This window comes from Kistimonas ophiarachnellae (genome assembly GCF_057552235.1).
Map to the genome: position 1 here is coordinate 173015 of NZ_BAAJPA010000004.1, position 57671 is coordinate 230685.

A 57671-nucleotide genomic window follows, 5' to 3' on the forward strand; every position below is an offset into this window, starting at 1 on the left:
GCAAGATGCTGGATCAATCAAAAAACAAAGGTACCTTGAGGAAATATCTGCGAAACACCAATGTTCAGTGGCAGCAAATAAATTTAGATGATCTCAAAGAGATGAGGTTTGACGACTCTGAACTTGAAGAGTTTTCCCTGAACTATGGTGATATTTTGATATGCGAAGGTGGAGAACCCGGTCGTTGCGCAATATGGCTTGAAGGGCATTCAGACGTTTATTTTCAAAAGGCACTTCATCGTGCTAGAGCAATAGCAGGCGTATTGCCCGAATATATTGAGATTAATTTAATTGTTGATGCGGCCAATGGAAGGCTAGCGAATCTTTTTACTGGCGCAACAATTAAACATCTCCCGGGCGACAAGTTAGCAAAGTACACTCTTCCTTTGCCGTCTGTAGCAGAACAACACCGCATAGTCGCCAAGGTCAACGAACTCACCATCCTCTGCGACCAACTCAAAACCCGTATCCAACAGACCCAGCAGACCAACCTGCATCTGGCCGATGCGGTGGTGGAGCGGGCGTTAGCCTAAAGGAACGTGGTAGCCGTTATCGGTTACACTGGGGCGAAACGGTGTAAGGAGACAAAGACATGAGTTCAAGGCCGGATAGTTATTGGCAAGGCGTATTACGGGAGCTGTTGGCACTGCCCGCCGAGACCGAGTGGGCAGAGTTTAAGCACAACCGGATCAAGCCGGATGATCTTGGCGAATATATTTCCGCCCTGAGCAATGGTGCCGCCCTGTGTGGCAAGCAGAATGGCTATCTGGTCTGGGGTGTTGATGATGAGACTCACGACATCATCGGCACCGACTTTCAACCCGCCACAGACAAACGGAATGGGCAGGAGCTGGAAAGCTGGCTGTTGCAAAAATTAACGCCCCGCATCCACTTCTGTTTCAAGACGATCGAAGTCGATGATAAACCTGTGGTTATCCTGGAAATCGCCAAGGCCGCCCACACCCCGGTCCAGTTCAGCAGCACGGAATTTATCCGAGTTGGGAGCTACAAGAAAAAACTCAAGGATTTTCCTGAAAAAGAGCGCACCCTGTGGCGAAGTTTCGATGATACGCCGTTTGAAGAGCTGCTGGCTGCCGAGAGTGTTGATGATCAGCAGGTGCTGTCGATGCTGGATTACCCGGCCTACTTCGAGCTGATGGCGCTGCCGTTGCCTGATAATAAGGCGGGTATTCTGGAAAAGTTAAAGCAGGATGATCTGATTCAGCCCAGCAAATCCGGAAACTGGGACATCACTAATCTGGGAGCACTTCTGTTTGCCAGGGATATTAACCAGTTCAAAAAGCTGCGGCGCAAAGCCATCCGGGTGATTATTTACAAAGGTATCAACCGACTGGAAACCGTCAGAGAGCACGTCGGCGACAAAGGATATGCCAATGGCTTTGAGCGGCTGATCGCCTTTATCAACACCTTTGTTCCTCGCAACGAAGTCATGGGGGCCGCTTTGCGTAAGGAGATACCCATGTTTCCTGAGCTGGCTGTGCGAGAGCTTGTCGCCAATGCCCTGATACACCAGGATCTGTTTTTAACGGGCACCAGCCCGATGGTGGAGATATTCTCGGATCGCATGGAAATCACCAATCCAGGCACGCCACTGGTTGATACCAATCGCTTTCTTGATAGTCCGCCCCGTTCCCGTAACGAAGCCATGGCCTCCCTGCTAAGGCGAACCGGTATCTGTGAAGAGCGGGGGAGCGGTATAGACAAAGCCGTTGCCCAGACAGAAATTTATCAATTGCCAGCCCCTCTTTTCGAGGCCAGGGATAAATCTACTCTGGCGGTTTTATTTGGTCACAAAACGTGGACTGAAATGAACCAGGCAGACCGGGTACGGGCCTGCTACCAGCATGCCTGCCTGAAGTGGGTTGAACGAAGCCAGATGACAAATGCCACCCTGCGGGAGAGATTCGGTGTTGAGTCCCAGAACAGTGCCGCCATATCCCGTGTTATTAAAGACGCTCTGAAGGTTGGGCTGATCCGCCCGTTCGATGAAGACCAGGGCAGACGTAACGCAAAATATGTCCCCTTCTGGGCTTGAGATCACCCTGTCGATGCCTGCACATTTTATTTGATGGTTATTTGATGGAAAGGCTGAATTCTACCGATTCCATAGGGGGCTTTTAGCTTTAAACCCTTTTATATCAAGGGATTGGAGTGATCTGAGTTTATTTGATGGTTATTTGATAGAAAGGCTGAGTTTTGTGGATTTTGCGGGGGAATTCTTGCTTTAAACCTTTTTATATCAAGAGATTGGAGTGATCTGAGTTTATATGCACTGTATTGTGCTTAACAAGGTGTCCGGAGTCATTACACCACTTCATCAGGACTATATCGTCAATATGGCCCATGGTAGCGCCCAACCAAACATTAGTGCGAATGGCATCGTGTCGTTACCAGCCTTGAATCCAGGGACTATCTTAATTAGTCATTTCAATGAGTTGGTTGATCCTTATTTCCAGAAAAGATTAGCGGCCAGTTTATCGGTATTTTCACTTTCCAAACTTCGAGATATCCTGCTCCCAAAACTGATCTCCGGCGAACTACGCCTGCCAGAAATGGCAATGGCGAAATCACAGTCCTGCCAGGAAACGGCAACCGCCTGATTCCTGTAACCACAAAGTGCACAAAGGCGATAATCAAGTTTCCGTGTCTCTGTGCTTAGGGTTCAAAAGGCTTCAAAAACGCCAGCACACCACCCGGTTTCGCTGGCGCTTCTCATAATCTACCGTCACTTTTTGTTCATCTTTATATTATGTTCATAGAAAATGAACAATATTAAAAAATGAACAAGTCTTTTATTTAAGTCTCATAACTGCCGTATTTGCTAATTCCATGAGAATAGTGTTCATTTTTTTATAATGTTCACTATTTGTGAACATGCTATTATTATGAACAGATTGCGGTGGGAATGGTTTGAAAATGGCGAGTAGAGACGGCAATGTCATGACGGAAACCGGCGTGTTGGAGGAGGCGGTAGCCGCTTTCCAGCAGCTGACACTGCAACCGCTGACCATCGTAGCCCCGGTTGATCATTGGGGTAACAGGGTGGTGGATGCCACACTACGACTGCCAACGGGCATCACCCTGGATGTCATGGTCAAGGCCAGAGCTTCGCAAGGCAATATTGGCGCACTGGTCGATCAGTTCCAACAGATGCCCGACCCGCAGCGTACCCTGCTGGTGACCCGGTACATTCCCCCCAAGGCCGCCGATACGCTCAGGCTGGCCAATGTGCAGTTTCTGGATACGGCAGGGAATGCCTATATCCATCAGCCGCCGCTGTTTATCTGCATACAGGGCCGCAAATCGGAAACGGTGGCCAAGGCTGTCCGGCCCGGCAAGGCGTTCCAGTTTGCCGGGTTAAAAATCATCTATGCGCTGTTACAGAATGCCGAATTGATCAGGCAGCCTTACCGCACCATTGCCGAACAGGCCGGGGTGGCGTTGGGTGTTATTGGCCCGGTATTGGAGGACCTGGTGCGCCAGGGCTTTATCAATACCGGCAAAGGCCGAAACAGGACAATACTTAACAAGCCCGGCCTGATCACCCAATGGACAGAGGCGTTTCCACTGATCCAGCGTAAACAGCATATTGGCACCTTCACAACGGATAGTCCCCTCACCTGGGAAACCATTGATCTGAAGGGTTTTGGCGGCTGGTGGGGTGGCGAAGTTGCGGGTGCTTATTACTCTCGGTATCTCAACCCCAAACATACAACGGTATATGTTGATAAGGGCGCCATGTCGGAGGTTATGCGGGCACTGCGCCTGCGCAAGGTAAAGCCCGGTGAATATCCCGCTCAGCAGATTGATCTTTACCAGCCCTTCTGGACGACCCTATTGCCGCCGGATGGATCGTTTGTCGATCCATTAGTCGTCATGGCGGAATTGATTGCAACTGCTGAACCTCGCAACCTGGAAACCGCACAGCGACTGTATGAAAAATATACCCATTGATCTTCACGGAGAAGTTGCCGGCAGGCATGGTTGAGCTCTACACGGCGCTGCGTCAGCAGACTGACAGGCTGGGTATCGAGATGCTGGTGGTGGGAGCCATGGCTCGGGATCTTGTCCTGGTGCACGGCCATGGCTCAACCATTGAGCGCGGTACACGGGATGTGGACTTTGCCATCAGCGTTCCCGGCTGGCAGGACTTTACCGAACTGCGTAAGCAGTTGTTGGATACGGGGTATTTCACGGCCAAAAGGCATGTGCATGAGCTGGCGTTTCACGATAGCGACCAGCTGCCCTGGGAGATAGACATCGTTCCCTTTGGTGATCTTGCGGAGAACCATGCCATCAGCTGGCCACCCGAACACGATATTTAAATGAGTGTCCTGGGGTTTGAAGAGGCGCTGGCGGCAGCGATGCACGATGATTGTCGGTTTGTCTTCTGGTGGTACATATTTGGTACATCAGAAAAAACGACAGGCACAAAAAAAGGGCTTTTAGCCCCGTAACTCTTTGATTTTTATGGCGCACCCTAGAGGATTCGAACCTCTGACCTCTGCCTCCGGAGGGCAGCGCTCTATCCAGCTGAGCTAAGGGTGCATAACGCCATTGCAGACACGGTTTTTGACCGCTGCCAGCGGCGCCCATAATACTCAGGACGTATAGCCAAGTCCATGCTTTTTTGCGGATTTCTCCCTGATCGGTGCCATGGTTCGGGTCTCGGTGGCAGCGTAACGGGTTCGTTGCTCTGAATCAGAACCAGCGGCTCTGGATCGCGGCTTTATCCACCTGTACCAGCGTGCTGGCGGGAAAAGTGGCGAAAACTGAAACCGACCAGGAAAACAACACGCCGTGCAGCAGGGTAAGCCAGTAGCGCACGGTAGAACTCCGTTGCTTGTCAGGATAAAAGCCGCTGCCAGAGTAGGTGTAATCGCCGTAATTCGCCAGTGTATGTCGGAATTGACAGTCAATCGGAATTGTTGCTGGCAGCAGGTTTGGCGTATAATCGCGGCTGCTATAACAATTCAGGCCAGCCCGGTGTGACACAAGCCAATAACGATAATCGTCGGGTGGAGCTCAAGCGTCAGATGATGAGGAACGACTAGTGGCATACTTCAAAAAGATGCGCGCTGTACAGGCTGCAGTACTGCTGGGGGGACTGTTTGCCGGACTGGTCATGGCCAAGCCCGTCGGGGATCTGGATGAAGTCTCCCGCAGTGAAATCACCGACCGGATCAAACCCGTGGGCAGTCTCTGTGTGGCTGGTGAAGAATGTGCAGCCGGTGGTGGTGCGGCAGCCGTTGCATCCGGTCCGCGCAGTGGTGAGCAGGTTTACAACACCTACTGTACCGCCTGTCATACCGCCGGCGTACTGGGTGCGCCCAAGAAAGGCGACAAGGCCACCTGGGATAAGCGACTGGCCGATGCCGGCTCCTACCAGACCATCCTGAACAATGCGATCAACGGTATCCGTTCCATGCCGGCAAACGGTACCTGTGGCGACTGTTCCAGTGATGAAATCGGTGGTGCCATTGAATACATGAGTGGCCTGAAGCCCTGATCCGGTTCAGGTAATACGCGTTCTGAAAGGCTGCCGTTTGGCGGCCTTTTCTGTTTCTGGAATCTGGAAATAATGACAACCATTGCTGAAACGCCGGAACCCCCTTATTACGCAGTGATCTTTACCTCGCGGCGGACAGAAGAAGATGCCGGTTATAACGACATGGCTATGCGGATGCTGGAACTGGCGCAGGAACAGCCGGGATTCATGGGCGTTGAGTCTGCTCGCGATGGGTTGGGCATCACGGTCTCTTACTGGCAGGATCTCGCTGCCATCCGTGCCTGGAAAGCCAATGTGGATCACCAGGAAGCCCAGCATCGGGGTAAACAACAGTGGTATAGCGACTACCGTGTTCGCATCTGCCGGGTTGAACGAGAATACGGTTTGCCGTGAAATGTCGTTTATGCGGCAACAGGTAATTCGGACTCTTTGCTGTTTATAACTGGCGAGACCCGACATGACAGGCAATAGTTATCAGCGGTCAATGGGGCTATGTCCCGGGAGGTTTCTGATGCTGATGACGACAACGCCGACGGTACAGGGCCGTACCATTACCCACTACCGGGGAATCGTCGTGGGTGAGGCGATCATGGGAGCGAACCTGTTCAAGGATCTGTTTGCCGGACTACGCGATATTATCGGCGGTCGCTCCGGTGCATACGAGAAAGAGCTGGCCAAGGCACGACAGGTGGCTTTTTCTGAACTGGAAGACAATGCCCGGGCGCTCGGCGCCAACGGGGTGGTGGGGATCGACCTTGACTACGAAGTGGTGGGCGAACAGGGCAGTATGCTGATGGTCAGTATCAGCGGTACGGCAGTTTCTCTGGACCAATAGAACTTGTCTGACGGATTTCCTTTTGTTGACAGCCTCTTGAGCAGAGGCTGTTTTTCGATCCGCACAGCAGCAGTTACTTACCATTCAAAGACAAAACGCCGATCAAGTAATGCCTGCTCGGGCGTCTGTATGACCTTGAAGTCGGGGTAGAGTTCGCTGGCCTTCAGGGTATCTTTCGTGAAGGCGGCCAGTTTACCCAGCACATAAACCACGTAATTAATGCCCCAGCGTTCGAGATCTGTTTCAGCACCAGTCTTGGCGCTTACTTCATGACTGGTGCTGGTGCGCGCTTCAATAATGTAATCGGTGGAATAATGCAGATACTCAAAGGGGAAAGTGCGATGAACCTTATTAAACGGCAATTCATGATCTCCCAGCCGTTATCGAAGCTGAAAGATGCAGATTTAAACGCTGCGGTCAGAAGATTGTGAACTTTTCCTTTGGATAGCTGTCAATTTTATTTTTATATAGCTAAAGAGGGAGATTTCGTGGCTGCATCCATTCAACCTGCCAAAGGGGTAACACCATCCCCCGAGCTTACGAGCATGTATGTATATCCAATTGGCCGTGTTCCACTGAGGTCAGGCGCCAGGAGCCGGTTGTCGGTCGTATCCGGTGATATTCCGCAGACAAGTTCTTCTCGGTTGGCAAGCCGGGATGTCGTACGTGATGAAACGATTGATAGAAGGGGTCTGGCTGTTGAGAAAACGTTTAAAACGACAGGTGTACAGAATCTGAAATGTCTGGCGCAAGGTGGATATGGTGCAGTTTACAAGATAAAAACGGGCTTATTTTCCAGGTCTTATGCCGTAAAAACTGTCAAACCCGGACTAACGGATAAAAAGCTGAAAGAAGCCAGGATTGACATTCGCAAGGAAGCTGAATGCCTGAAGGTATTAGAACATCGCAATGTCATCAGTATTGTCCATACATTCGAGTACCAGAACACAGTCGCATTGGTTATGCCCTTAGCCAGTGGGGATTTATCTAATTACCTGAGAAAACATTCAGGCCGCCTATCAAAAAGAATCATAAAACGGCTGATCACAGATGTTTGTGCAGGAGTATCTTATCTTCATGGTCAACTGTGTCTTCACAGGGATATAAAAGGCAAAAATATTCTATTGGTAGATAATGTCTGGAAAATCTGCGACTTTGGCTGCGTGATAAAGCAGGGAGAGAATGAGAAGCGCCGCGTAGGTACACCGGCTTACTGGTCTCCTGAGGTTTTCCATGCCAAGGCGTACTCAAAGGAAAGTGACTACTGGGCAATGGGAATGATGTTCATGCAGGCTTGTGCTCACCCACTTGACAGAGTTAGGTATGTGATTAAGAAAAATAAGAAAGTGAAGCTGGTTTATAAGACTTTTCAAGAGTTTGAACAAGCCTGTTTTAACATGCTCTTCAGGCGAATTAATCTTCGTTTTACCACCATTAATTACCGGTTGAATGAGGAAGTAAATAAATATTGCGGTGGTTTCGACAGGGTCTTTGATCAGGATCACATGCCCAATGTGGCAGTTATACGCTGTCTGCCTGATTTCCATGCACGTTGCCTGATTTGTATTCAGGCGTTGTTGAGGGAAGATCCAGATAAAAGAATAGCGCCAGAACAGATGTCGCATGACATCTCACAGTGGTGACAGTTCAAATGACGCTTGTTTTTTGGGTGTGTATTGATTATTCATCACATGCCCCCTTGCGACAGCTTACTTTTATCTCTTCGTTGTTGTTTCTGAAGCACTCCACGCAGAAGTTGATCCTGATTACCAAAGGATTATGATGCGAGCTTTACTGCATGATCCAGCGACACGCTTTCCATGACACCAGCCATCAACATTGCCCGTAAGCAGGGTATTACCCATAAAATCCATCAGTATGAACATGATCCGACAGTTGCCTCCTATGGGACGGAAGCTGCAGATGTACTTGGATTGGATGGTAACCGGGTCTTTAAAACACTGCTGGTGTCACTTAATGGCGATGCCCGCCATTTGGGCGTGGCGATTGTACCGGTTACCCACCAACTGGATTTGAAGGCCTGCGCTAAAGCCCTGAAAACCAAGAAAGCCGATATGGCCAACCCAAAAGATGCGGAGCGTGCCACCGGTTATGTGGTGGGAGGCATCAGTCCCCTGGGGCAGAAGAAACGACTGCCGACGGTGCTGGATAGTTCTGCCCTGCAGTTTGAAACCATCTATGTCAGTGCCGGTCGCCGCGGACTGGAAATCGAACTGGCGCCCAATGATCTTGTGGATATGACCAGTGCCGTAACGGCAGAAGTTGCCCGCTGAGACAACGGATTGAGGATCAGCCCGTGTGAATCTCGCGGGTACCATGATACCGGTCAATGCACCCATTGCGTATGTGGTTAACCCTGAAGCCAGAGTTTATATAACAACATTTGGCGAAGGGGGAGGTGGCCATGTCGCGCCTGCTGGAACGTCTCAAGAATGACCATAAACATTTAAAACGTCTGCTCGACCGGTTGGATCTGGAAATGGCGTCGTATAACGAAGACGACAGCCGATCACCAAAGCTCTCGGTGATTCTGGATGCCCTCGACTACATTCGCACCTGGCCCGAACATTTTCACCATCCATTGGAAGACCGGGTGTTTTCCATGATGTGTGCCCACGAAATTGATCCTGAGCTACGGGAAGTCATCAACCGGGTGATGGAACAGCATGAAAGTCTGGAAGCGCTGACCCGCAAGCTGGAAGCAAACTTCAATGCTATCGCCAACGATCAGGTCGTGCCTATAGACACCGTCATGCGGGATTACCGGCGTTACATTGACTTGCAGCTGGAACACCTGGCGTGTGAAAACCAGTTTGTCCTGCCGCGTATTGATGACTGCCTGCAGCCAGAGGATATTGCGATAATTAATAAGGAACTGGACGATCAGAAGCGGGAAATGGGCATGCAGCAACTGCGGGATGAATATGCCGACTTGTACCACTTTGTTGTTGACGATCACCAGGCACACGCCATGCCGGTATAAGGTCTGCCGCGCACAGGCCGCTGAAAGGACTATTGTATAGTGAGACAATCAGGCATTGTGTGAATGCAGACACAGGGAGATGGCCAACAATGATGCGTCGGTTGTTACTGGTTTTGATAGCGACAGTCTGTCTGGCTCAGCCTGCAGTGGCGGTTGAGCGTCAGATTCATAATATCAGCCTGTTTCGTGCGGATTCCAACGAAGTGGCCAGGCTGGTCAAGCCGCTGCTGTCGAAGGACAGTATCGTGATGCCCTACCGTGAGAATCTTGTACTCCAAGTGACGGATGAAGAGTTCGAAGCCGTCAAGGCGCTGGTCAGCAAGCTGGATAGCCCACCGCACCAGTTGATGATTACGGTGCGTACTCCGGGGGCTAAGAAGCAGGCAGGGCGAACCATCGGTGTGGATGGTGTTGTCACCCGTGATGGCCAGGGACAGGGAAGTGTCGTGATTTCTACCGGCTCCAGCCAGAGTAAACGACGGGGCGAACAAACCGTCAGGGCAACGGAAGGTATGCCTGCCTATATCAGCGTGGGGCGTGAAGTACCGGTCAGTACGGATATGTTTGATGACTATGGCCGTTACCGCACCAAAACCGACTACAAGACAGCGGAGCGGGGCTTTTATGCCAGTGCCCGGATTCAGGGGGATCAGGTGGTACTGGATATCTACCAAACGGATGACAGCGTCCGGCACGATGGTGAGTCGTTTGACCGCCGAAAGGTGGATACGCAGGTATCCGGCAAGGTCGGTGAATGGTTGACTGTTAGCAGTACCAGCCGGGAAGGAACCGGGCGGACCTCCGGTTACAATGTGAGGCGATACAGTACGGTGGATACGGTGTATGAAGTACAGGTGAAAGTCGACGTGCTGGAATAGTACTTCTGAGTACCTGTAAACATCTGTTACCCACGCTCTGGAAGTCGTTACCGTTATTGTGATTAGCGGTAACAAACCACCTGTCTGAAACGTCGTTTATTAATGAGAATTTAATCTATCTTATTGAAATTATTGATTATTTAAATTCTGGCACAAGACCTGTAATAGTATGGTCACAATAAAAATAATAAGAACGACGCTCTACCTGGCCCATAACAATAACAATAAGGGGCAGCAAGCTGATCACTTTGTAGGTTGCTTTTTTGCGGTAAGAAACCAACATGGAAGCGCGGCACGGAAGCAAACAAAGCATTGGCCGCACAGCCTGTAAAGTGATCCGCTTGTATCATTACTGCTACTGCCTGTATCAAAACGCAGCCTCACGGCTGCTTTTTTTTGTTTGCCCGGCGCAGCTGGCCAGCTGCAGGGGCTGAGGGAAACTATGGGAAGTCAGGGGTATACAGCGCAAGCGAACCCGGTTCGGCAGGCCGGGAGCGGTTAAAGTATTTAATACCAATCGCTTTTTCTAACTACGTTATAACTGCCTACAATCTGAAAAATTGGCTATAAAGGCGACAGGTTTGCTTTGTTGACGTAGGTCAGTTCGCTTGCGAGCTGACGTTCTACCGGCAGACGACGTCGGCTTCCTTCGGAAACCGACCTACCCAGGAAACCTGCAAATTTTAACAAGCAATATAGAACAGGCGACCGAGCCTTAAACAGCGGTTAGAAAAAACAATTGGTATAAATTGGGTTATTCGAGAGGGGATACCTTATTCATGGATCCAAATGAATAATTAATTTTAAATTTTATATAAACCTATCTTTATAGATAAAAAACAACTAATACACACGGTTCCCTTTTCGTATGCTATTTTTTGCCGTTATATAAGTCTGCCTTAACAATCAACCAATGTTTTGAAAGTTACTCTTCTGCGAGAGAGTAAGGCTCAGTTATTTATTTTCAATAGCATGCTCATGCAATTGGGTGGAGTGCTGTACGTTATGCCTTTTTTCATGAAGCTCTGTTAGAAACCCTATAAGGAAGCTCCTATGTCTTCGGTGGAAGGTTTCATCAGTCCCGATAGTGATGCAGATATTAATCCAGCCACTGAAAACAATGGATTATTGAAACAGTTCTGTAAAACCCGTCAACACTTCCTTGAGCTGTGCAGTCCTCTGGATATTGAAGACTATGGCCTGCAGGCAGCCGCATTTACCAGTCCGCCGAAATGGCACCTGGCTCATACCAGCTGGTTTTTTGAGACCTTTCTGCTGAAACCTTTTGCCGCAGAATACACGGTTTTTCATCCTGCTTATGAAACACTGTTTAACTCTTATTACAACGCGATTGGCAAACAGTACCCGCGCCCCCAGCGAGGCCTGTTATCAAGACCAACGGTCAATGAAGTGATGGACTATCGTCATCATGTTGAACAGGAGATGAACAGGCTATTGACGTCAGTATGCCATGAGCATTCCGAAGAAAGGGATGAAGTCATTCGCCGGGTGAAACTGGGCATTCAGCATGAAAAACAGCATCAGGAACTTTTACTGACGGATCTGAAATATTCCCTGTCAAAAAATCCGCTCTATCCTGGTTACGCACCCGTCAAGAGTATCCGGAGTGGGTATGAGGCAGAGGATTCACCGGACTCGCAATGGCTTCAATACGAAGGTGGTTTATTTCAGCTGGGTGTTGACCAGGATAAGGGGACATTCTCTTTTGATAATGAAAGCCCGGCTCATCAGGTGTATATCGAGCCCTTTGAGTTATCGGATCGGCTGGTCACCAATGCCGAGTATCAGCGTTTCATTGATGACGGCGGTTACCGGCGTCCCGAATTCTGGCTATCCGATGGCTGGGCTGAAATACTTCGTTGCCAATGGAACCAACCGCTGTACTGGTTAGAAGAAGCGGGTTTTTCAATGGAGTTTACACTGTATGGATTGCAGCCAAGACTGCCTGACCAGCCTGTTTGCCACTTAAGCGCCTATGAAGCAGATGCCTATGCCTGCTGGGCCCATGCAAGGTTACCCACGGAAGCCGAATGGGAGTTTGCCGCGGTTAATCAAGAGGACGTGGATCCTTCCCAGGGTGAAAAGACATTACACCCTCTGGCCATTGATAAAAGCCGCCTTCCTGTTCAGCTAAAGCAACTCTATGACAGTTGCTGGCAATGGACATCCAGTGCCTATCGTCCCTATCCGGGTTTCAGGGCCGGCGCTGGTGCGATTGGTGAATACAATGGCAAGTTTATGTGCAATCAGTGGGTGTTGCGCGGTGGTTCCTGCGTCAGCCCGGCCGATCATCTCAGGCCAACCTACCGAAACTTTTTCTATCCCCGTGATCGTTGGCAGTTCTCCGGCCTTCGCCTGGCAAGAAGTCTTTAATGGGTCATCAGGCACACCCTTCTTGCCACTACCCCTCATTCATTCTTGATCTGTCGATATAAGGAACTGTTTATGTCTGAACCTGCCTTTATGGGTATGGATAATGTTAATTTTCAAAACCATCACCCCGTAAATAATGACAAACAAGAGATTGTGGAAGGTTTGTTACGCCCACAGAAAATGCTGAATCCAAAATTTTTTTATGACTATCATGGGTCTGTATTATTTGAAAAAATTACCCGGTTGCCGGAATACTACCCTGCCCGGATTGAACGGCAGATATTAAAGGACTATGCGCAGTCCATCGCCGATCATTGTGGTACCGAGCGCATTGTCATCGAGCCCGGTAGTGGCAACAGTGAAAAGGTGCGAATCCTGCTGGACAGCCTGCGGCCCAGGGCCTATGTACCGATGGATATTGCCGGGGATTTTTTACTGGAATCAGCCATTAAACTGGGGGAGCAGTTTCCATGGCTTGATATTCATGCGATATGTGCTGATTTTTCCCAAACCGGCTGGATGCCGGAGAATCTACCGGAAGGTAAGCGGTTGGTGTTTTATCCCGGGTCTACCTTTGGCAATATGCAACCTCAAGATGCCCTGGATTTTCTTGAAACCCTGAAAACATTTCTGAAGGGAAGTGGTGGCGTTTTAATGGGGGTCGACTTACATAAACCGGAATCGGTGCTCAATGCTGCTTATAACGACAGGGAAGGGGTTACGGCACAGTTTAATTTGAACGTGCTGAATAATATTAATCTATTAGCCGAGGCTGATTTTGATCCGGCTAACTTTGAGCATTTCGCATTTTATAATACCAATGAGCAGCGTATTGAAATGCACCTGGTTAGCCAGCGGGATCACCGTGTTCGTATTGATGGTAAAACCATTGCTTTCAGTCGACATGAAACCATCCATACCGAGAACTCCTATAAATATACGTTAGACAGTTTTTCTACACTGGTGGCCAATGCGGACTTTCGGGTAGTTAACAGCTGGCTGGATGAGGAAGCGCTGTTCAGCGTTCATTACCTGGAGCTTGAGCAGGAGCAGGAGTGAAACCCATTCTATAGAACAGGCAGCGCTGGTTTTTCTTATTGCCTGTTCAGCATTTGCTGGAGGGAAAAGTACCGGACATTAAAAAGGTAACAAAAAAGCCCGTAAACCGGGTAAACCTGTCAGGTTGAAAGAAGCCTGAATCACTCCGGCTGAGGGGAAGGTAATTCGAATGCAAGAGCGCATCTGACCAACGGCCGGGTCTGAAGGAGCTTAGGAAGTCAGAGGTGAACAGCGCAAGCGAACCTGGTTGAGCGGTCAGCGTGCGAAATAGCGCGACGCCTTTTCTTCTGGCAGACAGTCAGTCCCGATGTGTGTTTGAGGGTGGAATCTCTGGCAGTGACCCGTTCAGTCACTTCTAACTCTGGCAAAGATCCCGGCTCACCGGTAACACTGAGCGAATCCCCGGATTTTGAAAGAACGAATGAAATTGTGCCTGTCATCGATCATGAACAGCGGAGGCTAAGTTCCCCTTTACGGTTGGTAGCACCAATGTGCAATACGTTTATTAATCCAGCGAACGGTAGTCACCTAACAGTCGACCTGTGGATAGGTGGTACGGAATTTCTTCCATTTATCGCCTAAGCTGAAATTGAACCTTAAACGTGACGCAGGGACGCATCATGTGGCTACTGACCAGCAGCGGTATTATAAGTATCGTGCAGCATAGTGATAACCCGAACCTGATGGTGGTTCGGGCCAGCAGTGAAAAAGCATTACGGGAGTTTGTGCCTTACGCCTGTAGTCGTACAGCAAAGCGAAAACCGGTCACACGGTTGCCGTGGCGCATCAGCCTTCCCAGGCAGACGGTGAGGGTGCTGGTGCATGCCCAGTTTAACGCAGTGGCGTATGACAACTTTCCAAATACTATCCGTGATGATGAATACCACACTGTATTCATGGAACTCTACCGGATGACAGATGCACTGAAGGCTGAACGCAAGGAAAGCGTCGCCTGACTGTTGTCTGCCGAATGCATATTGAAACGCAGCCAGACTGCGTTTTTTATGTGTGTTATACCAATCGCCTTTTCTAACTACTGTATAAGTACCTGGCCACTCGATTTTGTTCCCGAATCACACGACATTCTCGTAACCCTCAAGCGCTTTCCTGGATAACGCATGCTCCTGCATCCACTCCCACAGCCTTTCTGAACTGTTCAGCTCGGGAGTACATGCTGGCGACCAGCAGGCTCACATTTTCATACGTTGGGATATCCTGCGCCATATGAAAACCTGCCCTGTCCAGAACAACCACTGCATGATGACCGCTTTGTGTAGCCATGGAGATTTGCTCCAGATGTAATGCGTGACCTTTTACGTTTGCATGGGGTAGCACAAGGCCAATGGCTTTATCCTGTTGAGGGCATATGACACCCAATACACAGGCATACCCAAATTGCTGTTGCCGGATGAGACACGGGCGACTGTTGGTGTTCTGCTGGCCACATCTGGCTTCCTCCTGAAACCAGGTATCAATAACCTGGTGTCGGGCTTATGAAGGTACAACAGCCATCACTTCCTGTTTGAAGTTTTTTTAAATGTTTCCTGTTCCTCAAGGTTCTGTTTTTGGTGTTTAGACCTACCGGAAATCCATGACAGAGTCACCCGGTGCAATAGTTTATAGATTGTTCGAAGTTCGCACTGTGTCTGAAAATGACTTTCCAATAACTGATTAACATCCCGGCCAACGATATGCTCACCCTCTTTATTTTCCTGCATTTGCAGAACGGCTTCTTTAAACTCAGCATGAGATGCTTCAGGGATAACCGGCTTTCGCCTCTCCGGTTCTGATCCTTCATGCCGGGAAGACTGTCCGCTGTAAAACGATGTAGCCAGTCATGTATCGCATCGAGGGTGACATCAAGCCGTTTGGCAGCCTCAGAAACGGAGAGCCCTGCTGTATAAAAGCGAGAACCAATAAACTGATGCATTAACGGTTATCGTCGGCATGGCGGGCAGCAAGCTGAAAATCGATATCCTCAAATCCTTCGGGTAGCTGTGGTCGGCGAGACATCGTTCCAGGGAAAATGCGTTGATGATGCCTGAAAGTGCCAGGTCTCAGGCTGAGTAAATGCGATTGGTATTACACGGTTGTTGTTCGAAGCGATTTGGGGATTCCCTGTTTACAAAAAAATGATTAGCCAACTTTTGAAAGCTCTGTAAACCATTAGCGGCTTTCTTTTACCTGCTTCTTGCGATTGCACGAGGACGGTGGTTGGCTAATCCGTAAATGATAATGGATTATTATTCCTTTTACTGATCAAGTTTTATATTATATTGATCTAATGATATTTTTACTAATTTTTCTGAGGCTCCGCTGTTACGACTTTCTACTAGGGCCGTATTAATAACTTTTAAGATGTCAAGCATGCTTTTTTTCTGATGCAACATATTACTCGTAAAATAGTCAAGCCAAGCAAAGGCCCTATACGTTACACGATATGGAAAAACACAGTTTATTTTTTCCAGGTTGGGAATTACACATTGAGGTGATATGCCAAGTTTATTTTTTAGCTCTTCAATATCATTTGGACCTAGTAAACTATTTATAAGATAAAACAACGCTGAATATGCATCTGATATGTGTTTTTCCTTGGCTTCAGTAGTTACTGCTATCGTATCCAGTTTGGATAATTTTTCACTAAACTCAGTTTTCACTGAGTCGATCATATAATCCGGAATGACAGATTTACGTACACTTGCAGGTACAAATTGACGTGTATCTGGGTCATATCCTATTTCTTCATCTGGTATACCGCTCAAGATGCTTTGAATCACTTCTCTGCCATTATTCAAACCATAATTTAGAAAGAATTGTTCAAAAAAAGCAATAGCACCTTCTATTGTTTTGTGTTCGCCCGGATTCAAATTAACATACTGATTATACATACCACAAGAAAAAGCAAAATTAGGAAGGAAGTCTTCCCATGTAACCCGATTATCCTTGAACACTTTTTCTACGCTGTTAAGGCAATCTTCCAATATCTGCTTGTTTTTTTGCGAAAGAGCACTAGTTGTCACTGCAGCACTGGCAGTTGCCACTGGAGCACAAGCTCCCTGGTGCACGGTTGCATCTATATGTAGGTTATTAATTACTTTAATTAATATTGATGTTCTCTCTTCATCACTACAGTTTTCTATCGTCTTAAAGGTGTCTTCACTCAACGCTAAAAGAGCTTGAAGTTTTTTTTCTCCACTTTCAGAAGTGTCATCCTCTAATGTCAATTTTTTTTTAAGTGTTATATTTAGGTTGTACTCATCGTCAGTATTATTTATATTATGTTCAGCTACAATTTCTCTCATCATAATTGATTTTTCTTCTATATTAAGACTTTTCATCGTTTCAAAAACATTTTTCGTAAGCTGTTTTTTGTAATCTTTCCCCATATCATATGCTGGTGGTTGCTCTGGATGTCCTCCAGCGGGTGTAAGCGTTTGGTTTCCGCTACTAGCTGCTTTACTAGGGTTCATAGTAATCTCCTTTTCAAGTATTTAATCTCTATGCCAATATTTTTAGTTAATTACAAGGTAATTTACTTGGCACACATCTTTATTCTGCAATTCCTGAAACTTTTGCAACCTGCTTGATTTACACGAATCAAAGATTTCGTAATTCCCGAAGTTTTTTCTTCAGCCTTGTTTTTCAACGCGTCAGATACAATCTAGTCGGTAAATATTGATTGATAGATGTTTAATCACTAATCCGTTGTCCAGTTATTTCTTTATGAAATAATCTGACCATTCTGAAAGATGCAACAGTTAGTTCATACAGACATACATTAAGATGTTCGATGTTAGAAAAAGTTCGAAAATTGTTAATATACCCGAGTAAAATAGTTGGCATTGGTAAAAAAATGCCGTCATTCCAGTAACTTGACCTGTACCTTAGTAATATCAATCGCCTTTTCTAACTACTGTATAACGGCCCATGTGCGAGAGCATAAACTGAACAATCAAAGCGAGACCCAATAACCTGATGCATTAACGGTTATCGTCGGCATGGCGGGCAGCAAGCTGAAAATCGATATCCTCAAATCCTTCGGGTAGCTGTGGTCGGCGAGACATCGTTCCAGAGAAAATGCGTTGATGATGCCTGAAAGTACCAGGTCTCAGGCTGAGGCTGGGTAAATGCGATTGGTATTGCACAAGGGCAATACGAAAGGGCGTACATCGGTTACTTCTACAGACTGCTTATAGATCGATAGTTCCAAACGGTCTAACTGGCAGATCAACACCTTGGCTGCTGTGGACTATATTCGATCAACGCTCGTCAAAGCGCACTGGGCTGGGGTGAAGCCATCAGGCTTTTATCCCTGAATGAAACGTTATCACAGGCTGCTGTAATCGTTGTTGATTGAATGCCGGTGGAGGTGTCTGAATGAATACCTGGCTAAATACGTTGTGTAAACGCATGAGGTGGGATCGGGATAGCTCGAAGCGGCATAGCATTGTCGTCAATGGCTTTCGCGCAGGAGGTATTCTGAGCTGTCTGCTATTGGGTGGAATGAATATTCAGTTTGCTCATGCGCTCAGCATCGGCAGTGAAGCGCCGGATTTTTACGCCAACAGTACGAATGGTGAGATCCAGTTTCATGAGCAGCTGGAAGGTCGTTACAGTATTTTGTTTTCTCACCCACAGGATTTTACACCGGTCTGCACAACGGAAATTGGCGAGCTGGCAAGGCGCATCGGAGACTTTCAGCGTCGAAAAACCAGTATTTATGTATTGAGCATTAACACGGTTGATGAACACAATCGCTGGGTAAAAGACATTAATCGATTCCTCAACCAGGAGAGTGATAAACCGCTTCCGTTTGCTCTACTGGGTAATAGCCCGGGCTTTGACAATATTATTGATATTGCACGTAGGTATGACATGTTACCCGGTGGCCCGGGGGAAGATCGTGGGCCGGATATCAAGAATGACGGGTTTGGCAGCGCCAAAGATAATGCAACGGTACGTACGGTGTTTATCATCGGTCCAGACAAACATATCCGGTTAACCATGGCTTATCCCATGACGGTTGGGCGTAATGTTGATGAGATTCTGCGTACCCTGGATGCCGTTCAGTTTGCTGATCGTACTGGTCTGGCAACACCGGTGAACTGGAAACCGGGTGAAGCCGGCATCGTTCCGCCAGGAATGACGGATGAAGAAGCCAGGGAGAAGTATGAAAACGTCATCAAGGTTAATGACTACCTGCGGTATGCGTCAGGTTTGAAACCGGCTTCGTGAGGATAGTTTTTAATCAATCTACAATTCGGTTAATACTCTAGAGTTATATTAGATGCTGGCTCAGAGGGATGCTCTCCAGCATCTGGTGGATATATGCAATACAGAATGCGCTGTCGTTGCATAGAAAAGGATTTTGATTTTTATGGCAATCAACATCAGTCCTAATAGAAAAGTCGTTTCATTGACGTGGTGGAGTGCGGCCTCCTACGTTTGGAAAAACAATGGAAGGGGCATCACGCTATTCAAATCGGTGTACGCTTTTTTTACCCATGTTTATATGACCAGGGATGCTATGAATGACTGGATTGCCAAGCCGGCTAACAGTCAGTCAAAAGTGGCGGAAGATTTTCACAAGGCGCTGTATGAAAGAACCATTGCGTCCTCTGTTGCAACGCAAACAGGAGAGGAAAATCCACCTGCGCCACCTGCACCGCCCGAGCCACCTGCACCGCCCGAGCCACCTGAACCTCATGCAAGTGAAACAGGCGCATCTTCTACAGGTTCAAGCCGTCGCCACCCGAGGTCACGAGGTAGCTAGGTTGTTCTGAAGCCATGACCTTTTAAACGTTATGCTTCCTGCCTGAAACTCGTATATCCAATGAGTGTTCAAGCCAATGGCGCCCCTTGTTGGCAGGCATACTTGTTGTGGACATCCAGCACCCGTTGAATATTGTCCGGAATACCGGCTTCACCAAAAGCAGCCATGAAATGCGCGCTTGCGTAGTTACTCGCGGTTATCTGGTAAGTGTGTAGCCAGAGGTCAAAGTCTTGTTGCTGTTCAGGTTCCAGTCGCGGGAACCGGCTTTGGGGACGGCTCATACCGATCCGCCACGGTTTGGGACTGAGCCGTGCACGGAAACACGACTGGGCGTGACAGAGCCGACGATAAAGCGGATCGACCTTGAGCGCCTTGAACAGGCTATTCACTTCCGGCGAGTCAGGGGCTATTTCCCGGTTGCTGATAATAAACCGGAGCCCGGCACGGGTTTCATAGACCAGGAAAACCAGGGAAGGATGGCGTTTATGATAAGTCTCGATCTTTTTTAAATAATACTGTTTATTTTTGAGCGGGATGCCCACGTATCGCAGCAGGCGAGCCATGAACCCCGGTGTTTGAATATCAATGTCACCAAAAACAACACGGTCCGTATTCAGGATAACAGCGCCATAACTGTTGCGTGACAAGATGGCGACAACCTCATTCTCACTGTTTTTGACCTCAACCAGCTGCTCTTCGCGAATATAGTCGTCAGCGTATTCGTATTCGGCCAGGGTATGCTTCTGTTCGAGGAGGCTGGCCAGCAGTTCTGCCCGTTCTGTGGCGTGGCGTCGTGCATCGTCATGGCTCTTATTGGATGCCCCCCAGCCTGTTACAACCGCAGACTGTCCGTTTCTGCCATGAAGGGTGACGCTGTCCTTTTGCCAGTACTTTGCAAATCGCATGACCATCCCTGTTGTTTTTCGGGGCACAAGAAACAGCGTATAGGGTTGTCAGCGATTTTGACAGAATAAGGTTGATGTTTTGCTGGTTAAAAAATAATCAGTTTTGCGCAGGGCCGATACACTGCCGACTTTCGATGGCAATCCCGAAAATAATCACATACTTTCCCACAGTTGATGTGCAGAAAAATGACACCGGTAAAAGCCTGAAGATAGACTGTGGATAGCTTGTCGATGGTTTGTTGACAGGTGGTTTTGTTCTGAAAAAAGACTCGCCGATTTATTATAAACAGCTGATGCATCAGGTTGTGGATGGTTGAGCGCCTGGTGTTGGCTGAAAGGCCGATAGAGTTATGCACAACGGATTGTTGGTAAATCAAACTGCGTCACGGATTTCCGAAGAGTTTGCCGACCAGACACATGAATTAAAAAACGGCTGGTTAAAAAATATACAGCAATAAAAAATTGTTATTTATCAATTGATTAAGTGCTTGTTTCAAGGGTGTTCCCGATGATAGCCACATGTTTATAAACAGAAAATGTGAACAGTCAGGTTAAGTGACAAAATGGATGAAATGCCTGTGTATAACGTGTCATTAAGTTTTGGAAAGGCTATGAATTCATGAGCTTATGTGTGTTAGACCTGAAGCACCTGTGAACAGGCTTCCGGGTAAGGCGGCCTGTTCATAAATGCTGATGCGGGTGGGATGGGATAACCGTCAGGGAGCCAGCCGGTCAATCTGCCAGTCGTTGTTATCCTGCAAGGTGTATTGAAAACGGTCATGCAGACGGTTTGGGCGTCCCTGCCAGAATTCGATGGATGCCGGAACAACACGATATCCCCCCCAGAAGGAGGGTACCGGCACTTTACCTTTGCTGAACTTGCGTTTCATTTCGTCCAGCTTCATTTCCAGGATTTGCCGGTTGCTGATCACGGAACTCTGCTCGGAACACCAGGCGCCCAGCTGACTGCCATGGGGGCGGCTCATAAAGTATTTAAGGGTTTCCGATTTACTGATTTTTTCAGCCCGACCCCTGATGATGACCTGCCGCTGGAGGCCCAGCCAGAGAAACAGCAGCGCAACATGGGGATTTTCCTCAATCTCCCTGGCCTTGTCGCTTTCATAGTTGGTGAAGAAGACGAAACCGGTGTGGTCAAAGTATTTCAGCAGGACGGTGCGCAGTGAGGGCACGCCTGATGCTGTTGCCGTGGCAAGGCTCATGGCGTTGGGTTCAGGGATCTCGGCTTCCCGGGCCTGGCGAAACCAGCGCTCGAATTGCTCAACCGGGTTCGGGTCCAGATCCTCCCGGCTTAATCCGTCGCGGGTGTATTCTTCACGTAATGCGCTGATATCCATGATGGGTCCTTGGCTGGCTGGCGATCGCCGTAAGCGGTGATGCTGGCTGTATTGGCGAAAATACAACAGTCGCTATCTTATAGCGTAACGAAATTGATACCTACACCCGAGGTAATGCCTGTGACGAGATGGGTTCGATGTTTACCAGCAATAGGGTTGTTCCTGATGCTATCTGGCTGTTCCGGTTTAAAAGAACATCATCACAAGCCAGGTCATTGCAGTGGCGTATCTGCACATGTCGGAGAGGTCAAAGTCTGCGTGATGGTGCCGGCAGGTGAAGCGGCATCCATCGGTTCCATGGATGTGACCATCCTGGATGGCAGGGGGCAGCAGGGGTTGCAGCTTGAGCGGGACGGTACCCCGGAAAACGTCTGGTTGTTACCAGAGACCGGCCATCTACCGGTGATCGTATTGCTGACACGTGCCGCCGGCAGCGGGAATTACCCGATACTGCAGCGGCTGGAACCGGTCTATGGCGGTTATGCCGAATCGGATATGGCGGAGTTGAGCCGCGAGCAGCAACACGGCTATAGGGGGCATGACCGGTTCGATGTGTTTGATGGTCAGCTTTATCGCTACTTTCCGCTGTATCGGCCAGGGGATAACAATGCTAATCCAACCGGGGGGGAAGCCTGTTACCGCTATGAATTTTCCCGTGAACACTGGTTTCAGTGCCCTTCCTACCCAACCAGTGAACATCGGCAGGGGTTACCTTGAAAGAGACTGTTACCGGCGTAGCGCACGTGTTACCCGAAATGCTTAAGGGTGTAACAATGTTGTGCAGGTCTAAGCGGGTTCTGATTGACGGTTTTTTTATAACTTCTTGTTTTGTTTAGTAATAATTTTTTTGGCATGGCGTCTGCAAAACCAGTGTCACAACAAGAAGAAGTAAAAATAATAATAAGAAGAATAAAAATAAAAAGATTGACCGCACCAATAATAAAAACAACCGCGGACAAGTTGATTATTTTGCAGGATGCTTTTTTGTGATGCTGCCAGAAGCAGGAAGCCGGTGAGTGCGAAGAAGGCTGTGTAAACAGTCCGGCAGGAACCGGAGCCAGGGAAGAAGAACAAGGTATTGTTCGCACATTCTTCAAAGTAATCCGCTTGTACAAGATGAATTCCGACGGAGCCTTAGGGCTCCGTTTCTGTTTCTGCCTTTTGTTCTTACCTCCAGGTCGACGCGCACGACAGAAGCACGGTGGATAGCGGCTATCCCTGTCTTGCCGTCAGCCAAAAGCCGCCTATGATCAGACCAAACAACGAACAAAGTGGTGGAATAATGCGTTGTCCGATCATCATTGACTGTGATCCTGGCCATGATGATGCCCTGGCGCTGTTACTGGCCGGTGCAAGTGATGAGCTGGATCTGCTGGGTGTCACGGTGGTGGCAGGAAACCAGACGATCGATAAAACCCTGTATAACGCCCTGCGGGTTTTAACGCTGGCAAAACTCCGTCCACCGGTAGCGGCTGGTGCGGATACTTCATTAAGTGGCCCGATTACACCCTCCAAACTGATGGGAGAAACCGGGCTGGACGGCGCGGTGCTACCCGAGCCCGGGTTCGAGCCTGAGGATATGACGGCGGTCGAGTTGCAGGCGAAGCTGCTGCGTGAGTCTGAAACGCGGGTGACATTGGTGCCGACTGGCCCTTTGACCAATATTGCTGTTTTACTCACAGGCTGGCCGTCACTGCGAAGCAAGATCGAACGTATCGTCCTTATGGGCGGCGGTACCTTTGGCAATATCACGCCAGCTGCGGAATTCAATATCCTGACTGATCCGGTCGCGGGGGATGTGGTGTTCCGTTCTGGTATACCGATTGTCATGTTGGGGCTGGACGTGACCTACAAGGCACTGATCTTCGATGAGGAGGTTGAACAGATCCGGCGTCTGGGGAATCCCGTCAGTATTGCCGTCGCTGAAATGATGGAATTTTATACCCGCCAGAGTGTGCTCTGTGGTTACACGACAGAAGGTGCACACTTGTATGATCCCTGCACCATTGCCTGGTTGCTGGATCCCACACTGTTCAGCGGCAGGAAAGCCCATGTGACCGTCGAAACCAGCGGAGTGCAGAGCCATGGTATGACGGTTGTGGATTTCGATGGTAAGCACACAGAAGGTCACTGTAATGCTGAAATCATGATGGATATCGACAGGGAGCGTTTTATCAAGTTGTTGATCGAACGACTGTCTCGTTACTGAGTGGCATAAAGTGTTACCGGTGATGGGGATGTTACGGTGAAATTTTGCCAACAGTAACGAACTGAGACCGGTTTAACGGTCTGCGCTTTTGTAAGGGTTTTGTAAGTTCATGAAAATGAAACATTTTCCAAAACTGGCACAGTAACTGTAATAGGACGGGCACAATAAAAATAATAAGCACGACCGGCCGCAAACAAAAAGAAAAAGGGGCCACCGCCCGTCCTAATAACAATAACAGGGCTGGCAAGCTGATTATTTTGCAGGATGGTGTCTTGTGGTTCTGCAAGCAAATGGAATCGGGGTCGCGAAGAAGAAGGCTGATTGATCAGCACGGCGCAAACCGGTGCAGGGAAGACAGAAAGCTATTGACTACATTGTGGATGCAAAGTAATCCGTTTGTCACTTACTCCTCGACGGGGCCTTTAAGGCCCCGTTTTTTATGGTCACAGCATATCTTTCAGGCGATACCACAACATGCCCAGAGCCAGCAGTGGTGACCGGAAGGTCTTGCCGCCGGGGAAGGTCATGTGACGTATCCTGGCATAGACATCAAAACGCTGTGCCTGCCCGGTAATGGCTTCCGCCAGCACCCGGGCTGCCGTATGAGTCGCGTTGACCCCGTGGCCTGAATACGCCTGGGCATAATAGATATTGGGTTCCAGTCGGCCGATCTGCGGCATCCGGTTGGCGCCGATACCGATCATTCCTCCCCACTGGTAATCAATCCGGGCATCCTTGATTTGCGGGAAAACCCTCAGCATCTTGGGGCGCATGGATTCGACAATGTCATTGGGGTCACGCCGCGAGTAGTTGCACATGCCGCCAAACAGCAACCGCCTGTCAGCGGAGAGCCGGAAGTAATCCAGGGCAACGCTCATGTCGCAGATGGCGTAGTCACTGGGGATCAGTGCGTTATACACAGAAGGTTCCAGCGGCTCGGTCGCAATGATGTAGCTGCCCGCGGGCAGGACCTTGCCGCCGATACCGGGCTCCAGGTCACCCATGTAGGCATTGCCGCCCAGGATCAGGAAGTCGGCGGTCACTGAGCCTTTGTCAGTAAATACCCTGGGTTTGTTGCCTCTCTGGATCTTGTTGACCTTGGAATATTCGAACAGGCGGGCGCCTTGTCTGGCAGCGGCTTCCGCTTCTCCAATGCACAGGTTGAGCGGGTGAAGATGTCCACTGCCCATATCCACCATCCCGCCAATATAGCGGTCGGTGCCGACGATATCGCGAACCTGTTCCTGGCTGATCATTCTCAGGTCATGGGGGTATTCACGGGACTGCATCCACACATAATCTTCTTTCAGTTCGCGCAGGTGACGGGGCTTCATGGCCGCATCGAAATAGCCCATCTTGAGATCACACTGGATGTCGTATTTGGCGATGCGCTTTCGCACCAGGTCAACGGCTTCCAGTCCCATCGTGTGGATTGCTTCGACACCATCCTGACCAATCTGGTTGCGGAACTGGTCCGGATTCTCACCGATCCCACGAATCAACTGGCCGCCGTTACGGCCGGATGCGCCCCAGCCGATCTTGCGGGCTTCCAGCAGGACAACATTAAAGCCGCGCTCGGTCAGCTCCAGCGCCGACGCAACACCACTGAAACCGCCGCCGACGATGCAGATGTCAGCGGTGATGTGTTCATCAAGCACTGGATAGTCAGTCTGTGTATTGACGGTCGCCGCATAGTACGAGTCGGCATGCCGGTCACTGTGGACCGGCGTGCGGGTACGTTTGTGGGTGACGATATCCACAGTGATCGGTGCTTCCCGGACACTGGTTTTCGTCATGCTGCTCTCCCTCTCTTGTTATTCTTCTTGCCAGGATCAGCCCAGTGAAATCCAGGTCGCCTTGAGTTCGGTGTACTTGTCAAAGGCGTGCAGGGACTTGTCGCGGCCGTTGCCGGACTGCTTGTAGCCGCCAAAAGGCGCAGTCATGTCACCGCCATCATAGTGGTTGATCCAGACGGAACCAGCCCGAAGACGCTTGGCCACACGATGGGCTTTGCCGATATTCTGGCTCCACACAGCTGCCGCCAGTCCGTAATCCGTATCATTGGCGATGCTGATTGCTTCTTCTTCGCCGTTGAACGTGATGACCGAGAGAACAGAACCAAAAATCTCTTCCCGGGCAATCCGCATCCTGTTGTTGACGCCGGTGAAGACCGTGGGTTGAACATAGTAGCCGCCGGTTTCAGGCAGGGTTTGGACACCGCCAGTCTGAAGCAATGCACCCTCCTGCTTTCCGGCTTCGATATAGTTCAGCACGGTCTGCAACTGCTGCTGGTCAGCAATGGCGCCGACATTGGTGTCAGGATCCAGCGGATGGCCGGGCTTCCACTGTTGCAGTTCCTCAACCACCATGGCGACAAATTCATCGTGAATGCTTTCTTCAACCAGCAGACGGGAACCTGCGGTACAGACTTCTCCCTGGTTGAAGCAGATAGCGTCGGCAGCAGCACTGGCGGCGGCACGGAGGTCGGGGGCATCGGCGAACACAATGTTCGGACTCTTGCCGCCGGCTTCCAGCCAGATTCGCTTCATGTTGGATTCACCGGCATAGATCATCAGCTGCTTGGCCGTGCGGGTGGAGCCGGTGAATACCAGCGTATCCACATCGTTGTGCAGCGCCAGCGCTTTACCGGCGGTATGGCCAAAGCCTGGCAGAACGTTCAGAACGCCTTTTGGCAGACCGGCTTCGATGGCCAGTTCGGCAATGCGGATCGCGGTCAGCGGTGATTTCTCAGAAGGTTTTAATATGACACTGTTACCCGTCGCCAGTGCGGGGCCGAGTTTCCAGCAAGCCATCAGCAGCGGGAAGTTCCAGGGCACAATGGCGCCCACCACGCCGACCGGCTCGCGGGTGATCATGCCGATTTCATTTTCAGGTGTCGGTGCGATCTCATCATAAACCTTGTCGATCGCCTCGCCACTCCAGCTAAGGCTGTGGGCAGCGGCGGGGATATCAACAGACAGGCTGTCACTGATGGGTTTACCCATATCGAGGGTTTCCAGCAGCGCCAGTTCATCTTTGTGTTTCAGCAGCAGGCTGGCCAGTTTGATCATCACCTTTTTGCGGGCAGCCGGAGCCATACGTGACCATGTGCCAGCCTCAAAGGTAGCGCGTGCGTTGGCGACGGCCTGGTCTACATCGGCCTGATCGCAGCTGGCGACCCGGGCCAGTACCCGGTTGTCGATCGGCGAACGGCATTCAAAGGTTTCGCCAGACGCGGCATCGGTATATTCCCCGTTAATAAAGGCACTGCCATTAATGGTCAGTTCAGCCGCCATGGCTTCCCATTGTTCGCGGCTGTTGAGGGCTTCAGTCATGAATTAGCACCTGGTTTGTGTATTTGTTGTGATTATGGGTTCGACACAGTCGCCTGTCAGGGGTTCAGTGTTTGACAGGCTGCGCAGTATTTTGAACATGCGTATTGCGGTCGTGGTATGGTCATGACTCTACTATTGCCGTCACGATTTATGCAATATTTTTGACAAAAATAAACAAATAGAAGGGAATATGTGTGATTTAGCGTTTGATATATTTTACATGTCTCTGCTAAATTTCATCGTGAAGGCGCAATCGCTGATAAAAATACCTGACAGTCAGTGTGGCTGGATATGATGCACAGCCTGCTGACAACGACACTGATACAAATAACAAGACACCACGACAGCTCTGATCCCCGCAGGCTGTCTGGACAGAATAATAACAGGGAGTCATTTCCATGAGTTTCAGTTCTGATGCCGGCAAGCCCGGGCTGGACGCTTTCTGGATGCCATTCACCGCCAATCGCCAGTTCAAGGCTGAGCCTCGAATGCTTACGAGTGCGGAAGGCATGTATTACACCAATGACAAGGGCGAAAAAGTGCTGGATGGCACGGCTGGTCTCTGGTGTGTGAATGCGGGCCATGGGCGGCGGGAGATTTCCGAAGCGGTTGCACGTCAGGTGGCACAGCTGGATTATGCGCCGCCTTTCCAGATGGGACATCCACTGGCCTTTGAATTTGCTGAACGTCTGACTGAGCACACACCGGGTAACCTGAACCATGTCTTTTTCACCAATTCAGGCTCTGAATCGGTAGAAACCGCGCTGAAAATTGCCATTGCCTGTCATCGTGCACGCGGTGAAGGCACCCGTCAGCGACTGGTTGGTCGTGAGAAGGGCTATCACGGCGTGAATTTCGGCGGCATATCTGTCGGTGGTATTCCCAATAACCGGAAAGTGTACGGCTCCCTGCTTAATGGTGTGGATCACCTGCCTCATACGCTCAATCTCAAACTGAATGCCTTCAGCAAAGGGCTACCAGAACATGGTGCAGAACTGGCGGATGAACTGGAAAAGATCGTCGCCTTGCACGATGCCTCCAATATTGCTGCGGTGATTGTCGAACCGATGTCGGGCTCGGGCGGTGTGATCATGCCGCCGAAAGGCTACCTTCGTCGTCTGCGGGAGATTACCCGCAAGCACGGCATCCTCCTGATTTTCGATGAGGTGATTACCGGGTTCGGTCGTGTAGGTGAAGCCTTTGCTTCAACCCGCTGGGATGTAGTGCCGGATATCATCACCACTGCCAAAGGGCTCACCAACGGCGCCATTCCGATGGGCGCGGTTTTCGTCAGCGATGAAATACACGACGCCTTCATGCAAGGCCCGGAAAACATGATCGAGCTGTTCCATGGCTATACTTACTCCGGCCATCCGGTGGGCGCCGCTGCAGGTCTGGCGACACTGGATATTTACGAACGGGATGGCCTGTTCCAGCGCACCATTGAAATGGAAAGCTATTTTGAGCAAGCCATTCACAGCCTGAAAGGGCTGCCCAATGTGATTGATATCCGTAACACCGGGCTGGTGGCTGCGGTTGAGCTGGCGCCCCGGGAAGGCAAGCCCGGGGCGCGTGGCTACGAGGTCTTCAAAAATGCTTACGAGCATGGTGTGATGGTACGTTGCACCATGGATATCCTGGCCATGTCGCCGCCTCTGATTATTGAGAAGACGCATGTTGACCAGCTGGTGAGTACGCTTGAAAACGCCATCCGGGCGACAGAATAACGATTACAGTCAGCAGGATAGAAGTTATGCAGAACCATACCCATTTTATCAACGGACTGCGAACGGACGGCAGTGAGCGTTCCCAGCCGGTATTCAACCCGGCGACCGGTGAGCAGACCGGTGTTGTCGCACTGGCCAGTGTCGCAGAAACGGAGAAGGCCATCGCCGTGGCCAGGGCGGCTTTCCCGGCCTGGCGGGATACGACACCACTCAGTCGCGCCCGGGTGATGTTCCGTTTCAAGGAACTGGTGGAAAAGCACCGGGATGAGCTGGCCGGCCTGATTACCGCCGAGCACGGCAAGGTTTACGAGGACGCCTGCGGCGAACTGGTGCGCGGCCTGGAAGTGGTGGAGTTCGCCTGTGGCATTCCCCACCTGCTCAAGGGCGAGCATACCGAGAATGTGGGTACGTCGGTAGACGCCTGGTCCGTCAACCAGCCCCTCGGCGTGGTTACCGGCATTACGCCGTTTAATTTCCCGGCCATGGTGCCGATGTGGATGTTCCCCCTGGCGATCGCCTGCGGTAACACCTTTGTGCTGAAACCGTCTGAAAAAGATCCCTCGGTGTGCCTGCGACTGGCGGAGCTGTTGAAAGACGCCGGGTTGCCGGATGGTGTCTTCAATGTCGTGAATGGGGATAAGGAGGCGGTCGATGTCCTGCTGACGCATCCTGATATCGAGGCCGTGAGCTTCGTCGGATCGACGCCGATTGCCGAGTATATTTATACGACAGCTTCAGCCCATGGCAAGCGGGTGAGGGCGCTGGGCGGCGCCAAGAACCACATGGTCGTCATGCCGGACGCGGACCTGGACCAGGCCGTGAACGCCCTGGTGGGCGCTGCCTACGGTTCAGCCGGCGAGCGCTGCATGGCGATTTCTGTCGCCGTGGCCGTGGGGGATGTCGGGGACCGGCTGGTCGAGAAGCTCGCGCCCAGGGTGACGGAACTCAAGATCGGTAACGGTCGGGAAAAAGGCCTGGAAATGGGTCCTCTGATCAGCGGTGAACATTTGGCCAGGGTCCAGGGCTATGTGGACAAGGGGGTTGAAGAAGGCGCTTCGCTGGTCGTGGATGGTCGTGGCCTGACAGTGCCTGGCTGTGAGAACGGGTACTTTATGGGGGGGTGCCTCTTCGATAATGTCACGGCCGACATGACGATCTACCGGGAAGAGATTTTCGGGCCGGTGCTGTGTGTGGTCCGTGTGCCGGATTACAAGAGCGCGGTTGACCTGGTCAATGCCCATGAATACGGCAATGGTACGGCAATCTTCACCCGTGACGGGGATTGCGCCCGCCAGTATGCCCACGAGATCCAGATTGGCATGGTCGGTATTAATGTCCCGATCCCGGTTCCCATGGCGTTCCACAGTTTCGGTGGCTGGAAGCGTTCACTGTTTGGTGCGCTGCATATGCATGGTCCGGATGGCGTGCGTTTTTATACACGGCGCAAGGCGATTACCTCGCGCTGGCCCACCGGCATTCGCAGCGGTGCAGAGTTTGTGATACCGACGATGAAGTAATCGTCGGGTCTTGCAGGGTTAACAGAATGAGAGACTTTGACGCTTTCATTCTGTTTTCCTTTTCAGGAAAAGCACTGAACACCCGCCCGTTGCAAAACCGCTCAACCTGTTAACCCTTGTGATATTTCAATGCGAGTAAGGGGTGCCTGTCTATTGATTGAAACAGCACCATTCTTTCAGCATTAATACTTTAGTCGAATATGCTGACCGGTCATCATACTTTCTTCTTTTCTTTAAACGTTTGTCTAATGTTTGAAAAAGAAAAACGCTCTATCATTGATGGGAATATCAGGAAACCCTTATGAAGGAGGATATTATGAGACTTACCTTATTTGGATTGGCAGGTATTAATACGGCAAACCCGGCATATGGACGAAGGCTTGATATAAAGACATCGCCGGAATATAGCAATTATAAGGCGCGACAGGTTGCTGAATTACCAGAAGTTACCCCTAAAATACATGGCGAAAGAGCCCTGGAAGTGTCTTTTAAATATGGTACAAAAGTTTTTAAATCGCTTGCAAAAGGTATGCAGCGTTCTTCAGACTGGAGAATAAAATCTACAGGATACGTCGTAGAAGTTATGTTTGGCGTACAAGGCAAAGTGCTAAAACACATGACCTTTAACTATTTGAGAAACGAACAGGATAAAAACGCAGGCGCTTCATAACCTGATTGTTCTGTTGACCCGGGTGATCAGAACGTAACCTGTGACAGATAAAGTTGATATCACTAACAATATTTCAATGTGCAGCCTTTGATGACTATAAAGAAAACTTCATCGCCTTTGGTTCCGGATAAAGAATGGGGTAAGGAAAAACGGCGGTTGAAGTTACTTTTATGGGGCAGAGCTTACATTCCTGTCTGAGGTATAGAGCTAACATTAGTTTTTAATAATGCCTGAAGTTTTCCTGGAAGGCCCAAAGAGTGGATCTGTTCATCTGAAGCCGTTTTTAAATTCACCAATATAACGTTTACACAGAGGTTTTGAAGAGAAGGGAATTTACGACTTTCGATAAAATCTATAAAATTCGTGTCAGTAATTTTATCTATATCTACCTGTTGCTTAAAGAGATCATACGGTGTCTCTCCATTTGCGTTGAGAATGTTCAGGCGCGCTCCGGCATTGATCAAATTCATTGAGCATTCGTAATCTATAGCCTTGAAACTGGTGTCATGGAGGAACGTTTGAAGATTTTCATCATGCGTTCTTCTGAAGATATTGTGTAAAGGGGTGTTATTTGAATGATTAAGTTTATTCACATGGGCGCCAGCTGCAATTAAAGTATTGAAAATATTTAAATGCGATTTTTCGAAATGGTCTTTTTGGGCAATTACGTGTAATGGTGTATTACCGAAGTCATCGGGTTTATTAACCTCGGCGCCAGCTTTTATCAAGTTTGTAGTATGTACCTCAGATACCAGATCGACTGCCTCGTGTAATGGTGTTTTCCCTGACGTGCCAGGAAGATTCACGCTGCTCGAAGCTTCCAGCAAGGCATTGATGACTTCTTCCGAACACCTCGAAATGGCATCTTGCAATATTCTGTTGCCATTGTATGTCAACTGGTTCAGGTTGGCACCTGCCTCCAGCAAGGCAAGGACTACTGTATTTCGGCAGCGATAGGTAGCCATAGATAACGGTGTATATATTTCACTGGTGCCTTGATTCACACGGGCGCCGGCGGCAACCAGCACCCTGACGGATTCAGTGTCCCCACTCTTATTGTCGTCTGCCGCAGCCAAACAGTACAGTGGTGTACGATTCAACTGATCAGTTTTATTAATGGAGGCTGCAGCGCCTCTGGCTAACAAAGTTTTGATGCAATCAGCGTTCGAATGACTGGCTGCCCTATGCAGCAGGGTTTGCCCTTCTGGTGTGAAGGGCATATTGATATCATCGCATTTGTCCAGCATTAGAATGAAAATATGATGACCTTTCTTTTTATTTATTATCGCGTTGTCCAGTGGCGTATGATTTGATGAATCAGTCTTGTATAAATCAGCCCCGGCGTCTAAAAGAACCCTGGCGGCATCATATTGGCCTCTCTTCGCTACAATATGCAGCAGGCTTTTACCAGTAACATCCGACTGATTCGCATTAATTCCAGCATTTTTCAATCTGCTAATAATGTTAGAATCGCTATCTTTATTGTCAGTGAGAAAAGTTAATAAATTTTCATAGATGATATTCAACGCTTGTACGCTGACTGGTGCTGGTTTTCTTATGAGCTTAGGGGAGGTGGAAAGATTTGTATCACTTTTACGTATCCCTAACCTTTTTTTAGGCGTTTTGTCAGCCTCGCTGATATCCGTAGTGCTTTTCGTTTCACTTGTCGAGGCTTCATCATCATTATCTTTTCCACCGACGGCCTGGCCATGATCTACGTTATGATCCCCCCTGGCTGAACCAGGCGACGTTGTGTTTCCTGGTATTCGCTCCATAATCTTCTCCATGGCTTGATTGCTGTTTTGTCTCATAGGGTGCTATAGAAATAATTCAAGCCAGAATACTTCTAATTAGCACCCTAAAAAAATCCGACATATCCTTCAGCAATCAGTTCCCTGTTGGTTAGTTAATTACCTGCACTCGTTAAAATAAGTGATACTCAATTCACCTCCCGCCCCCAGCCTGATTCAGGATTGGCCCATCAGAAACCGGGACAACTCTCCTGATACAGCGTGCCTTCCCCTGGCTGCGATCACAAGACCATTTTCATTGGTCGTTCAGTAAAGGATGCGGCAACGAATGGTGCCATTCACCTCCTGAACCTTCTCCAGCGCCAGTTGGCTCTGATCCGCCTCGACGTCAATGACAACATAACCAACATCCTCACAGGTCTGCAGGTACTGACCGCTGATATTGATGTTGTTGTCAGAGAAGATGTTGTTGATAGCTGACAGTACGCCAGGAACATTCTTGTGAATGTGTAGAATCCGGTGCTTGCCGGGGTGAGCCGGAAGGGCAACTTCCGGGAAATTTACAGACGACAGAGAGGTACCATTGTCACTGTATTTCGCCAGTTTCTCCGCGACTTCTTTACCAATGTTTTCCTGTGCTTCCAAGGTGCTGCCGCCGACGTGCGGTGTCAGGATGACATTGTCGAATTCCCTTAGCGGAGAGACAAACTCTTCATCATTTGAACGTGGCTCTACCGGGAAGACGTCGATGGCTGCTCCCAGCAGCTTCTGGCTTTGTAATACGGAAACCAGGGCGTCAATCGCGACTACCGTGCCACGGGATGCATTAATCAGAATGGCGCCGTCTTTCATGGCTGCCAGTTCTGCTTCGCCGATCATTTCCTGGGTAGCCTGTGTTTCCGGCACATGCAGTGTGACGATATCGGCCATGCCGAGCAGTTCGTCCAGGTCATGAATCTGGGTGGCGTTGCCCAACGGCAGGCGGGTGACGACATCGTAGAAGTAAACTTCCATACCCAGGGATTCCGCCAGTACACTCAGCTGGCTGCCGATATTGCCATAGCCGACAATGCCCAGCTTTTTACCGCGAATCTCATAGGAATTCCTGGCGCTTTTACGCCATACACCCCGGTGGGCTAATGCACTTTTTTCAGGAACGCCACGCAGCAGCAGGATGGCTTCCGCCAGTACCAGTTCGGCAACGGAGCGGGTATTGGAATAGGGGGCGTTGAAGACAGCAACACCTCGACGGGTAGCCGCCTGCAACTCAACCTGGTTGGTGCCGATGCAGAAACAGCCGACGGCTATCAGCTTTTCCGCATGGGCAAAGATCTCTTCCGTAAGTTGGGTCCGGGAGCGAATACCGATGAAGTGCGCTTCACGAACCCGCTCTTTCAGCTCATCATCCGGCAATGAGGTCGAGAGATAGTCTATGTTGGTATAGCCTTGGGCTTTCAGCGTGTCGACAGCTGACTGGTGAACGCCCTCAAGTAGCAGAAAACGAATCTTGCTCTTGTCCAGTGATGTTGTGGCCATGCTCGCTTATCCCGACTTCATTCTTGGTGTTTTATCATGCCCGGCAGTGTTCCGGCAGGCGCCTGATGATAACATAGCCTGCCAGAAGAACGGACAATCCTGTTCAATGAAATTTGTTCAGGTCAATAATGAAAAATACGTGAAAACGGGGAAAATTCCGTGAATACGGGGGAATAGTGCATGACCCGCGAGCAGTTTCCGCAGAACGCCCTTTCACCGGAAGACCGCGCCGAACGGGTGGCGCAGCTGACCGCGTGCGTGGCGCCCGCAAGAGTTCTCACCGATGATGACGCCCTGCAGACCTGGGGACGGGACTGGACCCGTTTCCATGATCCGGCGCCCCTGGCCATCGTTTTTCCGAAGGCTGTCGAACAGGTGCAGGCTGTCGTCCGCTTTGCCCGTGAGCATAATATCGGACTAGTGCCGTCTGGTGGCCGAACCGGTTTGAGTGCAGGTGCCGTCGCTGTTCATGGTGAAATTGTGGTGTCGTTTGATTACATGAATACGATCAGCGACTTTAATGCGGTGGATCGAACCGTGGTCTGCGGCCCCGGTGTCGTAACGGAACAACTGCAGCAGTTCGCTGAAGACCAGGGGCTGTATTACCCGGTGGATTTTGCTTCCAGTGGTTCCAGTCATGTTGGCGGCAATATTGCGACTAATGCCGGCGGTATTAAAGTGATTCGCTATGGCATGACTCGTGACTGGGTGGCCGGCCTGAAAGTGGTGACGGGCACCGGAGAGTTACTGGAATTCAACAAGGGGCTGCTGAAAAACAATACCGGCTATGACCTGCAGCAGCTGTTTATCGGTGGTGAAGGTACGCTGGGCTTTATTGTTGAAGCGACCATGCGCCTGACCCGTCCGCCCAAAGATCTGACCGTTTTGCTGTTGGGCGTCCCCGAAATGGACGACGTTATGAAGGTATTGGATACCTTCCAGAACAGCATTGATTTGACGGCCTTTGAATTCTTTTCAGAAAAAGCACTGGCGAAAGTTGTCGAACATGCCGGTGTTCAGCGTCCCTTTGAAACAGAAACCGCGTTTTATGCCCTGCTGGAATTCGAATGCCTGAATGAGTCCATTGCCGATCAGGCGATGCAGCTCTTCGAACAGTGCGTGGAAAATGGTTGGGTTGTTGATGGGGTGATGAGTCAGAACCAGGCTCAGTTGGCCAACCTCTGGCGCTGCCGGGAGGACATCAGCGAAACCATTTCCCGTTGGACGCCTTACAAGAATGATATTTCGGTGGTGGTGTCGAAGGTGCCTGCGTTCCTCGCTGAGATTGATACGGTGGTGTCACGGGAGTATCCGGATTTCGAGATTATCTGGTTCGGTCATATTGGCGACGGCAACCTGCATCTGAATATTCTCAAGCCTGAGACGTTGTCACGGGAGGAATTCCTCTCGCGTTGTAACAAGGTCAGCCGTTGGGTGTTTGAGATTGTGCAGCAGTATGGTGGCTCGGTTTCTGCCGAACATGGCGTAGGCTTGCTGAAAAAAGATTACCTGACTTACACCCGGTCAGCCGCAGAAATTGAATTGATGAAAGGGGTTAAGAAAGTGTTTGACCCTGACGGGATCATGAACCCGGGTAAGATATTTGACCTGTAATATGTAAGAAGCGCCGGGCTGTTCGGAGGGGAACGGCCCGGCAGTGGGTTCAGATACCGATACTGTTCAGTGTATTCATTAACTGCCGTATGGTTTGGGCGATGGCAGGATGCTCCTCAGCGAATTCAATGGCTTCCTTTTCCAGCCGGTCATTGAAGGTTTCCACGGGAACTTTTCCTTCGGCCCTGGCCAGCGCGATTTCGAGTTCATCGGTTATCTGCCGCAGACTGGCAGCCGTGCACTCATCGACTGGTTGACCATCGAGCAGGTCATGAAGATCCTGAATGTGGGCATTGAGTTTGTCATTCATAATTTTCTCTCCACCGACTGTTCCATCTTAGACCAGCGCGGGAGAGGATGAAACGGCAAAGTGCAAACAACAAAAATGCCTGCGCACCAGCATTTAACCATCACTGATAACAACAGGAATGCCATGCGTTATACCTGCCATACCATCGAAGGGGAGCCGGCGACGCTTCCGGTTGGGAAGGTCGTCTGTGTCGGACGCAATTATGCAGAACACGCCCGTGAACTGAATAATCCCGTGCCGACTGAACCCCTGCTGTTCATGAAACCGGCAACGTCACTTGCACCCTTTTCAGACCCTGTTCGTTTACCTGAACAGCGTGGCAGTGTGCATTATGAAACGGAGATTGCGATCCTCATCGGCTGTGAAATCAGCCATGTGTCCCCTGAAGAAGCGATCACGGCTATTGCGGGTGTCGGGCTGGCACTGGATTTGACCTTGCGGGATCTTCAGGGGCGATTAAAGGAAAAAGGACACCCCTGGGAGATCGCCAAGGGGTTTGATGGTGCATGTCCTTTGTCGCCTTTTGTCTGCGCTGAGCGGATCGGGCGGTGGGACGATATTGATTTCCGGTTATCCATTGATGGTGAAATACGCCAGCACGGTAACAGCATTGAAATGTTGATGCCGATTATGCCGTTGATCAGCTATATCAGTGATCACTTCACCCTTTGTCCCGGTGACGTGGTGCTGACAGGTACCCCAGCCGGTGTTGGTGAACTGGCCAGTGGCATGCGCCTCAAGGCTGAAATCAATGGCCTTTTGACGGTAGAATCGAGCGTGCTTTAAACAAGAACTGACAGGCCGCTTGTCGGTAAGATCAGGAACGATCAATCCGGCAAGCCGGTTGGCAGTCGATAATAAACGAGTCCACATAATAACTCGTTAGAATCGGTTGTACTGGGGAGTGAATCATGCGCATTCTTGCACTGGCTTTCTGTTTTTTTATTTCCGGCGTTCAGGCCGCGCAATACCATCTGGTTACCGAAAACTTTCCACCGCTGAACATGACCAATAATGGCAGTGAGTATGTCCGTAACCAGCGGGTGACAGGCATTGCCACGGATATGACGGCCTGAGTTTTCAGGCCGTCATATTGTTCACTGCAACTGATCTAACAGACTCAGGAAAAACGCATACTCCAGTGCGAGTTCTTTCTGTTGCTGGTAACGTCCGGATGCGCCACCATGGCCCGCTTCCATGTTGGTATAGAACAACAGTTTATTGTCGTCTGTTTTGTATTCGCGAAGTTTTGCCACCCACTTTGCTGGCTCAAAGTACTGTACCTGTGAGTCGTGCAAACCCGTCGTAACCAGCATATTGGGATAATCCTGCCGTGTTACATTGTCGTAGGGAGAATACGACAGCATGTAATCGTAATCTGTTTTGTTATTAGGATTCCCCCATTCATCATACTCATTAGTGGTCAGTGGCAGACTTTCATCCAGCATGGTGGTGACAACATCCACAAACGGGACGTCGGCATTCATGCCCCGGTAAAGTTCCGGCGCCATATTGGCGACAGCCCCCATCAACAAGCCACCGGCGCTACCACCTGATGCAAACACTTTGTTTTTATCGGCGTAGCCTTCCGCGACGAGAGCACGGGTCACATCAATAAAATCGGTAAAACTGTTACGTTTCTGCTGCTGTCGACCGGATTCATACCAGGGGCGTCCCAGCATTTGTCCGCCACGAATATGGGCAATCGCATAAACGAAGCCTCGATCCAGCAGGGAGAGCCGGTTGGCGGAGAAGTACGGTTCAATGGTGTAACCATAGGCGCCATAGCCGTACTGATAGAGTGGATTGGTGCCGTCTTTACTAAACCGGTCAGTGCGCCATACCAGTGACACGGGAATGTCTGTGCCGTCTGTTGCGGTGACGAACAGGCGTTCACTGGCGTAATCCGATGGGGTGAATCCGCCGGGAATCTCTTTCTGCTTCAGTTGTTCCCGTTCACCGGTGATCAGGTCGTATTCATAAATCGTATCAGGCGTGGTCATTGAGCTGTACCAGATACGGACACGTGGTGCATCTATTGAAGGGTTAGCTGAAAAGTGAGCGACGAAAACCGGGTCATCAAACGACAATTGATGTTCTTTTCCGGTGCTCAGTTGAATGACGCGAATACGCGAAATACCGTTTTCCTTTTCATTGAGTACCAGGGAATCTTTAAATAACAGGTAGTCTTCGAGGTATACATTGTCCCGATGGGGAACCACTTCCTGCCAGGCTGATTTGTCGGCACTTTGCGCCTTTTTCACTTTCATCAAGCGGAAATTAGTGGCCTGCCAGTTGGTGCGGATGTAATACCAGTCATCCAGTTTGGCAATGTCGTATTCATGATCCGATTCCCGTGGGAGGAACGGCGTAAAATCACCTTCTGGCGTTGTAGCATCCAGTAGTGAGACGGCACATTGCGTGGTGCTGTCATGGTTGATTAAAAGGGTGGAGTCATCTCGGGTACGGTCAATGCCGGTATAGAAGCTTTTGTCCTGCTCCTCATAAACCAGAACATCATCTTTTTGCTCTGTTCCCAGTGTATGCCGGAAGACCTGGTAACCCAGCAGTGTCTGCGGATCCTGGCGGATGTAAAACACGGTGCGGTTGTCGGCTGCCCATACAACGTCACCTGTTGTTTGCTCGATACGGTCGGTTAACAGTTCACCGTTCTGCAGGTTTTTAAAATAAACGGTGTATATACGACGACCTACTGTATCTTCGCTCCATGCCAGTAACTGGTTGTTGAGGCTGACATCCATATCGCCGATACTGAAAAACTCGTGCCCTTCGGCCAGCTTATTGCCGTCCAGCAGAACCTCTTCAGGATTATCGAGGGTTTCCGCTTTGCGGGCATGCACCGGGTATTCATCATCGCCACTGTAACGGGTGTAGTACCAGTAATCATTGTCCAGCACTGGGACGGTGGAGTCGTCTTTCTTGATACGTCCTATCAGTTCCTGATAGAGCGATTCACGGAGCGGTGCATAAGGCGCCATGACCGCATCGGTATAGTCGTTTTCAGCTTTCAGCCAGGACAGGATTTCAGGATCTTCACGGCTGTCGTCGCGCAACCAGTAGTAATCATCAATCCGCTGATGGCCGTGGTATTCCAGCGTCCTGGGTTGCTTTTTAGCAAAGGGAGGTTTGATCATCTCTAGCGCCTGGTCATTCAAGAGTTCGGTGTCGATGCCGTTGTCGTGTGCGTCACTGATGCCAGCGAGACATAAAACGGTCATCAAGTACTGCAATATTCGTTTCATTGGTTAAGATAACGCAATAACAATGATTCAACAGTAGTATCAGGCATGATGAAAATACTAAAAGATGCCTTGCTAACCTTTGCGCAAATAAATCAGGCCAGAATCGCTTGCCTGAAAAGCAGGTGTGGCGGACGATCCGGTAAGCAGTGACAGTTGTCGTCTTGCGGTTCTAAATGGTGACGTACAGCGCCATGGAACGGGATATTAACGACAAAAAAACTGACCGTGATTGTCGATGGTGCAGTGTTGCCAACTCATCTGACAGGTTCAATTGGAATGTTATTAATGTAGTGGATTTTCCATTTTTTTACTGCTTTGTTTCTGCGGTTTTCTTTAATAATTTTCCGTAATTTTCTGTGTATTTAGTTTTCTCTTCAGAATTAAATGATTGATAATTATCTAGGAGTGCATAGGTGGATGACAGACTCTTGATCATACCTCCGAACTTTGATTTGTCATATTCCCAGCGAGGGGGGGCATTATCACGAATAATATTTAATATATCGAGCATCAGAAAAAACAATGATTTTTTTTGTTGAAGGATGGTCTGTTTGTTTGATGGAGTAATTGAATCTAAAAAGGTCTTTTTTAATGTTGCATTGATTTTATCTATGTGCATATTAAGATTTGACAGGTATTGTCCATATTTCTGGCCATTATCTATAACGTCAGTTATTAAACGTTCATGCTGATTTTTATTAAAGTATTTGAGAATAATCTCTATGGTCATTAAAATGGCTTTTTCGCGTAGCTCTTTTCTAATTTCTGGGGTGGTTTGTAATACGGGAATTTTTGTTAAATTTCTCAGAGGTCTAACAAAGATTTTATACATGTTATCAACAGTTTTCATATCATTATTGGATAATATTGATTCCGGGTTTTTTGCAAGGTGGTAGTTAATGCTGTCGATCACGGTGTTAAGTGCATCTTGTATCAATTCGAAAGCAGAACTCTTCGGCGTATAGTTTGTGCGATGAATTATTTCATATAAACCTGAGGCAAGCTCCAATAAACTTGTTATATTTACTTTGTTTGTTACATCGGTACAAGTTAATGCCTGATAAATGGTATCGGGGATCACTGTGGTAGGAGGTTTAGAACTGAATTCAGATCCGATCCTGCAAAGTAGCTTTGCATAAGCTGAGATTGTGGTTATGTGTATTTGCAATCTGTCCCTTTCGAGTATGATGTTTTCTTTGTTCTCAAAAAACAATTGATAATTTTCCATGTTTTCATTGATGATTTCCAAAAAATCGAGGTTGCGGCAGTAGCCCATGCTGCTGCGATGGTTGAATTTGAGGCTGCGGCAGTAGCCCATGCTGCTGCGATGGTTGAATTTGAGGTTGCGGCAGTAGCCCATGCTGCTGCGATGGTTGAATTTGAGGCTGCGGCAGTAGCCCATCATGCTGCTGCGATGGTTGAATTTGAGGTTGCGGCAGTAGCCCATGCTGCTGCGATGGTTGAATTTGAGGTTGCGGCAGTAGCCCATGCTGCTGCGATGGTTGAATTTGAGGTTGCGGCAGTAGCCCATGCTGCTGAGATGGTTGAATTTGAGGTTGCGGCAGTAGCCCATGCTGCTGCGATGGTTGAATTTGAGTGGGAACTGTAGGGAAATATGTTATGCTGGGGAAAAAACTGCTTGGTTGATGTTCCGATGGACGCTGCTGCTGTTGTGCTGGCGCTTGCTGATCTGGTAGTTGATTAACGTAAAGAGGCAGGCTATATAATTCTGAGCTGCCACCTACAGATGCCACACTGTACTGTTGAAGTGATTGTGAAGATAAAAGGTTAGAGGGAAATTGTTGAGTATTGTAGGGCTCTTGAACATAGTAGTAGTAATAGAAGTAGTAAGGCTGTTCAACATGGCGAAGCTGTCGAGCAAAGGACTGTGGATCTGGTCTTGACGTCATTGCCGAAGTCTGAGAATGACTTCCACGCGAATAAGGGTGGTAGCGTCGTGATGTCATTTGTGACTGAGTAAATCTTTGCCTTACATTGTGATCCATTGTTACTATTCTCCAGATGGTAAATACTCAATTTTCCGATAAATCCAAAAGATTCCTGATATCCATAGGTTTCTATTACTCAACCTGATTGACTGGTCACTCGGAAAAAAATTCAAATTTTATTTTTTTTTGTCAGGAATGCTAACGGTATTAATCATTCATTGTTATGTTGCGAATGATTCTTTACAGTCGCCAGCCGTTTGTGCAAAGACGCGATCACTGGAACAGAAGGCGGGGAATAAAACCGTTAATAGCCTGAGACCCAAAGCACCGTTTTATTACCTTTTATATGGCTGTCTTCGCCTTAAAGCGATTGAGCAGTTCATCTTGCCGGTACGACGATTTTTTGTTTATTGACGCAAAGACAAAATTGCCTTGCGTCACCTTATGTGCTTAATCAGCAACTGGACTCCGGGTTCTGGCCTCAACCTGTACCGGGTTGGAGCTGCGATCCGTTGAAGAGACAATGGTGTAGAAACTCACCACATCCCCGAATTCAATAGGTCGCATGAAAACCAGTTTGTCGATGGCTATCGTTGCAATACGACCGTGTGCAACCTGGCTGGCGTTCATCTCAGCCTCGAGATCCATCTGCGAGACAACCAGCCGCCGAAAAGATAATTATCCGGATTGGCATCCCTTGGCATGGCATGAACCCCCATGGCCAGCATGATGACCAGGTCATCTCAAGCGCCTGGTCATTCAAGAGTTCGGTGTCGATGCCGTTGTCGTGTGCGTTACTGATGCCATTGAGCCATAAACGGTCATCAAATACTGCAATATTCGTTTCATTGAGTAAGATAGCGCAAGAATAATCACTCAATAATGGCTGCAGGCATGATGAAAAGAATAAAAGACGCCTTGTTACTGTTACCTGTATTGGTTCGGATGCGATGCGCCTTTCTGGTCAATAACAGCGTCTTGCCTGGTTCTGGCAGCCACCACGCTAAAAGAAGAATCATTCGATGTGCGGTCACGGCGTTCGGGTTGCTGTTATCAGCGATGGCGCACAGTGCTGTCAAAAGTGATATTAACGACAAGGGTATCGCAGCGATTGTCGGTGGCGAGGCAATTACTGCCGCGACACTGGATGTTTTCTACCAGCAGGCGGCTCCCGGTGACTTTCGCACAACACGGGAAAGTGTGCTCCGGGATTTGATCACTAACAGATTGCTTGCCCACTGGCGCGAGCAGAGCGGATTAGTACCGGCTGAGACTCCTGTCGGCTTTTCCGCTGATGTTGCTGTCGCTGATCAATTGAATGGTTTAATTCGTTTGTACTGGCGGAAACCATTAGAACGCTGGCTCAGTGAACAACCTGGTGGCATGACCGGTTTTGTTCAGAACACCTCTATTCCTGAGCAAGGCAGACTGGCTGATTTGCTCAAAAATCAAAGTCAGATGTCTTTTACTGCGACGGAACAGCAGCAACTTCTTTTCAGTCAAACCGTTCTCTTAACGTATCGTTTACCTGGAGATAAAACGGAAACCATTACGTTGCGCGATATTTATGATCGTCAGAATGTACAGGGACGTATCCAGCTGAGTCGGGCAACACCCGCGTATTTGGCCGGACAGGTTGAGCAGCTACTGAGACACAGGGTCGTGGAATACTGGGCGCGGGAGCATTCAGGTTTGACGCCTGCAGATATCCAATCGATGAAGAGGGTGCTTATCGACCGCCGGGAACGTGAGGTAGTCCTTAAAAGTCTCGGGTTGTTTAATGTTATGCACAGCAGTAATCCGGTGCTTCGCCAGCTTGCGGATGCCGTTACCCGTGAGGAGGTGGTGGATTATTACCGTAATCAGAAAAAGCAGTTCAGCCGACTGGAAGCGGTTAAGGCCTTTCATCTACAGGTTGATAGTCAGAAAAAGGCGGACGACGTTTATTCACAATTGATGGATGGTTTGACGTTTCAAGAGGCCGTGGAACTCTATTCTGTAGCGAATGACCATGGTGAGAAGGAGCCAGGAAGTCTGGGCTGGATAGCGAGGACTGAAAAGGCGCCAAACTGGCTGGAATCCATGGCATTTATGCAGAAAACAGGCATCCCTTCCCGCCCCGTTAAACGTCCGGCAACCGCAGTGGAACCGGCGATCTGGGAAATCCTTCTGGTAACTGAACAGAAGAAAGGCTATTACCCGGAAGACAGTGAAACGGTTCGATACCTGGCGTCGCGGCAGATTGCGCTTGAGAAAGCCAGGACGCAATTTGCAGAATTGAAGGAGCGGTTACGTAAGGAAGTGCCCGTGCGGATCAATCCTGACTATATCGGGGTATTTTGATGGCAATTAACAAACGATGGGCTGTGGTTCTGTTAGGAAGTGTCGCGACGGTAGCTTCCGTTTTATGGGTTTTCAGTGATGATCAGGCAACCCTTGTACGGGGAAAAGCGCCCGTTGCTGAGGAAGAAACTGCCAGTGCCTTGAAGAAAAGCAATCAACGCACAGCGTCGTCAGAATCAGTTCGTGTTGTTGAAAACGTTGGAGTACCGGTACCTGATGATCAGGAAATTGCCAGTGATAGCGCGTCGTTCGGGTTTGATGCTGAGGCCCTCCATTCATTCAGTCACTCATTGACGCATGGGGATAACCGGGCGCCATCGGTCGCAGAGTATCAGCCAAGAGTCTTGCCATCCGCGAATGAGCTGAGTGATCCGGAACGGTATCAACGTTATGAAGCCCGTCAGGAAGAGCAATTGAAACTGGCATTTGTCATTGCAGCAGAAGATAAAATCAAAACGATGGAAACAGCCATTGAGCGGGCTAAAGCAGAAGGTATGGATAAAGAACAGTTGGAAGAAGGTATTCGTAAACTGGAAGGTATTCGAGCCATGAAACAACAGCTTGAACAAGAAATGGGAATCGTAGAAAACGGTAATAACCCATCCTCCTGATCGGATGGGTTATTACCTTTAGATCACATTCCTGTTTACAGTGATGTGTCAGCTTATTTTTCGTGTACGACGATTTGTGTCTATTGCCACAAACACGAAATTACCTTCCGTAACTTTATGCTCTTCATCGGCCACGGGATTGCGTGTCCAGGCCTCAACCTGTACCTGGATGGAGCTGCGGCCTGTGGAAGATACAATGGTGTAGAAACTCACCACATCCCCGACTTCAATAGGGCGCATGAAAACCAGTTTGTCGATGGCCACCGTTGCCACCCTGCCGTGTGCAACCTGTCGGGCGCTCATCTCGGCCGCGAGATCCATCTGTGAGACAACCCAGCCGCCGAAAATATCATTATCCGGATTGGTGTCCCTTGGCATGGCCTGAACCCGGAGAGTCAGTTCCCCCTCCGGGTGGGGCAGGTGATCGGTTTTTAGTGTTTCCATACCTTTCTCCCTATTGGTAAACCTGTGATGGCAGCCATGTGATGATGCCCGGCCAGATAGCCATCAACGCCAGCAACAGCAGCTGGATCACGATAAATGGCGCCACCCCTTTATAGATATCGGTGGTGGCGACACTGCCCGGCGCAACACCCCGCAGGTAGAACAGGGCAAACCCGAACGGTGGCGTCAGGAACGAGGTCTGCAGGTTCACTGCAATCATGATGCCGAGCCAGATGGGATCCAGCCCCATGGCCAGCAATACCGGGCCGACGATAGGAACGACAACAAAGGTGATCTCAATAAAATCGAGGATGAAACCCAGCGCGAAGATGACGAGCATGACGATCAGGGTCGCGGTGAAGACGCCGCCCGGCATGCTCTCAAACAGTTCCTGGATCATTTCGTCGCCGCCGAAGCCGCGGAATACCAGCGAGAACACGGATGCACCGATCAGGATCAGGAAGACCATGCAGGTGACTTCGGTGGTGGAACGAACTACTTCGCCCGTCCGAGCCAGCGAGAGTTGTCCTTTAGCAAGCGCCAGCAATGTTGCACCCAATGCGCCAACAGCGGATGCTTCGGTGGGGGTTGCGATGCCCGCCATGATGGAGCCCAGTACGGCAAAGATCAGCAACAGCGGTGGTGCAAGGCTAAGCAGCAGTGATTTGTTGGAATCGTCATCATGGACCGGTTCGGCGACGGCAGGAGAACTTTCCGGTTTCAACCAGGCCATTACAACCAGCCAGGTAATGTAGAGTCCGACCAGAATTAATCCGGGAATCATGGCACCGACAAACAGGTCGCCAACAGAAACAGTCTTGGGCGAGAAGATACCCATGTCCAGCTGGGCCTGCTGGTAAGCTGTGGACATGACATCACCCAGCAGAACCAGCGCGATGGAGGGCGGGATAATCTGTCCCAGCGTGCCGGTGGCGCAGATGGTACCTGTGGCCAGTTTCGGGTCGTAACCCCGCTTCAGCATGGTCGGTAGGGAAAGCAGTCCCATCGTCACGACGGTGGCGCCGCAGATCCCGGTGCTGGCCGCCAGAAGCATGCCGACCAGTGTGACAGAGATGCCCAGCCCGCCACGTACCCGACCAAACAGGCGGGCCATGCCTTCCAGCAAATCTTCGGCGACACGGGATTTTTCCAGCATCACGCCCATCAGAACGAACAAAGGCACTGCCATCAGGGTTTGATTCGTCATGATACCGAACAGGCGGTTGGGCAGTGCGTGCAGGAAAGCAACATCAAATACGCCGGTTGCCGTGCCAAAGACGGCGAATGCCAATGCGGTTCCACCCAGGGAGAAGGCGACAGGATAACCGGCCAGCAATACCAGGCAGACCATCAGGAACATCAGCAGGGGAATCCATTCGCTCATGCGGCCTCCCGGGGTAGATTTTCAGCGTCTGCAGGCGGGGCATCATGACCGGTGAGAATCAGCAGGTTACGCAGTGTTTCCGCAACACCCTGAAGCATCAGCGTGGCCGTCAGAACAAGAATCAGGCTTTTCATCAGGTAGAGAGCCGGCAGTCCACCGGCTTCCTGTGAAGTTTCCCGTATCGCCCAGGACTGGCTGACATATTCCCAGCTCATCACGCCGATCAATACGCAGACCGGAAGCAACAGAAACAGGCTACCCAGGGCATTGACCAGCGCCTGACGGCGTGGCGAGAAGCGTCTGTAAAAAATATCAACCCGGACATGACCGTTATGCTTGAGCGTCCAGGCGCAGGCAGACAGGAAAATTATGGTGTGAATCCAGGTGGCGGATTCCTGCAGGGCTATCGAACCCTGGTTAAACAGGTAACGCAGCAGGACAACCGTACAGACAACCAGCATCAGCAGCAGGTTAAGCCAGGCAACGGTGCGGCCGGTTTTCTCGGTAAAGTGATCGATTCCCTTTACCAGACTGCGGGTCAGGCGCACGCAGGTGTTCATGTAGCCCCCTGTTCTTATTGTTATCGGAGGATTATACCGAAACCCGCACGCCAGAGGCACCCGTTTGCGTGTCATGATTCTGTAATAACCCGTACATATATTCGTCATGTAACCACCGGATACTGATACGCGAAGGCCACGAGTACCCATAGCGGTTGAAAAGAACACGAAACACAGGAGAAAAGAATAATGAAACTGAAGAGTCTTGCGACAGCCCTGGCGTTGACCGCCGGTGTTGCCCTGACCGCCCAGGCTGCACCGAAGGTTGACAGCAACCTGCCAACCTACAGCAAGTCCAGCGGTGTATCCGGTAACCTTTCCAGCGTCGGTTCCGACACCCTGGCGAACCTGATGACCCTCTGGGCGGAAGGCTTCAAGCGTGAATACCCCAACGTTAATATCCAGATCCAGGCTGCAGGTTCTTCCACTGCACCGCCTGCTCTGACCGAAGGCACTTCCAACCTGGGCCCCATGAGCCGGAAGATGAAGGACAAGGAACTGGAAGCTTTTGAGAAGAAGCACGGTTACAAGCCGGTTGCTATCCCGGTTGCTATCGATGCCCTGGCGGTCTTCGTCAACAAGGATAACCCGATCCAGGGACTGACCATGTCCCAGGTGGACGCCATCTTCTCCTCAACCCGCAAGTGTGGCAACGATGCTGCCATTAAGGACTGGGGGGACACCGGACTCAATGGTTCCTGGGGAAGCCGTGATATCCAGCTGTATGGCCGTAACTCGGTTTCCGGTACTTATGGCTACTTCAAGAAAAAAGCACTCTGTAAAGGTGACTTCAAGAACAATGTCAATGAACAGCCTGGTTCTGCTTCTGTTGTTCAGTCCATCAGTGCGTCTGTGAACGGCATCGGTTATTCCGGTATCGGTTACAAAACCTCCAGCGTCCGTACCGTACCGCTGGCGAAGAAGCCGGGCCAGCCTTTCGTTGATGCAACCGCTGACAATGCTGTTACCGGTGCATATCCGCTGTCACGTTTCCTCTATGTTTATATCAACAAGCAGCCTAACAAGCCGCTGACTCCGCTGGAGCGTGAGTTTGTGAAGATGGTGTTGTCTCAGCAGGGACAGGAAGTGGTTGTGAAAGATGGTTACATCCCGCTGCCAGGCAAGGTTGTGCAGAAGACGCTGAAGCAACTGGATATCCTTTAATAACCAGACGCTGTGGCAGTCAATGATTAAGGTAACGGGTTCGTTGCCTTGACCCGGATGCCTCAACCACTAATGTGAATGTGGTTGAGGCGTTACTGTGTGAGCACACCGGAAACGCTCCAGTTGTTCTGCCCGCTAACACAGTTGTCAGGCAGTTTTCACTATCCAGACGGTATATTCCCTGTTCTATTAGCCAATTTCTGGTTTATCACTATGCTTCCACCAGGAGCTGCAGGGAGCGGCTTCCCATATTATCCTCCCGCCGATTTGCCGGGCACTACTCAAGAACTTTCAGATGCCACGACACAGACGGGTTTGGACAGGGTTGAGGAGCCGGAATATCCAGAGCCCGAAACACCGGAAGTGACAGGTTTACCTGGCGATGTATTGACAGAAAAAGAAAGAAACGCCCTGACCGCTTTGAAAACAGCAGTGGGGCATTTTATCCATGAAAATCAAAACTACATCATCCATGGCGGCATTGCTCTGGCGTTGCAATTACAGCATCAACAGTTGACAGAAAAAGAAATCGTGACGCTACAAAGAGAGGAAAATATTCCTGTAAATTTTTGGCTGTCTCTGGATGAACATCGACAAAAGGACATTGACCTTGTTTGCCCAGTTGGCGCGCCGGATATTGATAATCTGATCAGTCGATTGAGTCATTCACTCTCGCTCGCTCATATGAAAGGCCACTGTGAAATAGTGCGAGGTGGGACACGTTCTGAGCACATAGTTGTCTGGGATCCCAGGAAAAATAACGCACGCGGAAAATATGATTATATTCCTACGTGCTGTGTTACGAGTATCTTTATTTTAAGGCGTGATCCTAAAAAAAGTAAACTGTTAACCATCGATATTACTCATCCGCTCAAAGAAGAACCTGCAGAAATCTTGATATACAACAGGCCTTGTCGAAAAGAAACAGAGCTCATTAATGTCAAATTTGGAGAGTTTAGATTTGATGCAAAAGTTAACACTGTTAGGCAGTGGGTTCGAGATCAGCTGGGGGCTTTAAATAATACGATTGAAGTTGAGCAAGGGGAAGATAATAAGTTTTTTAATCGGCTTAATTTAATGGTGAAGTTGGCATCCACGGGAATAGTAAAAGAGGGGCGATGTAATATTGTAAAAGAAATTTTATTAGGCTTGGCGAAGCCTGTATATCCAATAAAGCTGGATAAGTATGATAAACAAACCCAAACCCTGCCGCCTATACCGAAAATAATAATAACAAGAGAGAGTCAGACCATTACGATACCAAAAATAATCATTACCAGTGAGTCTCAGACAGCTTCACCCATGACCATTTCAAAAGAAACGTCTATGGAACAAATAGCAGTGGGAGAGAAAGAGTGTCAGGCAGGGTGTCCATCTGTTCTCCAAAAGAACAAGGAAACTTTACGAAGACCATCAAAGTCCCATAGAAGCATTCAGGTAGAGCCGCTCACCCTGCATCAAAGGGTTCAAGCTGACCTGATAGGAGTAGAGGGTCATGACAAGACTGCCAAACTACTTTGTGCAATGGTTGATAAAGACACTCAAACGCAAATCCCGGAACAATTGCAAAAACAGCCAGAGCCGTCAGTTAGACCCAAGGAAACTGTTAGGAAAAAAAGCAGAAAAGCCACAATAAAACAGATGGGTGAAATAAAACAAGAGGAAGAAAATAAAAAGCAAGAAATTGAAGTTATGAAGTGTTATCTATCTAAAATTATAGAGGAAAAGGAAGGAATAGTATTACGCAAGGCAAAGAGGGAGGAAGTAATTTATAAAGTGGTAAAGTTGTGTAGAGTTAATGAATTGTTGGAGTGCTACGACGTCATCATAAATACTTGTTCTATTAAAGGATATATTGGTATTTATGGTAGGAATGAGTTTAAATCTCTATTCATAGATTTCCCTAGACGCCTTATTGGAAAATTTGATGCTATAGATAAGGTTGTCAAAAATCTTGATGATCTGCAGTATATTGAAACAATGGCCATATGTCACGTGGCAAAAATTCATGTGTCAGATTGGGTAAGAGTTGTGGAAGCTAACTTAAAATGTATGGGGGGAGAATATTCTGATCTGTTGGAAGTGCAATGGGTAAATGCCGAATTCAGTCATTTTCGATATATTTGTGAGGCTGTATATTGGATAAATAGATATTGTAGCAGTGAATATTCTACAGTTGCCGTATTAAAAATGCTAAGTCTTAGCTTGAAGAAACAGGATGAAAAGTTTATAAAAAATTATCCAAAGATTAGGCAGCTCGTTGAAGAATTTCCTTTTGCATTAGAGTATTTAGAAAAAGCATTTAAGGTCTTCAGGCAGGAGGAGTTTTCGACTTTTTATTTTCTTGATCTTAAGTTGAAAATAAGTAATGAGGTGTATAGAAGCAAGCATCAAGAGCAAGGTACGTCACAAGATGTAGACGAGGTAATAAAATATATTAATCAGTTGAAAAAGCCTCGATTACATTGTTCAGATTTGGAAGATCTATTTGATTTGTGCTGTAAAAATGGAATGTGCAGGTTTGCTTTTATGATTTTGAAAAGTTATCTGAAGTTTTATGTGAATGATAAAGCTTATCGGGATGAATCTAAGAAGAGACATTTTTTACAAAAGCTAAGTGTTGAAGTCATTCAGGAACTCTACAATTCGATGACTAACGCTGAGGTGCCGGAGTCCATAGACACTACTAATAAGGAAGACGTTGAGTCTGGCTATCATTGTACATTGTACCAACAGGACTTGGTGAATACCGTTTCGAGGTTTTTTGAAATACTAATGGAAGAATATAAAGGCTTAAAAAGTGTGAAGGAGCCAGATCTGGAAGCACGCTTGAATCAATGGGGTAATTTGTACCGTCAATTCAGGCAAAAAGCGTCTACGTCACAAGCGCAAGCCACTGCAGTAGAAGAACAGGCTGATGCCCCATCGATGACAGAAACCCTTCCAGTGTCTGCTAGCCAGGAAGTCGATGATGTCTTGGAAATATTAGCAGATACAGTGATCCCCTTGGCATCGGGCGAAAGTAGCAGCAGTGAAGATACAGTGCCTGATAGTTCAACGTCCGGTGAGTATGATCTTGAAGATAATCTACGCGCAGAATAAACAGCTAAAACTGTCATCCACCTGCTCAATGACAATACCTTCTCAGTTGTATTGATGAAGAAGCACACATCGGTTTAATGATACGTTGACTGATTGTCAGGTTTCTGTTCCGTGCGTTAAACGTCTTTCTTGGGTGTTGTTCTTGTTTGAGTCCTGGTGCGGAAATACCTGGCGTACCAAACACCGAACAGGGTTACAAGGTAAGCCGCTAATAATACGCCATATTTGGGTGCATGCCTGCGGTCGGTTATGGCGTAAAACGTATCGCGTATCCAATCGGACCACTGTTCTTTTCCCGTTGCCTTTTGCGGCAGGCAGCCTTTTATTCCGGCGGAAATATCAATGGCCGGTTCAGGTAGCCGGGCCACACGAGAGAGGGTGTCTTCACTGATAGCAAATCCCCAGGTGCTGAAATGCCCGGCCAGGTTGTGGACAGTAATGTTCGACAGCAGTTCAAAAAAATAGTCCAGTCGCTGTTGATGGCCGCTATCCAGCAATTGCTGATTGGTGGCATCGGTGTTTTCCCGGTAATGGCGGGCAATCTCCCTGAAAATGCGCCATCCCTTTCCGGGGTATGCCTCTATTACCTGTGCCAAAAAGACCGCCCTGGCCCTGTTGTCATCAAATGAGTCATCCCTGAACTGGTGATAGCCCAGGCAATTGTCCAGTTTTGTCTTTGCGCTATGGTAGGCGCTGAACGCGCTCAGGTAGGACTGGTTGAATACGCGAACGCTGACATATTCAGCGGTTAACTGGGCGACTGAATCGTCATTCAGGGCATCCAGCAATGTTTGTTGAAATAACAGATGCCCGAGTTCATGTGCAATGCTGCTTGCACGCAACAACTCATCAGGCTCAAGGGATGCCGTTTTGGCAAGAGAGGAATCGCTGGATGCAATTTTTATCAGCAGGTTTATTATGCCCGCATTCTGATTGATCTTGATGTTGCGCTCCCCCCCCACTACATAGGCTTTAAAATTGGGCGGCAGGTTGTCCTGGACGATAATAAAGTTTCCGTCTCCGGGATGGTGTCGTCGATCTGTCACCCTGTGGCCCGTTTCCAAGCCCCACAGGGACAAGGTCTCTGTCGTGATCCTGTCAAGCAACGCCGTGAATGTGGAAGGATTATCCAGGGCCTGAAGTTGTTCGGACGTCAGGAGTGTCGTCATCCGCTTTCCCTCAAGGATGGCCCATGGTGCGGGTTTGCGTCGTGTTTCCTGCCAGCCTTCGTTGTGCGCGCCTTCCCTGCTACTGAAGTAAGGTGCTTCTACCGCGCCCTCCAGGGTAACGAGCATGTCACAGATAGTGTTTTTATAGGACAACAGGGAAAGCGTGCCGCCATACGCCGTCCTGATTCGGGTCGCGCTTACTGTGGCGGCTTCGGGGTTGAGTCTGATCTCGTATGACAGTTGAGGGGGGCGCATGTAGTAACCACTTTCCCTGACAACCGGGAAATAGGGGTTAACGTTACCATGCAGGTTAATGGAAAGGTGAAGGTCAAAGTTTCGCCGTTGACAGCCCTTCCCGGGACTCACTTCTACAGCAACGGTGATGATATCGCCAGGCACTGCATACAGTCCGGTCATTGCCTGGTTGACCGGCAAGCTGTCCTGGTAGTGGGGAACCCCGTACTTGATCACCAGTGGGGTGAAACGCTGCGCAAACGCAAAGGTGCGCAGGACGCGCGGAGCATCGTCCGAAACCCTTAAAGGAAAGCCGTCAACGCGTGGGACATTCACCGGAATCATCAGGTTTTGCAGCCCGTAAATCAGCCTGCGTTTTTGTTCAAGTGCTACCAGGTCATCGTTATTAATGCTGACAGGGTACGTTATGGCTGCGTCGTTCCTGGCAATCAATGTACGCACCTCAGGATCCTGGCGGTTGATCATCCAGAATGTCATGAGCCGGGCTTGCCTGGGGTTCGTCAGGAAGTCGTCAGCGTAGGCCAGATCGGCATAACACGGCCTTGTGTGACGGTGAAAGAAGAGCGCATGCCTGCCTGTTAAAAAATGCTGGTTAACATAGTCCAGGAATGTGCCTTGATCAGAACAGTTGGCGAGAAAAAGGTCGCAATAGAGATGCTCATGGATACGAGTCAGTCGCTTTGACTGAACATTGCCTGAAACACAGCGACCATCATGGGTTTTCAACTGCTTATTGTGATACTGCCACAACTGGTTCCTCGTGCCGGTGCAGCCACTGATGGCGATTTTTTCCTGTTCCGGTCGGTATTCAATACACCGGGTATCGCCATTATGCATGGTTATCCCCAGCAGGCTGAAACCGTCAAATCCGGAATGATGGTGGGCATCCTCATGGGGAAGCGGTTTGGCGCTGGGCGTGGGAATGGGAATGGGCTTTTCATTCACGGCTTTACTGAGGCTGGGCATCTTGTTGTGGGGCATTCGATCCAGTGATTGATAAACTGCATCGAGATGTCGTGCGGTGGACTTGTCATCATACTGCCGGTGAGGGAAAACAGAACCTGATGATCCGGCAGGCAGTAAACCTGCAGGGACGACTGGACGTGATGCTGTTTCACTGCTGTCGCCATGCCCGAGACCTGCCACTCTGCGGGGTATGGCCGTTCGAACTGCACCTGCTGCCAGTAGCAATCCGGCCGTGTTGACAACAACGGGTACTCCGGCGACCAGTCCCGATGTCAACAGTAATCCACAGGCTGATACTACAGAGACAGTTTTTACCATTCCCCACAGGGTGAACTTGCCGGTGGATTTCCGAGGGGAACGCGGGTTTTCAAAACCAGCCTTCTTCGGCGAAGGCAGGATTGCTTGTTTTGCTACTGGTTTCATTGTTTTTGAACCGGAGAGTATTTACGTGATGGCAAAGCCCTGTTTACTGACAGATTGATAATCTGTAGATCCGAACTTACTCCGGCCAATGTCAAAGTTGACTGACCGAAGGGTTATTTCTGCCGTCAAAAAATCGGGCACAGTTATCTGGCCTTCACTGTTGCGCCTGGTTACTCATCACTGGATCGGGAATGAAGGGGTGTAATATTTCTGTCACATAGTCTGGTTACCTTACGCTCATAACAAAAACCGGACCTGGTCATGAACGAACAAGGCATAGCAGCAGCGCCTGAGCTTCACTTCGATACCCCGGCCCTGAAGCGTTACGGGAATCGTCGGCGGCTCAAGGATAAAGCGGCGCGATGGGGGATCGCCACCGGCGGCATTGGCATTATTGTCGCGATCCTGCTGATCTTTTTTTACCTGCTTTATGAGGTCGCACCGTTGTTTCGTTCGGCCGAGATGTCGCGTGAGGCCAGTTACACCTTGCCGGTGCCTTTATCCAATCAGTCTTCGGACGTCTTGTTCCTGACCATGGAAGAGCAGGCTGAACAGGGCCTGCGAGTGATGGCTGATGGTCAGGCCGTGTTCTTTGATACCCTCTCCGGCAACCAGATACGGGCGTTCAGCCTGCCATTGCCTGACGGTTCTGTTATTACTTCCATAGACCGGGCAGGCCCCGCCAGCCCGTTGATGGTGGCCGGGCTGTCCGATGGTCACGCCATCGTTTTCAAGCATGAATACCGTATCACCTGGCCAAATGATCAGCGGGTTATTACGCCTTCGATTGTTTATCCCTATGGTGAAACGCCAATAGCCCTTTCTCGTAATGGTAAGCCGCTGACAGAGGTGGCGATTCAGGACGGTGAGGAGCAGTTACTGCTTGCCGGTAGCAGTGGTCAGCGTCTGTTCATGACAGCGTTTACCAAGGAAGAGGATTTCCTGACTGAAGAGATCACGCTGGAAGAGCAACGTGTGGATTTACCGGCGGTGGCCGGTGAGGTCAGAAAGCTGCTGATTGATCCTGACCAGCACTGGCTGTATGCACTGAACGGCAATGACAGCCTGTCGCTACTCTCTATCCGAAATGTTAACCAGCCTGAGTTAGTCGATACCATCGACCTGGCCGAGGGCACAGCCACCGTGACGGCTGCAGAGTTCCTGTTAGGCGGTATCTCGCTGCTGATTGGTGACAGCCAGGGACATATCAGCCAGTGGTTCATGGTACGGGATGAGGAGCGCAAGCAGCAGCTGACCCGAATCCGCGATTTTCAGCTGGGTGACCAGCCTGTCACGGGGATTGTGTCCGAACATCGCCGCAAGGGTTTCCTGGCCGTTGATGCCACCGGTTCGGCCGGGCTGTTTAATACCACGGCCAGACGCACATTGCTAACTGTGCCCGTTACGGATAGTGCCATTGATACGCTGGGCATATCACCGAGGGGCAATGCCCTGCTGGTCAAATCACCGGAAGGGCTTGAGTTCTGGCGTATTGAGAATGAGCATCCGGAAGTTTCCTGGTCAGCCTTGTGGGACAAGGTCTGGTATGAGTCGTACGAGCAGCCGGAATATATCTGGCAGTCCTCAGCCTCCAACAATGACTTTGAACCCAAGCTGAGCCTGATGCCGCTGGCATTCGGCACGCTGAAAGCGGCGTTCTATGCCATGTTGCTGGCGGCGCCCCTGGCGATCTGCGGTGCGATTTATACGGCATACTTCATGGCGCCGGGACTGCGTCGCAAGGTCAAGCCGGTTATCGAGCTGATGGAAGCCCTGCCCACCGTTATCCTCGGTTTCCTGGCCGGACTCTGGCTGGCGCCTTATATCGAGAATAACCTGACAGGCATTTTTGCCTTACTGCTGATCGTGCCGTTTGCCATTCTGGGTTTTGCCTTCTTCTGGGATCGGTTGCCGGTTGAATGGCGCAGTCGGGTGCCTGATGGCTGGCAGCCGCTGATCCTGGTGCCTGTCATACTGCTGGCCGGATGGGGGGCCCTGGGCGCCAGCGGTACACTGGAACATCTCTTCTTTGGTGGCGATATGCGCGCCTGGATCACCAATGATCTGGGGATTGCTTACGACCAGCGTAACGCCCTGGTTGTTGGCCTGGCGATGGGCTTTGCTGTCATTCCCACCATTTTCTCCATTGCTGAAGACGCCATTTTCAGTGTGCCCAAGCACCTGACTTATGGCTCGCTGGCGCTGGGTGCGACGCCGTGGCAGACCCTGACCCGCGTCGTACTGCTGACCGCCAGTCCCGGTATCTTCTCGGCAGTGATGATCGGTATGGGCCGTGCGGTGGGTGAAACCATGATCGTCCTGATGGCGACGGGTAACACGCCCATCATGGATGCCAATATCTTCGAGGGCATGCGAACCCTGGCCGCCAATATCGCGGTGGAAATGCCGGAGTCCGAAGTCGGCAGCAGCCATTACCGGATTCTGTTCCTGGCGGCATTGACCCTGTTCCTGTTCACCTTTGTCGTGAACACGCTGGCGGAGTTGGTGCGACACCGCCTCAGAACCAAATACAGCTCCCTGTGATAACCGCAGTACAAGAATAGGCAGGCAGAGAGAATGCGAATAACAGTCGGCAAATGGTTTCAGGGGGGCTCGCCCTGGGTCTGGCTTAACGCCGGGGCGGTGGCTATCAGTCTGGTGATGGTGGTTGGACTCCTCGCCCTGATTGCAGTGAGAGGCCTGGGGCATTTCTGGCCGGCAGCCATCGTCGCTGCAGACTATCGGGTACCTGGTCAGGAAAGCCGTCAGGTGCTGGGACAACTGGCAGATTCGGAAGCGGTCTCCGGTGAGCGCTTGCGTGGTGCCGGGTTACCGCTGGACCCTTCACTGGAGGTAGTTGAGCGTAGCCTGGTCAAGGTGGGTAACCGGGATGTCACCGGCAGCGACTTTGCCTGGGTGGTCGAGCCCTGGCTGCAGGATGCGCATTACCCGGAAAATGTGATGGCCGTTGAGCGTCGTGAGTGGGGTAATTTCTACGGCTATCTCAAGGCGGTGCGGGAAGGGGACAAAACTGTAGCGACTGGCGATCAGGCCTGGGAAACATTCCAGCAGAGGATTGCACGGGCTTTGGCCATCCACGACCAGATTTACCAGATTGAGAAGCACGACATCGGCAGTATCAATGCCCGCCTTGAACGTCTGCGCCTGAAAGAGCGGGGACTGGAACTGAAGGGTAATACGACACCTGCCGTGTTGGCCGGTATTCAGGCTGAGCGGGCGGCGCTGGATGCCGAGTACAAGGTGCTGGAGCAGCAGCTGGGTGAATTGTATGTGGCGTTTAACCGCGACAGCGCAGTTGCTGAAACGGCCGATGGTCAGGAAGTTATCCTGTCGATGGGCAAGGTGGTTCGGGCTTATCAACCCAATGCCATGGGGCAGGTGGATAAACTGGCGTTCTATGGCGACAAGCTCTGGGAGTTTGTCAGTGACGACCCGCGCGAAGCCAATACCGAGGGTGGCATTTTCCCGGCTATTTTCGGCACGGTGATGATGGTGATTTTGATGTCCATTATCGTGACGCCGTTCGGTGTGATCGCCGCTGTTTACCTGAGGGAATATGCCGGACAGGGCTTCGTGACACGTTCCATTCGTATCGCCGTGAACAACCTGGCGGGT

53 protein-coding genes, 1 tRNA gene and 1 pseudogene (2 of these 55 running past the window's edge) are annotated in these 57671 nt (G+C 49.8%); 32 read left to right on the forward strand and 23 right to left on the reverse strand.

All coding sequences use genetic code 11. From position 1 onward, the window contains the following. The 5 genes from AC27K1_RS06360 to AC27K1_RS06380 form a co-directional block, all read left to right on the forward strand. Positions 1–533, forward strand: the 3' end of a protein-coding gene (locus AC27K1_RS06360) for a restriction endonuclease subunit S (RefSeq protein WP_487149175.1). It extends 1261 nt beyond the left edge of the window; only the last 533 of its 1794 coding nucleotides appear in the window; its start codon lies off the left edge, out of view; it ends in the stop codon at positions 531–533. Between the two features lie 59 nt (positions 534–592). Continuing rightward, positions 593–2056 (forward strand): ATP-binding protein, encoded by a 1464-nt coding sequence (locus AC27K1_RS06365; RefSeq protein WP_487149176.1) that lies wholly within the window; start codon positions 593–595, stop codon positions 2054–2056. A gap of 256 nt (positions 2057–2312) precedes the next feature. Beyond that, positions 2313–2621 carry a restriction endonuclease subunit S domain-containing protein gene (locus AC27K1_RS06370; protein ID WP_487149177.1) on the forward strand — a complete coding sequence of 103 codons (309 nt, stop codon included), beginning with the start codon at positions 2313–2315 and terminating at the stop codon, positions 2619–2621. 316 nt (positions 2622–2937) lie between these two features. Continuing rightward, entirely contained in the window at positions 2938–3975 is a 1038-nt protein-coding gene (locus AC27K1_RS06375) for a type IV toxin-antitoxin system AbiEi family antitoxin (protein ID WP_487149178.1), read from the forward strand. Between the two features lie 26 nt (positions 3976–4001). Beyond that, positions 4002–4346 (forward strand): hypothetical protein, encoded by a 345-nt coding sequence (locus AC27K1_RS06380; RefSeq protein ID WP_487149180.1) that lies wholly within the window; start codon positions 4002–4004, stop codon positions 4344–4346. A gap of 146 nt (positions 4347–4492) precedes the next feature. Here the strand turns inward: AC27K1_RS06380 and AC27K1_RS06385 are convergent. Both AC27K1_RS06385 and AC27K1_RS06390 read right to left on the reverse strand, forming a co-directional pair. Next, positions 4493–4569 (reverse strand) — tRNA-Arg (locus tag AC27K1_RS06385). Positions 4570–4722: 153 nt separating this feature from the next. Further along, positions 4723–4848 (reverse strand): hypothetical protein, encoded by a 126-nt coding sequence (locus AC27K1_RS06390; RefSeq protein ID WP_487149181.1) that lies wholly within the window; start codon positions 4846–4848, stop codon positions 4723–4725. A 226-nt stretch (positions 4849–5074) separates the two neighbouring features. On the opposite strand from AC27K1_RS06390, the gene AC27K1_RS06395 reads away from it, so the two are divergent. The 3 genes from AC27K1_RS06395 (at position 5075) to AC27K1_RS06405 (ending at position 6365) form a co-directional block, all read left to right on the forward strand. Then, positions 5075–5530 (forward strand): c-type cytochrome, encoded by a 456-nt coding sequence (locus tag AC27K1_RS06395; RefSeq protein ID WP_487149183.1) that lies wholly within the window; start codon positions 5075–5077, stop codon positions 5528–5530. 72 nt (positions 5531–5602) lie between these two features. Then, on the forward strand, positions 5603–5923 hold the full coding sequence (locus AC27K1_RS06400) for an antibiotic biosynthesis monooxygenase family protein (protein WP_487149184.1): 321 nt from the start codon (positions 5603–5605) through the stop codon (positions 5921–5923). Positions 5924–6041: 118 nt separating this feature from the next. Then, positions 6042–6365 (forward strand): heavy metal-binding domain-containing protein, encoded by a 324-nt coding sequence (locus AC27K1_RS06405; RefSeq protein WP_395180172.1) that lies wholly within the window; start codon positions 6042–6044, stop codon positions 6363–6365. 77 nt (positions 6366–6442) lie between these two features. Here the strand turns inward: AC27K1_RS06405 and AC27K1_RS06410 are convergent, their stop codons facing one another. After that, complete coding sequence (locus AC27K1_RS06410) at positions 6443–6727, reverse strand: hypothetical protein (RefSeq protein WP_487149187.1); 285 nt, start codon at positions 6725–6727, stop codon at positions 6443–6445. A gap of 126 nt (positions 6728–6853) precedes the next feature. On the opposite strand from AC27K1_RS06410, the gene AC27K1_RS06415 reads away from it, so the two are divergent. The 7 genes from AC27K1_RS06415 (at position 6854) to AC27K1_RS06445 (ending at position 14656) form a co-directional block, all read left to right on the forward strand. Then, positions 6854–8008: a protein kinase domain-containing protein gene (locus AC27K1_RS06415; RefSeq protein WP_487149189.1), complete on the forward strand. Its 1155-nt coding sequence runs from the start codon at positions 6854–6856 to the stop codon at positions 8006–8008. A gap of 177 nt (positions 8009–8185) precedes the next feature. Continuing rightward, entirely contained in the window at positions 8186–8659 is a 474-nt protein-coding gene (gene ybaK, locus AC27K1_RS06420) for a Cys-tRNA(Pro) deacylase (RefSeq protein ID WP_487149191.1), read from the forward strand. Between the two features lie 131 nt (positions 8660–8790). Further along, positions 8791–9369 (forward strand): hemerythrin domain-containing protein, encoded by a 579-nt coding sequence (locus AC27K1_RS06425; RefSeq protein WP_487149192.1) that lies wholly within the window; start codon positions 8791–8793, stop codon positions 9367–9369. A gap of 89 nt (positions 9370–9458) precedes the next feature. Beyond that, on the forward strand, positions 9459–10247 hold the full coding sequence (locus AC27K1_RS06430; RefSeq protein WP_487149194.1) for a hypothetical protein: 789 nt from the start codon (positions 9459–9461) through the stop codon (positions 10245–10247). A 1053-nt stretch (positions 10248–11300) separates the two neighbouring features. After that, positions 11301–12641, forward strand: a complete 1341-nt coding sequence (gene egtB, locus AC27K1_RS06435; protein WP_487149196.1) for an ergothioneine biosynthesis protein EgtB — start codon at positions 11301–11303, stop codon at positions 12639–12641. A 72-nt stretch (positions 12642–12713) separates the two neighbouring features. Then, positions 12714–13700, forward strand: a complete 987-nt coding sequence (gene egtD, locus AC27K1_RS06440; protein WP_487149197.1) for an L-histidine N(alpha)-methyltransferase — start codon at positions 12714–12716, stop codon at positions 13698–13700. Between the two features lie 620 nt (positions 13701–14320). Further along, complete coding sequence (locus AC27K1_RS06445) at positions 14321–14656, forward strand: hypothetical protein (protein WP_487149198.1); 336 nt, start codon at positions 14321–14323, stop codon at positions 14654–14656. A 139-nt stretch (positions 14657–14795) separates the two neighbouring features. On the opposite strand, the gene AC27K1_RS06450 is transcribed toward AC27K1_RS06445, so the two are convergent. From AC27K1_RS06450 to AC27K1_RS06465, 4 genes and pseudogenes are all read right to left on the reverse strand, one after another. Further along, positions 14796–14981, reverse strand: a complete 186-nt coding sequence (locus AC27K1_RS06450; protein ID WP_487149199.1) for a hypothetical protein — start codon at positions 14979–14981, stop codon at positions 14796–14798. Between the two features lie 230 nt (positions 14982–15211). Next, a complete protein-coding gene (locus tag AC27K1_RS06455; protein WP_487149201.1) occupies positions 15212–15418 on the reverse strand; it encodes a helix-turn-helix domain-containing protein in 207 nt (68 codons plus the stop codon). Positions 15419–15507: 89 nt separating this feature from the next. Beyond that, positions 15508–15630 (reverse strand): annotated as a pseudogene (locus tag AC27K1_RS06460) (helix-turn-helix domain-containing protein); the annotation flags it as partial. A gap of 322 nt (positions 15631–15952) precedes the next feature. Then, entirely contained in the window at positions 15953–17170 is a 1218-nt protein-coding gene (locus AC27K1_RS06465) for a hypothetical protein (RefSeq protein WP_487149203.1), read from the reverse strand. A 907-nt stretch (positions 17171–18077) separates the two neighbouring features. Between AC27K1_RS06465 and AC27K1_RS06470 the strand changes: the two genes are divergently transcribed. Continuing rightward, a complete protein-coding gene (locus tag AC27K1_RS06470; protein ID WP_487149204.1) occupies positions 18078–18935 on the forward strand; it encodes a redoxin domain-containing protein in 858 nt (285 codons plus the stop codon). A 142-nt stretch (positions 18936–19077) separates the two neighbouring features. After that, a complete protein-coding gene (locus AC27K1_RS06475; protein ID WP_487149206.1) occupies positions 19078–19473 on the forward strand; it encodes a hypothetical protein in 396 nt (131 codons plus the stop codon). 68 nt (positions 19474–19541) lie between these two features. Here AC27K1_RS06475 and AC27K1_RS06480 read toward each other — a convergent pair whose 3' ends face one another. Together AC27K1_RS06480 and pdxH are read right to left on the reverse strand one after the other, a co-directional pair. Further along, positions 19542–20378, reverse strand: coding sequence for a hypothetical protein (locus tag AC27K1_RS06480; RefSeq protein ID WP_487149208.1), 837 nt, complete (start codon positions 20376–20378; stop codon positions 19542–19544). Positions 20379–21094: 716 nt separating this feature from the next. Continuing rightward, positions 21095–21733 carry a pyridoxamine 5'-phosphate oxidase gene (gene pdxH, locus AC27K1_RS06485; protein WP_487149210.1) on the reverse strand — a complete coding sequence of 213 codons (639 nt, stop codon included), beginning with the start codon at positions 21731–21733 and terminating at the stop codon, positions 21095–21097. A 165-nt stretch (positions 21734–21898) separates the two neighbouring features. On the opposite strand from pdxH, the gene AC27K1_RS06490 reads away from it, so the two are divergent. After that, positions 21899–22450: a hypothetical protein gene (locus tag AC27K1_RS06490; RefSeq protein ID WP_487149212.1), complete on the forward strand. Its 552-nt coding sequence runs from the start codon at positions 21899–21901 to the stop codon at positions 22448–22450. A 29-nt stretch (positions 22451–22479) separates the two neighbouring features. Here the strand turns inward: AC27K1_RS06490 and AC27K1_RS06495 are convergent, their stop codons facing one another. Then, positions 22480–22848 carry a hypothetical protein gene (locus AC27K1_RS06495; protein WP_487149214.1) on the reverse strand — a complete coding sequence of 123 codons (369 nt, stop codon included), beginning with the start codon at positions 22846–22848 and terminating at the stop codon, positions 22480–22482. A gap of 131 nt (positions 22849–22979) precedes the next feature. Between AC27K1_RS06495 and AC27K1_RS06500 the strand changes: the two genes are divergently transcribed. Then, complete coding sequence (locus AC27K1_RS06500; RefSeq protein ID WP_487149216.1) at positions 22980–23942, forward strand: nucleoside hydrolase; 963 nt, start codon at positions 22980–22982, stop codon at positions 23940–23942. A gap of 107 nt (positions 23943–24049) precedes the next feature. On the opposite strand, the gene AC27K1_RS06505 is transcribed toward AC27K1_RS06500, so the two are convergent. From AC27K1_RS06505 to AC27K1_RS06515, 3 genes are all read right to left on the reverse strand, one after another. Then, complete coding sequence (locus tag AC27K1_RS06505; RefSeq protein WP_487149217.1) at positions 24050–24274, reverse strand: hypothetical protein; 225 nt, start codon at positions 24272–24274, stop codon at positions 24050–24052. Positions 24275–24385: 111 nt separating this feature from the next. Next, a complete protein-coding gene (locus AC27K1_RS06510) occupies positions 24386–25738 on the reverse strand; it encodes an NAD(P)/FAD-dependent oxidoreductase (RefSeq protein WP_487149219.1) in 1353 nt (450 codons plus the stop codon). Between the two features lie 36 nt (positions 25739–25774). Beyond that, the gene (locus AC27K1_RS06515; RefSeq protein ID WP_487149220.1) at positions 25775–27277 is read right to left on the reverse strand and encodes an aldehyde dehydrogenase; all 1503 of its coding nucleotides are present in this window, start codon (positions 27275–27277) and stop codon (positions 25775–25777) included. Between the two features lie 398 nt (positions 27278–27675). Between AC27K1_RS06515 and aptA the strand changes: the two genes are divergently transcribed. From aptA to AC27K1_RS06530, 3 genes are all read left to right on the forward strand, one after another. Next, complete coding sequence (aptA, locus tag AC27K1_RS06520; RefSeq protein WP_487149221.1) at positions 27676–29004, forward strand: omega-aminotransferase AptA; 1329 nt, start codon at positions 27676–27678, stop codon at positions 29002–29004. 26 nt (positions 29005–29030) lie between these two features. Further along, positions 29031–30521 carry a CoA-acylating methylmalonate-semialdehyde dehydrogenase gene (locus AC27K1_RS06525; protein WP_487149222.1) on the forward strand — a complete coding sequence of 497 codons (1491 nt, stop codon included), beginning with the start codon at positions 29031–29033 and terminating at the stop codon, positions 30519–30521. Between the two features lie 301 nt (positions 30522–30822). Next, a complete protein-coding gene (locus tag AC27K1_RS06530) occupies positions 30823–31191 on the forward strand; it encodes a hypothetical protein (RefSeq protein ID WP_487149224.1) in 369 nt (122 codons plus the stop codon). A gap of 182 nt (positions 31192–31373) precedes the next feature. Here the strand turns inward: AC27K1_RS06530 and AC27K1_RS06535 are convergent, their stop codons facing one another. Then, positions 31374–32978, reverse strand: a complete 1605-nt coding sequence (locus tag AC27K1_RS06535; protein ID WP_487149225.1) for an ankyrin repeat domain-containing protein — start codon at positions 32976–32978, stop codon at positions 31374–31376. Between the two features lie 270 nt (positions 32979–33248). Then, the gene (serA, locus tag AC27K1_RS06540; RefSeq protein ID WP_487149226.1) at positions 33249–34478 is read right to left on the reverse strand and encodes a phosphoglycerate dehydrogenase; all 1230 of its coding nucleotides are present in this window, start codon (positions 34476–34478) and stop codon (positions 33249–33251) included. A gap of 180 nt (positions 34479–34658) precedes the next feature. Between serA and AC27K1_RS06545 the strand changes: the two genes are divergently transcribed. Beyond that, entirely contained in the window at positions 34659–36092 is a 1434-nt protein-coding gene (locus AC27K1_RS06545; RefSeq protein ID WP_487149228.1) for an FAD-binding oxidoreductase, read from the forward strand. Between the two features lie 49 nt (positions 36093–36141). Here AC27K1_RS06545 and AC27K1_RS06550 read toward each other — a convergent pair whose 3' ends face one another. After that, positions 36142–36402, reverse strand: a complete 261-nt coding sequence (locus AC27K1_RS06550; protein WP_395180147.1) for a DUF4404 family protein — start codon at positions 36400–36402, stop codon at positions 36142–36144. Between the two features lie 123 nt (positions 36403–36525). Here AC27K1_RS06550 and AC27K1_RS06555 point away from each other — a divergent pair, with 123 nt between their 5' ends. Together AC27K1_RS06555 and AC27K1_RS06560 are read left to right on the forward strand one after the other, a co-directional pair. After that, positions 36526–37188: a fumarylacetoacetate hydrolase family protein gene (locus tag AC27K1_RS06555; RefSeq protein WP_487149420.1), complete on the forward strand. Its 663-nt coding sequence runs from the start codon at positions 36526–36528 to the stop codon at positions 37186–37188. A gap of 125 nt (positions 37189–37313) precedes the next feature. Beyond that, positions 37314–37478, forward strand: coding sequence for a hypothetical protein (locus AC27K1_RS06560; RefSeq protein WP_487149230.1), 165 nt, complete (start codon positions 37314–37316; stop codon positions 37476–37478). 21 nt (positions 37479–37499) lie between these two features. On the opposite strand, the gene AC27K1_RS06565 is transcribed toward AC27K1_RS06560, so the two are convergent. Beyond that, positions 37500–39641, reverse strand: coding sequence for a S9 family peptidase (locus AC27K1_RS06565; protein WP_487149232.1), 2142 nt, complete (start codon positions 39639–39641; stop codon positions 37500–37502). A gap of 331 nt (positions 39642–39972) precedes the next feature. Next, positions 39973–40833 carry a hypothetical protein gene (locus AC27K1_RS06570; RefSeq protein ID WP_487149234.1) on the reverse strand — a complete coding sequence of 287 codons (861 nt, stop codon included), beginning with the start codon at positions 40831–40833 and terminating at the stop codon, positions 39973–39975. On the opposite strand from AC27K1_RS06570, the gene AC27K1_RS06575 reads away from it, so the two are divergent. Further along, entirely contained in the window at positions 40828–41274 is a 447-nt protein-coding gene (locus AC27K1_RS06575) for a hypothetical protein (protein ID WP_487149236.1), read from the forward strand. The genes AC27K1_RS06570 and AC27K1_RS06575 overlap by 6 nt on opposite strands. Positions 41275–42064: 790 nt before the next feature. Here the strand turns inward: AC27K1_RS06575 and AC27K1_RS06580 are convergent. After that, positions 42065–42262 carry a hotdog domain-containing protein gene (locus AC27K1_RS06580; RefSeq protein ID WP_487149237.1) on the reverse strand — a complete coding sequence of 66 codons (198 nt, stop codon included), beginning with the start codon at positions 42260–42262 and terminating at the stop codon, positions 42065–42067. 246 nt (positions 42263–42508) lie between these two features. Here AC27K1_RS06580 and AC27K1_RS06585 point away from each other — a divergent pair, with 246 nt between their 5' ends. Beyond that, positions 42509–43957, forward strand: coding sequence for a peptidylprolyl isomerase (locus AC27K1_RS06585; RefSeq protein ID WP_487149239.1), 1449 nt, complete (start codon positions 42509–42511; stop codon positions 43955–43957). Next, positions 43957–44568, forward strand: a complete 612-nt coding sequence (locus AC27K1_RS06590; RefSeq protein WP_487149240.1) for a hypothetical protein — start codon at positions 43957–43959, stop codon at positions 44566–44568. Before AC27K1_RS06585 ends, AC27K1_RS06590 begins: the two co-directional genes overlap by 1 nt. 48 nt (positions 44569–44616) lie before the next feature. Here AC27K1_RS06590 and AC27K1_RS06595 read toward each other — a convergent pair whose 3' ends face one another. From AC27K1_RS06595 to AC27K1_RS06605, 3 genes are read right to left on the reverse strand one after another with little or no spacing between them, the layout of a single operon-like run. Next, positions 44617–45012, reverse strand: coding sequence for an acyl-CoA thioesterase (locus tag AC27K1_RS06595; RefSeq protein WP_395181511.1), 396 nt, complete (start codon positions 45010–45012; stop codon positions 44617–44619). Between the two features lie 10 nt (positions 45013–45022). Next, positions 45023–46396 carry a TRAP transporter large permease gene (locus tag AC27K1_RS06600; RefSeq protein ID WP_487149242.1) on the reverse strand — a complete coding sequence of 458 codons (1374 nt, stop codon included), beginning with the start codon at positions 46394–46396 and terminating at the stop codon, positions 45023–45025. Next, a complete protein-coding gene (locus AC27K1_RS06605; protein WP_487149243.1) occupies positions 46393–46956 on the reverse strand; it encodes a TRAP transporter small permease subunit in 564 nt (187 codons plus the stop codon). Before AC27K1_RS06605 ends, AC27K1_RS06600 begins: the two co-directional genes overlap by 4 nt. 189 nt (positions 46957–47145) lie before the next feature. Between AC27K1_RS06605 and AC27K1_RS06610 the strand changes: the two genes are divergently transcribed. Then, positions 47146–48120 (forward strand): PstS family phosphate ABC transporter substrate-binding protein, encoded by a 975-nt coding sequence (locus AC27K1_RS06610; RefSeq protein ID WP_487149245.1) that lies wholly within the window; start codon positions 47146–47148, stop codon positions 48118–48120. Positions 48121–48219: 99 nt separating this feature from the next. After that, positions 48220–51222 (forward strand): hypothetical protein, encoded by a 3003-nt coding sequence (locus tag AC27K1_RS06615; RefSeq protein ID WP_487149246.1) that lies wholly within the window; start codon positions 48220–48222, stop codon positions 51220–51222. A 116-nt stretch (positions 51223–51338) separates the two neighbouring features. Here the strand turns inward: AC27K1_RS06615 and AC27K1_RS06620 are convergent, their stop codons facing one another. After that, entirely contained in the window at positions 51339–54035 is a 2697-nt protein-coding gene (locus tag AC27K1_RS06620; RefSeq protein ID WP_487149248.1) for a hypothetical protein, read from the reverse strand. Between the two features lie 261 nt (positions 54036–54296). On the opposite strand from AC27K1_RS06620, the gene AC27K1_RS06625 reads away from it, so the two are divergent. Together AC27K1_RS06625 and pstA are read left to right on the forward strand one after the other, a co-directional pair. Then, on the forward strand, positions 54297–56579 hold the full coding sequence (locus AC27K1_RS06625) for an ABC transporter permease subunit (RefSeq protein WP_487149250.1): 2283 nt from the start codon (positions 54297–54299) through the stop codon (positions 56577–56579). A 33-nt stretch (positions 56580–56612) separates the two neighbouring features. Further along, on the forward strand, positions 56613–57671 hold the 5' portion of the coding sequence (pstA, locus tag AC27K1_RS06630; protein WP_487149251.1) for a phosphate ABC transporter permease PstA. The gene runs 606 nt beyond the window's last position; only the first 1059 of its 1665 coding nucleotides appear in the window; it begins with the start codon at positions 56613–56615; the stop codon falls past the right edge of the window.

Bases quoted from the DNA above. Each gene is read 5' to 3' on its own strand.
- AC27K1_RS06365 (WP_487149176.1), top strand. From the start codon at position 593: ATGAGTTCAAGGCCGGATAGTTATTGGCAAGGCGTATTACGGGAGCTG.
- AC27K1_RS06375 (WP_487149178.1), top strand. From the start codon at position 2,938: ATGGCGAGTAGAGACGGCAATGTCATGACGGAAACCGGCGTGTTGGAG.
- AC27K1_RS06380 (WP_487149180.1), top strand. From the start codon at position 4,002: ATGGTTGAGCTCTACACGGCGCTGCGTCAGCAGACTGACAGGCTGGGT.
- AC27K1_RS06400 (WP_487149184.1), top strand. From the start codon at position 5,603: ATGACAACCATTGCTGAAACGCCGGAACCCCCTTATTACGCAGTGATC.
- AC27K1_RS06405 (WP_395180172.1), top strand. From the start codon at position 6,042: ATGCTGATGACGACAACGCCGACGGTACAGGGCCGTACCATTACCCAC.
- ybaK (WP_487149191.1), top strand. From the start codon at position 8,186: ATGACACCAGCCATCAACATTGCCCGTAAGCAGGGTATTACCCATAAA.
- AC27K1_RS06425 (WP_487149192.1), top strand. From the start codon at position 8,791: ATGTCGCGCCTGCTGGAACGTCTCAAGAATGACCATAAACATTTAAAA.
- AC27K1_RS06430 (WP_487149194.1), top strand. From the start codon at position 9,459: ATGATGCGTCGGTTGTTACTGGTTTTGATAGCGACAGTCTGTCTGGCT.
- egtB (WP_487149196.1), top strand. From the start codon at position 11,301: ATGTCTTCGGTGGAAGGTTTCATCAGTCCCGATAGTGATGCAGATATT.
- egtD (WP_487149197.1), top strand. From the start codon at position 12,714: ATGTCTGAACCTGCCTTTATGGGTATGGATAATGTTAATTTTCAAAAC.
- AC27K1_RS06445 (WP_487149198.1), top strand. From the start codon at position 14,321: ATGTGGCTACTGACCAGCAGCGGTATTATAAGTATCGTGCAGCATAGT.
- AC27K1_RS06450 (WP_487149199.1), bottom strand. From the start codon at position 14,981: ATGGCTACACAAAGCGGTCATCATGCAGTGGTTGTTCTGGACAGGGCA.
- AC27K1_RS06455 (WP_487149201.1), bottom strand. From the start codon at position 15,418: ATGCAGGAAAATAAAGAGGGTGAGCATATCGTTGGCCGGGATGTTAAT.
- AC27K1_RS06465 (WP_487149203.1), bottom strand. From the start codon at position 17,170: ATGAACCCTAGTAAAGCAGCTAGTAGCGGAAACCAAACGCTTACACCC.
- AC27K1_RS06470 (WP_487149204.1), top strand. From the start codon at position 18,078: ATGAATACCTGGCTAAATACGTTGTGTAAACGCATGAGGTGGGATCGG.
- AC27K1_RS06475 (WP_487149206.1), top strand. From the start codon at position 19,078: ATGGCAATCAACATCAGTCCTAATAGAAAAGTCGTTTCATTGACGTGG.
- AC27K1_RS06480 (WP_487149208.1), bottom strand. From the start codon at position 20,378: ATGCGATTTGCAAAGTACTGGCAAAAGGACAGCGTCACCCTTCATGGC.
- pdxH (WP_487149210.1), bottom strand. From the start codon at position 21,733: ATGGATATCAGCGCATTACGTGAAGAATACACCCGCGACGGATTAAGC.
- AC27K1_RS06490 (WP_487149212.1), top strand. From the start codon at position 21,899: ATGCTATCTGGCTGTTCCGGTTTAAAAGAACATCATCACAAGCCAGGT.
- AC27K1_RS06500 (WP_487149216.1), top strand. From the start codon at position 22,980: ATGATCAGACCAAACAACGAACAAAGTGGTGGAATAATGCGTTGTCCG.
- AC27K1_RS06510 (WP_487149219.1), bottom strand. From the start codon at position 25,738: ATGACGAAAACCAGTGTCCGGGAAGCACCGATCACTGTGGATATCGTC.
- AC27K1_RS06515 (WP_487149220.1), bottom strand. From the start codon at position 27,277: ATGACTGAAGCCCTCAACAGCCGCGAACAATGGGAAGCCATGGCGGCT.
- aptA (WP_487149221.1), top strand. From the start codon at position 27,676: ATGAGTTTCAGTTCTGATGCCGGCAAGCCCGGGCTGGACGCTTTCTGG.
- AC27K1_RS06525 (WP_487149222.1), top strand. From the start codon at position 29,031: ATGCAGAACCATACCCATTTTATCAACGGACTGCGAACGGACGGCAGT.
- AC27K1_RS06530 (WP_487149224.1), top strand. From the start codon at position 30,823: ATGAAGGAGGATATTATGAGACTTACCTTATTTGGATTGGCAGGTATT.
- AC27K1_RS06535 (WP_487149225.1), bottom strand. From the start codon at position 32,978: ATGGAGAAGATTATGGAGCGAATACCAGGAAACACAACGTCGCCTGGT.
- serA (WP_487149226.1), bottom strand. From the start codon at position 34,478: ATGGCCACAACATCACTGGACAAGAGCAAGATTCGTTTTCTGCTACTT.
- AC27K1_RS06545 (WP_487149228.1), top strand. From the start codon at position 34,659: ATGACCCGCGAGCAGTTTCCGCAGAACGCCCTTTCACCGGAAGACCGC.
- AC27K1_RS06550 (WP_395180147.1), bottom strand. From the start codon at position 36,402: ATGAATGACAAACTCAATGCCCACATTCAGGATCTTCATGACCTGCTC.
- AC27K1_RS06555 (WP_487149420.1), top strand. From the start codon at position 36,526: ATGCGTTATACCTGCCATACCATCGAAGGGGAGCCGGCGACGCTTCCG.
- AC27K1_RS06560 (WP_487149230.1), top strand. From the start codon at position 37,314: ATGCGCATTCTTGCACTGGCTTTCTGTTTTTTTATTTCCGGCGTTCAG.
- AC27K1_RS06565 (WP_487149232.1), bottom strand. From the start codon at position 39,641: ATGACCGTTTTATGTCTCGCTGGCATCAGTGACGCACACGACAACGGC.
- AC27K1_RS06580 (WP_487149237.1), bottom strand. From the start codon at position 42,262: ATGGATCTCGAGGCTGAGATGAACGCCAGCCAGGTTGCACACGGTCGT.
- AC27K1_RS06585 (WP_487149239.1), top strand. From the start codon at position 42,509: ATGATGAAAAGAATAAAAGACGCCTTGTTACTGTTACCTGTATTGGTT.
- AC27K1_RS06590 (WP_487149240.1), top strand. From the start codon at position 43,957: ATGGCAATTAACAAACGATGGGCTGTGGTTCTGTTAGGAAGTGTCGCG.
- AC27K1_RS06595 (WP_395181511.1), bottom strand. From the start codon at position 45,012: ATGGAAACACTAAAAACCGATCACCTGCCCCACCCGGAGGGGGAACTG.
- AC27K1_RS06600 (WP_487149242.1), bottom strand. From the start codon at position 46,396: ATGAGCGAATGGATTCCCCTGCTGATGTTCCTGATGGTCTGCCTGGTA.
- AC27K1_RS06605 (WP_487149243.1), bottom strand. From the start codon at position 46,956: ATGAACACCTGCGTGCGCCTGACCCGCAGTCTGGTAAAGGGAATCGAT.
- AC27K1_RS06610 (WP_487149245.1), top strand. From the start codon at position 47,146: ATGAAACTGAAGAGTCTTGCGACAGCCCTGGCGTTGACCGCCGGTGTT.
- AC27K1_RS06620 (WP_487149248.1), bottom strand. From the start codon at position 54,035: ATGAAACCAGTAGCAAAACAAGCAATCCTGCCTTCGCCGAAGAAGGCT.
- AC27K1_RS06625 (WP_487149250.1), top strand. From the start codon at position 54,297: ATGAACGAACAAGGCATAGCAGCAGCGCCTGAGCTTCACTTCGATACC.